This window comes from Croceibacterium salegens, assembly GCF_009827435.1.
In the GTDB taxonomy this organism is placed as follows: Bacteria; Pseudomonadota; Alphaproteobacteria; order Sphingomonadales; family Sphingomonadaceae; genus Croceibacterium_B; species Croceibacterium_B salegens.
Genome location: NZ_WTYM01000052.1, coordinates 1 through 57671, shown reverse-complemented (window position 1 = coordinate 57671; position 57671 = coordinate 1). Strand labels below are relative to the sequence as shown.

The 57671-nt window shown below is 64.1% G+C and carries 50 protein-coding genes, 1 tRNA gene and 1 pseudogene (1 of these 52 running past the window's edge); 29 read left to right on the top strand and 23 right to left on the bottom strand.

Translation table 11 applies throughout. The annotated features are described in order from the left end of the window. The 3 genes in view from GRI89_RS12890 to GRI89_RS12880 are tightly spaced (at most 37 nt apart) and all read left to right on the top strand, a layout consistent with a single transcriptional unit that may run on beyond the window. Positions 1-344, top strand: partial view of an MFS transporter gene (locus GRI89_RS12890; protein ID WP_159796285.1) — the 3' portion only. 880 nt of this gene lie to the left of the window's left edge; only the last 344 of its 1224 coding nucleotides appear in the window; its start codon lies beyond the left edge, outside the window; its stop codon occupies positions 342-344. Positions 345-381: 37 nt separating this feature from the next. After that, positions 382-1467: a GNAT family N-acetyltransferase gene (locus GRI89_RS12885; RefSeq protein ID WP_159796282.1), complete on the top strand. Its 1086-nt coding sequence runs from the start codon at positions 382-384 to the stop codon at positions 1465-1467. Further along, complete coding sequence (locus GRI89_RS12880; protein WP_328598245.1) at positions 1464-2276, top strand: proline dehydrogenase; 813 nt, start codon at positions 1464-1466, stop codon at positions 2274-2276. Before GRI89_RS12885 ends, GRI89_RS12880 begins: the two co-directional genes overlap by 4 nt. Here GRI89_RS12880 and purD read toward each other — a convergent pair. Next, positions 2273-3562: a phosphoribosylamine--glycine ligase gene (gene purD / locus GRI89_RS12875; protein ID WP_159796276.1), complete on the bottom strand. Its 1290-nt coding sequence runs from the start codon at positions 3560-3562 to the stop codon at positions 2273-2275. The two genes, GRI89_RS12880 and purD, sit on opposite strands and share 4 nt — an antisense overlap. Between purD and xseA the strand changes: the two genes are divergently transcribed. The 7 genes from xseA to GRI89_RS12840 all read left to right on the top strand — a co-directional run bounded on the left by xseA (position 3561) and on the right by GRI89_RS12840 (position 13691). Continuing rightward, the gene (gene xseA / locus GRI89_RS12870; RefSeq protein WP_159796273.1) at positions 3561-5015 is read left to right on the top strand and encodes an exodeoxyribonuclease VII large subunit; all 1455 of its coding nucleotides are present in this window, start codon (positions 3561-3563) and stop codon (positions 5013-5015) included. The genes purD and xseA overlap by 2 nt on opposite strands. Before the next feature lie 24 nt (positions 5016-5039). Beyond that, positions 5040-5243 (top strand): DUF2093 domain-containing protein, encoded by a 204-nt coding sequence (locus GRI89_RS12865; RefSeq protein WP_159796270.1) that lies wholly within the window; start codon positions 5040-5042, stop codon positions 5241-5243. 2 nt (positions 5244-5245) lie between these two features. Then, a complete protein-coding gene (locus GRI89_RS12860; RefSeq protein ID WP_159796267.1) occupies positions 5246-6115 on the top strand; it encodes a M23 family metallopeptidase in 870 nt (289 codons plus the stop codon). A 361-nt stretch (positions 6116-6476) separates the two neighbouring features. Further along, on the top strand, positions 6477-9578 hold the full coding sequence (locus GRI89_RS12855; RefSeq protein ID WP_328598244.1) for a TonB-dependent receptor: 3102 nt from the start codon (positions 6477-6479) through the stop codon (positions 9576-9578). A 112-nt stretch (positions 9579-9690) separates the two neighbouring features. Beyond that, complete coding sequence (locus tag GRI89_RS12850) at positions 9691-11136, top strand: tetratricopeptide repeat-containing sulfotransferase family protein (protein ID WP_159796261.1); 1446 nt, start codon at positions 9691-9693, stop codon at positions 11134-11136. A gap of 69 nt (positions 11137-11205) precedes the next feature. Beyond that, positions 11206-12675, top strand: coding sequence for a tetratricopeptide repeat-containing sulfotransferase family protein (locus GRI89_RS12845; protein WP_159796258.1), 1470 nt, complete (start codon positions 11206-11208; stop codon positions 12673-12675). After that, entirely contained in the window at positions 12675-13691 is a 1017-nt protein-coding gene (locus GRI89_RS12840; RefSeq protein ID WP_159796255.1) for an esterase-like activity of phytase family protein, read from the top strand. Before GRI89_RS12845 ends, GRI89_RS12840 begins: the two co-directional genes overlap by 1 nt. A 77-nt stretch (positions 13692-13768) precedes the next feature. Here GRI89_RS12840 and rpmB read toward each other — a convergent pair whose 3' ends face one another. Then, positions 13769-14056, bottom strand: coding sequence for a 50S ribosomal protein L28 (gene rpmB, locus GRI89_RS12835; protein WP_159796252.1), 288 nt, complete (start codon positions 14054-14056; stop codon positions 13769-13771). Positions 14057-14181: 125 nt separating this feature from the next. Between rpmB and GRI89_RS12830 the strand changes: the two genes are divergently transcribed. After that, positions 14182-14637: a nucleoside deaminase gene (locus GRI89_RS12830; protein WP_159796249.1), complete on the top strand. Its 456-nt coding sequence runs from the start codon at positions 14182-14184 to the stop codon at positions 14635-14637. Between the two features lie 4 nt (positions 14638-14641). On the opposite strand, the gene GRI89_RS12825 is transcribed toward GRI89_RS12830, so the two are convergent. The 12 genes from GRI89_RS12825 to GRI89_RS12770 form a co-directional block, all read right to left on the bottom strand. Then, the gene (locus tag GRI89_RS12825) at positions 14642-15343 is read right to left on the bottom strand and encodes a ribonuclease T2 family protein (RefSeq protein ID WP_328598243.1); all 702 of its coding nucleotides are present in this window, start codon (positions 15341-15343) and stop codon (positions 14642-14644) included. A gap of 3 nt (positions 15344-15346) precedes the next feature. Continuing rightward, the gene (locus tag GRI89_RS12820) at positions 15347-15775 is read right to left on the bottom strand and encodes a hypothetical protein (protein WP_159796246.1); all 429 of its coding nucleotides are present in this window, start codon (positions 15773-15775) and stop codon (positions 15347-15349) included. A 63-nt stretch (positions 15776-15838) separates the two neighbouring features. Beyond that, complete coding sequence (nadC, locus tag GRI89_RS12815) at positions 15839-16702, bottom strand: carboxylating nicotinate-nucleotide diphosphorylase (protein ID WP_159796243.1); 864 nt, start codon at positions 16700-16702, stop codon at positions 15839-15841. 101 nt (positions 16703-16803) lie between these two features. After that, positions 16804-17598 (bottom strand): LytR/AlgR family response regulator transcription factor, encoded by a 795-nt coding sequence (locus GRI89_RS12810; protein ID WP_159796240.1) that lies wholly within the window; start codon positions 17596-17598, stop codon positions 16804-16806. Further along, positions 17595-18785 (bottom strand): sensor histidine kinase, encoded by a 1191-nt coding sequence (locus GRI89_RS12805; RefSeq protein ID WP_159796237.1) that lies wholly within the window; start codon positions 18783-18785, stop codon positions 17595-17597. Before GRI89_RS12805 ends, GRI89_RS12810 begins: the two co-directional genes overlap by 4 nt. An 83-nt stretch (positions 18786-18868) precedes the next feature. Beyond that, positions 18869-19561, bottom strand: coding sequence for a DsbA family protein (locus GRI89_RS12800; protein WP_159796234.1), 693 nt, complete (start codon positions 19559-19561; stop codon positions 18869-18871). A gap of 10 nt (positions 19562-19571) precedes the next feature. Beyond that, a complete protein-coding gene (locus GRI89_RS12795) occupies positions 19572-21029 on the bottom strand; it encodes a M48 family metalloprotease (RefSeq protein WP_159796231.1) in 1458 nt (485 codons plus the stop codon). 11 nt (positions 21030-21040) lie between these two features. Continuing rightward, positions 21041-21976, bottom strand: coding sequence for an alpha/beta hydrolase (locus GRI89_RS12790; RefSeq protein WP_159796228.1), 936 nt, complete (start codon positions 21974-21976; stop codon positions 21041-21043). 51 nt (positions 21977-22027) lie between these two features. After that, on the bottom strand, positions 22028-23845 hold the full coding sequence (locus GRI89_RS18390; protein WP_159796225.1) for a PAS domain-containing protein: 1818 nt from the start codon (positions 23843-23845) through the stop codon (positions 22028-22030). A 107-nt stretch (positions 23846-23952) separates the two neighbouring features. Beyond that, the gene (locus tag GRI89_RS12780) at positions 23953-25233 is read right to left on the bottom strand and encodes an MFS transporter (protein WP_328598242.1); all 1281 of its coding nucleotides are present in this window, start codon (positions 25231-25233) and stop codon (positions 23953-23955) included. A 41-nt stretch (positions 25234-25274) separates the two neighbouring features. Then, positions 25275-25724 carry a DUF2141 domain-containing protein gene (locus tag GRI89_RS12775; protein WP_328598241.1) on the bottom strand — a complete coding sequence of 150 codons (450 nt, stop codon included), beginning with the start codon at positions 25722-25724 and terminating at the stop codon, positions 25275-25277. Then, positions 25685-26404, bottom strand: coding sequence for a sterol desaturase family protein (locus GRI89_RS12770; RefSeq protein WP_159796216.1), 720 nt, complete (start codon positions 26402-26404; stop codon positions 25685-25687). The genes GRI89_RS12775 and GRI89_RS12770 overlap by 40 nt, the downstream gene beginning before the upstream one ends. 147 nt (positions 26405-26551) lie before the next feature. On the opposite strand from GRI89_RS12770, the gene GRI89_RS12765 reads away from it, so the two are divergent. The 3 genes from GRI89_RS12765 to GRI89_RS12755 are packed head-to-tail and all read left to right on the top strand — an operon-like array spanning position 26552 to position 28998. Then, positions 26552-26983, top strand: a complete 432-nt coding sequence (locus GRI89_RS12765) for a hypothetical protein (protein ID WP_159796213.1) — start codon at positions 26552-26554, stop codon at positions 26981-26983. Beyond that, positions 26976-27197, top strand: coding sequence for a helix-turn-helix transcriptional regulator (locus tag GRI89_RS12760; protein ID WP_159796210.1), 222 nt, complete (start codon positions 26976-26978; stop codon positions 27195-27197). The genes GRI89_RS12765 and GRI89_RS12760 overlap by 8 nt, the downstream gene beginning before the upstream one ends. A gap of 55 nt (positions 27198-27252) precedes the next feature. Beyond that, positions 27253-28998: an alpha/beta hydrolase family protein gene (locus GRI89_RS12755; protein WP_159796207.1), complete on the top strand. Its 1746-nt coding sequence runs from the start codon at positions 27253-27255 to the stop codon at positions 28996-28998. Position 28999: 1 nt separating this feature from the next. Here the strand turns inward: GRI89_RS12755 and GRI89_RS12750 are convergent, their stop codons facing one another. Genes GRI89_RS12750 through GRI89_RS12740 form a run of 3 tightly spaced genes read right to left on the bottom strand, consistent with a single transcriptional unit; the run spans position 29000 to position 30828 of the window. Continuing rightward, positions 29000-29503 (bottom strand): MmcB family DNA repair protein, encoded by a 504-nt coding sequence (locus GRI89_RS12750; RefSeq protein WP_159796204.1) that lies wholly within the window; start codon positions 29501-29503, stop codon positions 29000-29002. A gap of 48 nt (positions 29504-29551) precedes the next feature. Then, entirely contained in the window at positions 29552-29959 is a 408-nt protein-coding gene (locus GRI89_RS12745) for a hypothetical protein (protein ID WP_159796201.1), read from the bottom strand. A 59-nt stretch (positions 29960-30018) separates the two neighbouring features. After that, positions 30019-30828, bottom strand: coding sequence for a hypothetical protein (locus tag GRI89_RS12740; RefSeq protein ID WP_159796198.1), 810 nt, complete (start codon positions 30826-30828; stop codon positions 30019-30021). Positions 30829-30976: 148 nt separating this feature from the next. On the opposite strand from GRI89_RS12740, the gene GRI89_RS12735 reads away from it, so the two are divergent. Continuing rightward, entirely contained in the window at positions 30977-31378 is a 402-nt protein-coding gene (locus GRI89_RS12735; protein ID WP_159796195.1) for a DUF6152 family protein, read from the top strand. Positions 31379-31438: 60 nt separating this feature from the next. Then, positions 31439-31515, top strand: a tRNA-Arg gene (locus tag GRI89_RS12730). Between the two features lie 215 nt (positions 31516-31730). Here the strand turns inward: GRI89_RS12730 and rtcR are convergent. Beyond that, a complete protein-coding gene (gene rtcR, locus GRI89_RS12725) occupies positions 31731-33317 on the bottom strand; it encodes an RNA repair transcriptional activator RtcR (protein WP_159796192.1) in 1587 nt (528 codons plus the stop codon). 268 nt (positions 33318-33585) lie between these two features. On the opposite strand from rtcR, the gene GRI89_RS12720 reads away from it, so the two are divergent. The 8 genes and pseudogenes from GRI89_RS12720 to GRI89_RS12690 all read left to right on the top strand — a co-directional run bounded on the left by GRI89_RS12720 (position 33586) and on the right by GRI89_RS12690 (position 45486). Continuing rightward, the gene (locus GRI89_RS12720) at positions 33586-35145 is read left to right on the top strand and encodes a vWA domain-containing protein (RefSeq protein ID WP_159796189.1); all 1560 of its coding nucleotides are present in this window, start codon (positions 33586-33588) and stop codon (positions 35143-35145) included. A gap of 716 nt (positions 35146-35861) precedes the next feature. Next, positions 35862-37088 (top strand): RtcB family protein, encoded by a 1227-nt coding sequence (locus GRI89_RS12715; RefSeq protein ID WP_159796186.1) that lies wholly within the window; start codon positions 35862-35864, stop codon positions 37086-37088. Positions 37089-37131: 43 nt separating this feature from the next. Then, complete coding sequence (locus GRI89_RS12710) at positions 37132-37926, top strand: nucleotidyltransferase domain-containing protein (protein WP_159796183.1); 795 nt, start codon at positions 37132-37134, stop codon at positions 37924-37926. Next, a complete protein-coding gene (gene rtcA / locus GRI89_RS12705; protein WP_159796180.1) occupies positions 37923-38939 on the top strand; it encodes an RNA 3'-terminal phosphate cyclase in 1017 nt (338 codons plus the stop codon). Before GRI89_RS12710 ends, rtcA begins: the two co-directional genes overlap by 4 nt. Positions 38940-39534: 595 nt before the next feature. Beyond that, positions 39535-39825, top strand: a pseudogene (locus GRI89_RS18385) (HipA N-terminal domain-containing protein); the annotation flags it as partial. Positions 39826-39828: 3 nt separating this feature from the next. Continuing rightward, positions 39829-40713, top strand: a complete 885-nt coding sequence (locus tag GRI89_RS12700) for a HipA domain-containing protein (protein WP_159796177.1) — start codon at positions 39829-39831, stop codon at positions 40711-40713. After that, positions 40710-41708 carry a helix-turn-helix domain-containing protein gene (locus tag GRI89_RS12695; RefSeq protein ID WP_159796173.1) on the top strand — a complete coding sequence of 333 codons (999 nt, stop codon included), beginning with the start codon at positions 40710-40712 and terminating at the stop codon, positions 41706-41708. Before GRI89_RS12700 ends, GRI89_RS12695 begins: the two co-directional genes overlap by 4 nt. 1 nt (position 41709) lies before the next feature. Beyond that, a complete protein-coding gene (locus GRI89_RS12690) occupies positions 41710-45486 on the top strand; it encodes a P-loop NTPase family protein (protein WP_159796170.1) in 3777 nt (1258 codons plus the stop codon). Between the two features lie 586 nt (positions 45487-46072). Here GRI89_RS12690 and GRI89_RS12685 read toward each other — a convergent pair. Both GRI89_RS12685 and traA read right to left on the bottom strand, forming a co-directional pair. Continuing rightward, a complete protein-coding gene (locus GRI89_RS12685; RefSeq protein WP_159796167.1) occupies positions 46073-46831 on the bottom strand; it encodes a DUF6118 family protein in 759 nt (252 codons plus the stop codon). Positions 46832-46841: 10 nt separating this feature from the next. Next, a complete protein-coding gene (traA, locus tag GRI89_RS12680; RefSeq protein ID WP_159796164.1) occupies positions 46842-49727 on the bottom strand; it encodes a Ti-type conjugative transfer relaxase TraA in 2886 nt (961 codons plus the stop codon). A 173-nt stretch (positions 49728-49900) separates the two neighbouring features. On the opposite strand from traA, the gene GRI89_RS12675 reads away from it, so the two are divergent. Together GRI89_RS12675 and GRI89_RS12670 are read left to right on the top strand one after the other, a co-directional pair. Then, positions 49901-50206, top strand: coding sequence for a conjugal transfer protein TraD (locus GRI89_RS12675; protein WP_159796161.1), 306 nt, complete (start codon positions 49901-49903; stop codon positions 50204-50206). A gap of 22 nt (positions 50207-50228) precedes the next feature. Beyond that, the gene (locus tag GRI89_RS12670) at positions 50229-50483 is read left to right on the top strand and encodes a conjugal transfer protein TraD (RefSeq protein WP_159796773.1); all 255 of its coding nucleotides are present in this window, start codon (positions 50229-50231) and stop codon (positions 50481-50483) included. Here the strand turns inward: GRI89_RS12670 and GRI89_RS12665 are convergent. After that, complete coding sequence (locus GRI89_RS12665; RefSeq protein ID WP_159796158.1) at positions 50469-53135, bottom strand: DEAD/DEAH box helicase family protein; 2667 nt, start codon at positions 53133-53135, stop codon at positions 50469-50471. The genes GRI89_RS12670 and GRI89_RS12665 overlap by 15 nt on opposite strands. Before the next feature lie 385 nt (positions 53136-53520). Here GRI89_RS12665 and GRI89_RS12660 point away from each other — a divergent pair, with 385 nt between their 5' ends. Further along, positions 53521-53727 carry a helix-turn-helix transcriptional regulator gene (locus tag GRI89_RS12660; RefSeq protein WP_159796155.1) on the top strand — a complete coding sequence of 69 codons (207 nt, stop codon included), beginning with the start codon at positions 53521-53523 and terminating at the stop codon, positions 53725-53727. Continuing rightward, complete coding sequence (locus GRI89_RS12655; protein WP_159796152.1) at positions 53724-53918, top strand: helix-turn-helix domain-containing protein; 195 nt, start codon at positions 53724-53726, stop codon at positions 53916-53918. Before GRI89_RS12660 ends, GRI89_RS12655 begins: the two co-directional genes overlap by 4 nt. 72 nt (positions 53919-53990) lie before the next feature. On the opposite strand, the gene GRI89_RS12650 is transcribed toward GRI89_RS12655, so the two are convergent. Together GRI89_RS12650 and GRI89_RS12645 are read right to left on the bottom strand one after the other, a co-directional pair. Then, positions 53991-54473 carry a hypothetical protein gene (locus tag GRI89_RS12650; protein ID WP_159796150.1) on the bottom strand — a complete coding sequence of 161 codons (483 nt, stop codon included), beginning with the start codon at positions 54471-54473 and terminating at the stop codon, positions 53991-53993. 229 nt (positions 54474-54702) lie between these two features. Further along, positions 54703-55854, bottom strand: a complete 1152-nt coding sequence (locus GRI89_RS12645; protein ID WP_159796147.1) for a tyrosine-type recombinase/integrase — start codon at positions 55852-55854, stop codon at positions 54703-54705. A 417-nt stretch (positions 55855-56271) separates the two neighbouring features. On the opposite strand from GRI89_RS12645, the gene GRI89_RS12640 reads away from it, so the two are divergent. Beyond that, on the top strand, positions 56272-57671 hold a 1400-nt coding region (locus GRI89_RS12640; RefSeq protein ID WP_159796144.1), incomplete at its 3' end, for an aldehyde dehydrogenase.

The window sequence follows — 57671 nt, the reverse complement described above, 5'->3', positions numbered from 1 at the left end:
CCGGATTCGGCGCTACGCTCGATGCCGCGCCTGGCGCCCGCCTGGCGATCGACGCCCTCGCCGCCGCGGTCGGATTTGCCGCCAGCGTCGGCATCACCACGCTCTACGCCATGGCCACGCTGCTCTATCCGGCCGATGTCCGCGCTAGCGGGATCGGCCTCGGCATGACCAGCGGCCGGGTGGGCGGCATCGCCATGAGCTTCGCCGGGGGTTACCTGCTCGACTTCGCCGGCGGCTCGGCCTCGGTGCTGTTCGGGGCGCTGGCGCTGACGGCGCTGCTGGCGACGAGCGCCGCGTGGCTGGTGCGCGGGCACTTACCTGCGAGCGGATTGGCAGTTTCTTAGGAAGACCCGGCTATTCGCCCGTCCTGAGGGACAGTGAATGGAATTTTCGGCGATTCATGCGCCGGTGCTCGACTTGCGCACGGCAGAAGGGGCGACGGCGCACCAGCGCGCCTGGCGCCACCTCGACACGCGCGCCACGCTGCCGACCCAGCACCCCGATTTCCTCTCTGCCCTGCGCGAAACCCTGCTGGCCGGCGACGAACTGGCGCTGTTCCAGGTCGAAACCCAGGGCCGCTTCGACGCCGTCCTGCCGCTCGCCCGCTCGCCCGGAGCCTTCGCCCGCTGGCGGCTGGCGGGGGACAACGAAGTGTTCGAACCGGGAGACGCCGCGGTCCGGGATTCGGTTGCCGCGCACCGCCTCGCGACGCTCGTGGCGCGGGAGCGACGCCCGCTGGTCATGGCCCGGGTGCCGGCCAGCTCGGCCTTCGTGCCGGCGCTGCGCGAGGCGATGGCCGGACGCGGACTTGTCGATGTGCGCCCAGCGCCGCCCTGCCCGACGATCGCGCTGGACGAAAGCTGGAGCGAACCCGAAAGCCGCTTCAACGCGCGCCGCCGCTCCGACTTCCGCCGCGCCGCGCGGCGTGCCGCCGAATTCGGCCAGGTTTCGTTCGAAACGCTCACCCCCTCACCGGACGAGTTCGACGCGCACTTCGATGCGGCCATCGCCGTCGAGGCGGCGAGCTGGAAACGCGAGGCGGGCACAGCCATCGCCTGCGACCCTCGGAAGGAGGCATTCTTCCGCGCCTACCTCAAGGCGGCGTGCGAGGACCGGAGCTGCCGCATTGCCTTCCTCAGGCTCAGTGGGGAGATCGCGGCAATGCACCTCGCGGTCGAGCTCGGCGGCAGGCATTGGCTCTACAAGATCGGCTTCGACGAGCGCTTCCAGCGCTGTTCGCCCGGCACGCTGCTGATGCTCCATGTGCTCGGCGATGCGGCGCGGCGCCGGATCGAGCGCTTCGAACTCATGGGCGATGCGGAAAGCTGGATTGCCGAGCTGTGGACGCGCGAGGAGCATTCCTGCGTGCAGCTCAGGACCTACCCGTTCGGAATGGCGGGAGCCGTGGCCTTCGCCGCCGACAGTGCACGATGGGCGCGGCAACGGCTGGTGCGAGTGCGGCGGTGAGCTCCGCCCTGCGCGCCCGCCTGCGCGATGTCCGCTACGCGCTGCCGGAGCTGGTCGAAAAGGTCTCGCCGGGCCTCGACGTCACCGCCGCGGTGGCGCACTTCGCCTCCCTCGGTGGGCGCGGCATTCGCACCAGCGCCGGTTATTTCCATGCCAGCGGCGAGACCGTCGGCGAAGTCGCCGCGATCTGGGGCGACCTCGCCGCCGGGCTCGCCGCGGCCGGGATCGACACGCGCATTGCAGTCAAGGCCAATGCCATCGGCTTCGATCGTGCGGCAGTTGCAGGCCTCGTCGCCAGCGGCATTCCTCTGACCTTCGATGCCATGGCACCGGTCCATGCCGACGCCATCCTTTCGCTGGGCCGCGAATTCGCCGCGGGCGTCGCGCTCCCTGCCCGCTGGCAGCGCAGCGCCGCCGATGCCGTTGCTTTGCGCGACACGCCGTGCCGCATCCGGCTGGTCAAGGGCGAGTGGGCCGATCCGGTGGCCGATGTCCCGGACGTTGCTGCCGCCTACCTGTCGTTGGTCGAACGCCTCGCCGGGCGCACCGCCCCGGTCGGCATCGCCACCCACGATCCCGCACTCGCCGAAGCGGCGCTGACGATGCTGGTGGCGTCCAGCACACCGTGCGAGCTCGAACAGCTCCGCGGCCTGCCCCGCCGCCGCACCACGGCGATCGCCAAGCGGCTAGGCGTTCCGGTGCGGCTCTACCTGCCCTTCGGCCCAGGCTGGTGGCCCTATGCGGTAAACCAGGCGCTCGCCCGTCCGCACTTGCCGCTGTGGGCCATGCGCGACGCGCTCGGGCTCTAGGAGCCTTCGCGCTCGATTTCGCGCCAGCCGATGTCGCGGCGGCAAAAGCCGCTCGGGAAATCGAGCGCGTCGACCGCGGCGTAGGCCTTGCGCTGCGCTTCCGCCACGCTGCTGCCGCTCGCCGTCACGTTGAGCACGCGCCCGCCACTGGCGACCAGTTGCCCGTCCCTGAGCGCGGTCCCGGCATGGAAGACCTTGGCCCCGCCGGCTTCGGCGGCGTCGATCCCCGCGATGGATCCGTCCTTCGCCGGCGTGCCGGGATAGCCCTGCGCCGCCATCACGACCGTCATGGCGGTTTCGCGGGAGAACTTCGGCGGCCGGAGCGCGGCAAGGCCGCTGGTCGCGGAGGCGTAGAGATACTCGCCGAGATCGCTCTCCAGCCGCATCATCAGCACCTGGCATTCGGGATCGCCGAAGCGGCAGTTGTACTCGACCAGCTTGGGGCCTTGCGGGGTCAGCATCAGCCCGGCGTAGAGCACGCCCGAATAGGGCATGCCTTCCTCGGCCATCTGCCGAACCGTCGGGGCGATGATCCGCTCGATCGCTTCCCCGCGCAGGCTCGCGCTGAGCACCGGGGCGGGGCTGTAGGCGCCCATCCCGCCGGTGTTCGGCCCGGTGTCGCCTTCGCCGACCCGTTTGTGATCCTGCGCCGAGCCGAAGGGGACGATCGTCGCCCCGTCGGTAAGGACGAAGAAGCTCGCTTCCTCGCCTTCCATGAATTCCTCCAGGACAACCTCTGTCCCGGCAGCGCCGAACGCGCCGCTGAACATGTCTTCAAGCGCTTCATTCGCATCGTCTTGCGTGGCTGCGATGACCACGCCCTTGCCCGCCGCCAGCCCGTCGGCCTTGAGCACGTAGGGCGCTTCGAAGCGGTCGAGCGCGGTCTTCGCCTGCTCCAGCGAGGTCGTCCGGACATAGCCCGCGGTCGGGATTCCGGCGCGCTCGCACAGGTCCTTGGTGAAGCCCTTGCTGCCTTCGAGCTGGGCGGCGGCCTTGCTCGGACCGAACACCGCGATCCCGGCCCCGCGCAAGGTGTCGGCCAGCCCATCGACCAGCGGGGCTTCCGGCCCTACGACGACGAAATCGACCCTGTGCCCCTCGCACCAGGCGACGACAGCGTCGTGGTCGGCAACGTCGAGTTCGACCAGCGTGGCGCATTCGGCGATGCCGGGGTTGCCCGGCGCGGCATAGAGCGTACCACCGTCGGCGGCGATGTAGCGGGATTGCGCCAGCTTCCACGCCAGCGCATGTTCGCGCCCGCCTGCTCCCAGCAAGAGGATATTCATGCCCGGCCCTTCTTTCGACGACGACGATTCAGCTGCCGGGCTGGTAGCCAAGGGGGCCGCTGGGGACAACGCCGCACCGCTCTCCATCACCGAGATTTCCCAGCTGCTCAAGCGCACGGTCGAGGAGCGCTTCGGTTTCGTGAAGCTGCGCGGCGAGCTGTCGGGGGTCAAGCGCGCCGCCTCCGGGCACTTCTACTGCAGCCTCAAGGACGAGGGCGCGGTGATCGACGGGGTGATGTGGCGCGGCAATGCCGAGCGGCTGGGATTCCGGCCCGAGGATGGGATCGAGGTCGTCGCTTCGGGCAAGCTGACGACCTATCCCGGGCGCTCGAAATACCAGATCGTCATCGAGCGGATGGAGATCGCCGGCGAAGGGGCGCTGCTCGCGCTGCTCGAGAAGACCCGCCAGCGGCTCGCCGCCGAGGGGCTCTTCGCGCCCGAGCGCAAGCGGCCGCTGCCGTATCTCCCGCGAGTGATCGGCGTGGTCACTTCGCCGACGGGGGCGGTGATCCGCGACATCCTCCACCGCCTTGCCGACCGCTTCCCCAGCCGCGTGCTGGTCTGGCCGGTGCTGGTCCAGGGGCAGGGTTCGGCCGAGCAGGTCGCCGCCGCGGTGCGTGGGTTCGGCGCGCTGGCCGAGGGCGGCGCGGTGCCGCGCCCCGACCTGCTGATCGTCGCGCGCGGAGGCGGTTCGATCGAGGACCTGTGGGGCTTCAACGAGGAGACCGTCGTCCGCGCCATCGCCGAATCGCCGATCCCGGTGATCAGCGCGGTCGGGCACGAGACCGACACCACGCTGGCAGACTATGCTGCCGACCGGCGCGCCCCGACCCCCACCGCCGCCGCCGAGATTGCCGTGCCGGTGCTGCGCGACCTCACCGCGACGCTCGACGAGTTTGCGTTGCGCCAGCGCAAGTCGGTCATGCGCCCGGTCACGCTCGGGCGCGAACGGCTCGAGGCGCGGGTGGCGCGCTTTCCGCAGCCAGAGGCGCTGGTGGCGGCCAAGGCGCAGGCCCTCGACGACCTTGCCGAGCGCCTGCGCCGCGGCCTTGCCGATCGTGCCGGGAAGGGGCGCGAAAGGTTGTCCGAACTGCGCCTGTCGCCTGCCATGCTGCAACGGGGCCTGCGCGATGCACAGCAGCGGCTCAATTCCGTCCGGCTCGTGCCCGCGCTCGTCACCCGCCCTCTGGCCGAGCGCGGCGAGCGGCTGGCTGCCCTGGAGCGCTTGCGCCGTTCGCTCGATCCCAAGGCCCCGCTCGAACGCGGTTATGCGCTGGTCAGCGCCAGCGGCCACCCGGTGGTGTCTTCGCGCGCCGTCGCCGCCGCGCAGCCGGTCCTGACGCTCGAATTCGCCGACGGTTCAGTCGAGGTTAGTCCGCTTGGTGTATCGAGGTCCAAGCCTCGTCCCGTCGCGCAGGCCAAACGGCCCGCACAAGACGATTTGTTCGAGTGACCGCTCGTTGCTAAGGTCCCGCGTATGCTGATGAATTCACGACAGACCCCTGCCACGCTGATCTACGGGCCGAACGGCTTCCGCGTGGCCAGGCCGGGCCATTTCGTCGTCTGTGCCGTCACCGGCGAGGCTATCCCGCTGGAAGAGCTGCGCTACTGGTCGGTCGACCGGCAGGAAGCCTACGCCAGCGCCGCCATCGCCACGCAGCGGCTGTCCGGCGACGACTGACAATGCCTGCCGGGTTGCTGAAGTTTGCGCTGGCCGCCTCGGCCGTCGCCTGGCTGGCCGGTTTCGGTGGTACGGGCGAAAGCGCTCCGCCGCCTGCAGCGGCTGCACCGGCGACCTTCGTCTATTCAGGCGAGCTGACCCAGGGCGGCTGGCTACGTGGACAAGCCCCGGCGGGCACCGTTGCCGCCCGGCTTGGCGATGAACCTCTGAAGCTCGATCCGAGTGGTCATTTCTTCGCCGCCTTCGACCGCGATGCGGGGCCCACGTCGACGCTGGTCGCGACGTTTGCAGACGGGCGTACCGTCACCAGCCCGCTGACGGTCAGTCCACGCGCCTGGAACATAGAACGCGTCGACATTCCGCGCACGCAGGGCCGCACGACCGAGGAGTTCTGGAAGATCCGCGAGCCCGAGCTGGCGCAAATTGCCGCGGCGCGGGCCGTGGACCACGACATCGGCGGCTGGCGGCAGGATTTCATCTGGCCGGCCAGGGGCCGAATCTCGGGCCGATTCGGCTCGCAGCGCATCTATCGCGGCGGCGAGGCGGGCAGCTACCACTCGGGCCTCGACATCGCGACGGGGGAGAGCGGCACGCCCTACGTCGCCCCTGCCGACGGCGTCGTCGTGCTCGCCGCTCAGTCTCCGTTTTCACTCGAGGGCAACCTCCTGATCATCGATCACGGCGGCGGTCTCAACAGCGCTTTCCTGCATTCCTCGAAACTGGCGGTCAAAGTCGGCGACGTGGTTCGCCAGGGCCAGTACATCGGCAACATCGGAATGACCGGAAGGGCCACAGGGCCGCACCTCCACTGGTCGATGAAATGGCACGACGCACGGCTCGATCCGCTGCTCTTTGTCGCACCCGCGAACTGAGCTTGGGAACGTTTCAAACATAAAGTTTCGGCGCACTCGCCCTGCGGTGCAATTTTGCAACGCCCATGCCGGTTGCAATTGTAACATTGTTGCGAAATACCCGTAATTCGTCGATTTCTGGGCGCAGTTGGTCGGCACAAACCCCTGTGTGGCAATTTGGTTACAGCTGAAAACCAATGTCCGACACGGCTGACAAGGTCTTTGACCCACGGCCCCAAAATCTCTCATTGCACCGCATCATTTTCCGAACGGGATTCGTGTGCCCGAAGCGCACGGATGGGGCCAGGGAGGCCGCATGTTCGGAAATGCTCAAGGCATCGTCGCAGTTCCGGCGGCGGCCTTTGGAAAAAGGGACTGGAACGTGAAATCATTCCTCAAGAAATCGGCTCTGTGCAGCGCTAGCTGTCTGCAGGCCCTCTCCGTCGTCGGTATGGGCGTCGGTGCAATCGCTCTGGCCGCTCCGGCCGCAGCGCAGGACTACACCCGCGGCGTCCTTTCTGGCACCGTCGTGGACGAAGCTGGCGCGCCGCTCGCGGGCGCCGAAGTTACCGTTACCTCCAACTCGCAGGGCTTCAGCCAGAGCGTGACGACGGGTTCAAACGGTTCCTTCATCGTCCCCAACCTGCCGACCGGCACGTACACGGTTTCGGTCACTGCCAACGGCACCCCGGTCGTTGAAGACCGCGGCGCGACCGTCGTCGCCGGCCAGACCAACAGCTACCGCTACATCGCCGCGAGCGGCGATGCGGGTGCTGAGGCCGACGGCAACGACATCGTCGTTCTGGGTACTCGTATCCAGGTCAACGACTTCGCGCAGACCCAGACGGGTCTCACCCTCGACGTCCAGGAACTGGCTTCGACCGTTCCGGTTGGCCGCGACCAGACCTCGCTGATCCTGCTCGCTCCGGGCACGACGGCGGGCGACTCCGGTTTCGGTAACCTCGCCTCCATCGGCGGCGCGACCGTGGCCGAGAACGCCTACTACGTGAACGGCCTGAACATCACCGATTTCCGTAGCTTCCTCGGCGGCTCGATCATTCCGTTCGAGTTCTATCGCACGCTCGACGTCAAGACCGGCGGCTACCAGGCCGAATACGGCCGCGCGCTCGGCGGCGTGACCTCCGCGGTCACCAAGTCGGGTTCGAACGAGTTCAAGGCCGGCGTCGTCGCCACCTGGGCTCCCGACGCGCTTCGTACCGATTCGCCGAACACCTTCACCGATCTGGATTCCGATCCCACCACGACCGGTGACAAGATCCGCGACAAGAACGACGCCGACTACCGCGAATCGTATGACGCTTCGCTCTACGTGTCGGGTCCGATCATCAAGGACCGCCTGTTCTTCTACGCGCTGTACCAGCCGCGCTACTTCAAGAACGGCGACACCAGCAATTCGAACTCGCTGCGTCTTGAAACCAAGAGCAAGTCGCCGTTCTTCGGCGGCAAGGTCGATTTCGTGATTGCCGACGGACATCGCCTGGAAGGCACCTTCTTCCGCGATGACCAGACGCAGCGCACGAACTACTTCAACTACGACGGTACGACCGACACTGTCGGCGCACTGCGTGGTGCGGTGGTAAGCGAGTTCGGTGGCAACAACTTCATCGGCACCTACACCGGCCAGTTCACCGACTGGCTGACGTTGTCGGCATCGTACGGTGAGAACCACGACAAGGCGACTCAGCACACCGATCCGGATTCGCCGTACCTGCTCAGCCGCATCGGCACGACCCGTATCGCGTACGGTACGGTCATCGGCGACACCAACGACATCAACGACCGCAAGTTCTACCGCGCGGACGTCGACGTCTATGCCAACTTCGCCGGCGAACACCACTTCCGTGGCGGCTTCGACTACGAAGACCTGACCGCTGGCGAACTGACCCAGTACACGGGCGCCGGGTTCCGGTACGACCTGCGTACCACGCAGACGCGTCGCCGGTTCTACTACAACCAGGGTGAGTTCAACACCAACATGCGGGCGTTCTACCTGCAGGATTCGTGGTCGCTCATGGACGGCCGCCTGAACCTGCAGCTCGGCATCCGCAACGACCGGTTCAAGAACTACACCCAGTCGGGCGATCTGTACTACGACTCGGGCGACCAGTGGGGTCCGCGTCTGGGCGCCACGTTCGACCTCTTCGGTGACGGTGCCACGAAGGTTAACGCCTTCTGGGGCCGCTACTTCCTCCCGATCGCGACGAACACCAACATTCGTCTCGCCGGCGCGGAACTCTACGTCGAACAGCGGCAGACCTACACGGCCGCTGCTGGTGCTGATGCCGACGGCGACGGTGTGCCCGATTTCTACACCTTCGATTCCGATGGCAACATCACCAACTATGCGCCGAACGTCGGCGGTGCCTGCCCTGCTGCCTTCCAGACCCTCACCGGCCTGAGCCAGCAGTGCGCGATCATCTTCGCGGATGGTACGCAGGGTCCGACCGATACCCTGGTGGCCCAGGGCCTGGCTCCGAGCTACTCGGACGAATGGCTGCTCGGCATTTCGCACCGGACCGGCGACTGGAAGTTCGGCCTGAGCTACATCAACCGCCGTCTCGGCGAGACGCTGGAAGACGTGGCGATCGACGCTGCGGTCAACGCATACTGCGCCGAAAACGGCATCGCAGGCTGCAGTTCGGTGTTCAGCGGCTTCCACCAGTACGTTCTGTCGAACCCGGGTTCGCCCATCACCGTCCGCCTGGATGGCGATTGCTCGGTCGCCGGAATGTGCGATATCGTCACGCTCGACGTGGCCGATCTCGGCTATCCGAAGGCGGAACGTGCCTACGACGCCATCCAGTTCACCGTCGATAAGGCCTTCAACGGCGTCTACGGGTTCAACTTCAGCTACACCTGGACGAACCTCGTGGGTAACTTCGAAGGCGGCGTGAAGTCCGACAACAACCAGACCGACACCGGCCTGACCCAGGACTTCGACCAGCCGGGCTTCCTCGACGGCGCCTACGGTGACCTTGCCAACGGTCGCGCTCACGTGTTCAAGCTCTACGGACACGTGAAGCCGGTCGAATGGCTCGACATCGGCGTCAACGCGCTGGTCGAAAGCCCGCGCAAGTTCAGCTGCATCGGCAACTACTACGACTCGAGCAACTTTGCGGCCTCGTACGGTGCTGCGTCGTACTACTGCCAGCAGTCGAATGTCGGCGGCACTGCGGTCGGCGGCTCGTACCTCGTTCCGCGTGGTTCGGCGTTCGAGTCCGAATGGAACAAGCAGATCGACCTGCGCACTTCGTTCGACCTGGGCAGCTTCACGGGCCTCGACGGAAGCTACTTCGCTCTCGACGTGTTCAACGTGTTCAACTGGAAGTCGAAGCTGGACTTCGACGAATTCGGCGACGTCAGCTTTGGCGGCCCGAATGCGGACTTCATGAAGGTCCGCGGTTACCAGGCTCCGCGTTCGGTTCGCCTGACGCTGGCCGTCCGCTTCGGCGGTCAGCCGTAAGCGTCGACTTGATCGATACGCTTATCTGAGTACGAAGGGGCGGCCTTTTGGCCGCCCCTTTTTTTGGCCCACCGTCTGCGTGCGGGGCCCAAGTTTCCGTCAGGCACAGCGCGTGAACAACGACATTCTCAGGCTCGCCGCATCGGCCTTCAAGTCGGCCTTGCAACGGCAGGACCGGCAGGCAATCCTTGCTGCGGCACGCCAGCTCATTGCGCTGGAAGCACCGCTGGGCGACCAATGGTTAGGCCTGTCACAGCAAGTCTTCAAATGGGGGGAGCTCAACCTGGCGCTCACCGCGCTGAATTGCTGGCATCGGCAGGGTACCCCGGCCAATGTCGTGAATTACGAGAAGGCGATGATCCTCTCCCTGGCGGGCCAGACGGCGAGGGCGCAAAAGCTCGTCGAAGCCTTGCCGGCCGGTTTCCCGACCGAAGTCGCCAACGCCTATTTGCGAGGAGCCCTTGCATTCAACCTCGGACAGTTGCGCGATGCCGAAAAGGAATTTCGCCGGGCACTCAAGGCGCGACCGGATTCGGGGCGCTCGTGGCAGGGACTCGCCCATTTCGGCACCATCTCGGATGCCGACTATTCCGCAATGCGAGCACTTGCGAATGCCCCCAGGTTCGATGATCCGGAAGACCACGCCGCGGTCGAAAACGCCCTTGGACTTGTCGAGCACCGCCGCGGCAACCGGGCGGATGCCTTCTCCCACTTCGAAAAATCGACAAACATCGTCAGGCAGGGACGGGCCTATTCGGCCGAGGAAAACGAGCAGTCGGCGCAGATCGCCGGACGCTGGACTGCCGAGGAGATCTCCTGCCTAGCTGAATGTCCTGCCGCCGAAGCACGCAAGCCGATATTCGTCACCGGGCTCCCTCGCAGCGGCACCACACTGGTTGAGCAAATCCTTGCAGCGCACTCAGCGGTCGATGGGGGCGGCGAACTCGGCCTAGCGATGCAGCTCGAAGCAATCAGCGACGGCTTCGCGCCGGCAGACCTCAAGCGTTACGTCGAGGCAGGTGGAAAGCTGCGGGACTTGCGCGAGAGCTATCTGCGCCTCGTCGCAGAACGGATACCGGGCGAGGGCGCATTCATTGACAAGACGCTCAACCAGAGCCGCAGTCTCGGGCCATATGCCCTTATCTTCCCCGATGCGCCTGTACTCTGGTTGCGACGAGACCCGCTCGACAACGCCTGGTCGATTTTTCGCACCTGGATGTCGCGCAGTGCGATCGCGGGGTGGTCACTGGCCGACATAGCCCATCATATGAAGCTCGAAGACCGGTTGTTCGCGCACTGGAAATCGGTGCTCGGAAGCCGGATGCTGATAGTCCCCTATGCCGAACTCGTTACGCACCCGGAAGAATGGATCGCGCGGATGACCGCTCACTGCGGCCTCGAGGTCGAAGCGCAGCAACACAGATTCCACGAGACATCGCAGAGGGTTACTACGGCGAGCTCTCTGCAGGTGCGTGAACCGATCAATCGGCGCGGTATCGGCAGCGCCGAACCCTATCGTGAATTCATGCGCCCTTTCATCGAAGCCTACGAGGCATGACATCCTGCGGGATGAACCGACCGATGCCTCCCCTTTCCTAATGACCGCCTCTCGGGCATTGCAGGGCTCATGACGACCGAGCAGACCGCCGCAGCGAAGGCCGACTTTATCGCCGCCCTGCAACGCCACGATCGCGCCGCGGTCAACGAGGCGGCAATGCGACTGATCTCGATCCGGCCTCCCCTGGGCAAGACCTGGAAGTCGATTGCAACGGCGCTGGAACGAAACGGCGAGCATGATGCCGCGCTGGAGGCGTTGCAGGTCTGGCGCAGCCAGGCAGGTAACCTTCCGGAGATCGTGCTGGAGATGGCCGGTCTCCAGGCGCGCGCCGGTCGCCATGATGCGGCCAAGCGTACTATCAACGATATTTCCCAGGACAGCTGGAACCCGGCAGGGCGCGCCTATCTCGATGGGACTGTCGCGACCAACTCGGGGGAGCGCGACAAGGCCAGGGAAAGCCTCCGCAAGGCGGCCATGCTCGATCCCCAATCGGGCCAGACGTGGATCGCCTTGGCGATGATCGGCAAGATCGAACCGGCGGATGGCGACCTGATCATCGCTGCCGAGCGCCACTTCGCTACGCGCGAGGATATCGAGGGCGTGGCCTACTACTATGCTTTGGGCCGGGTCCATCATCAGCGCGAGGCCTACGCGGAAGCGTTCAAGGCGTTCGACGAAGGCGCTCGCATCATGCGCGGACTTGAGGCCTACGATCCGGACGTTCGCCGCGAACAAAGCCGCGCTTCGATGGCAGGCTGGACGCGTGCGGCGGTCGAGAAGCACTCGCTCGATATGCGCGGAACGCAGGGCAGGCCGCTGTTCGTAACCGGGCTTCCCCGCTCCGGCACCACCCTGACAGAGCAAATTCTGGTCAGCCATTCGGCGACTGGCGACGGGGCCGAGCTCGGCCTGTTCCGGATGGTCCAGCAGGACGTCGGCGGCAGTTCGCTCCACGACCTGGAAGCTTACATCGAGCGAGGCGGGTCGGTGGCCAAGCTAAGGGAGACGTACAACAATCTGCTCGCCCAGCGCATGCCGGGTGACCTGCCGGTGATCGACAAGAGCCTCCTGGCGAGCGGCTACATGGGGCTTCTCACGGTCATGTTCCCCGAACGGCCGGTGTTCTGGCTGCGCCGCGATCCGCAGGATAACGCCTGGTCGGATTTCAGCACCTTCTTCCTCAAGGGTAGCGAATGGAGCTGGTCGCTCGAATGGATCGGCGACTTCTTCAACCAGGAGGACGAACTTCACGCCTTCTGGAGCGATCTCCTGCCGGATCGCATCCTGACGGTGCCCTATGCCGAACTCGTCAATGACCCGGAGCAGTGGATTCGCCGGATCGACGAACACGCCGGACTGCCGTTCGAGGAGCCGCAGCTCTCCCCGCACCTGTCCGAACGCGTCGTTTCGACCGCCAGCGCCTCGCAGGTGCGTGACCCGATAAACAAGGCGGGACTGAATTCATCAGCCCCCTACTCGCGTTGGATGGAGCCGTTCAGGCAGGCCTATCGCGGCAAGCTGGAACCGAGCGCAGCTTGATGTTCGCGGCCAGGCCCGGGCGCCTGGCGCTCGTCTTCCTCCTTGCGCTGGCAGCCACGGCCCAGATGTGGCCGCAGAACCACCCGCGGCGGGCAAAGGTCCCCGCGGGCCAGCTGCGAATCGAGCTGCTCGCCGGTCCCGAAACCGACGCCGGCAGCAACGGTGTGCGCCGGCTCGGTGTCTGGCAGATGACCAGCGAGGACGGGCGCTTCGGCGGCTATTCGGCCCTGGTCCCCATGCCGGACGGTCGATTGCGGGCCTATACCGATCGAGGCAGCTGGCTGGAGTTTCTGCCGCCTGGGGACCCCAACGCAAAGCCCGCCCAACTGTTCGGATCAATCGCAATGCCCTTCGACAAGAGGGCCAACGATGTCGAGGGGGCGACCTACGACCCGGCCACTGGCTCGACATGGCTGTCGCTCGAAGGGATAAACGGCATCTGGCGGCTCGGAGCATCTTCGAAGGCGATCGCGGAGACCTATCCTGCGGGCATGGAGGACTTCCCCGGTAACGGCGGGGCGGAATCGATCGTGCGCTTGCCCGGCGGACGCTTCCTTGTCCTCAGGGAAACGGGCGACCCACTTAGCCCGATGCGCCGAACGGCACTGCTTTTCGCCGGCGATCCCATCGAGGACAACCATGCGGTCCAATTCATCTTCGAGTCGCCTCCCGGGCTCGACCCGGTCGATGCGGCCGTCCTTCCCGACGGATGTGTGCCGGTTCTTCTGCGCGGCCTCACCTTTGCGGGCTATCCACCGTTCGCCAGCCGGCTGGTTGTGGCCGATCCTGCCGACATCCGCGCCGGTAAGCCGTGGCCCTGGCAGCCGGTGGCGCGCATCTCTGACTTTGATCTGCGCGAAAACTACGAAGGGCTGGCGGTCATGCCTGGAGGTGAGAGCGTGCGGTTATGGCTCGTTACCGATGCCAACGAAGCCGTGGTCGTTCAGCGCACCCTGCTCGTCGAACTGGAATGGAAACCGAAAGGCGGGCAGGCAGGCGTTGAGCCTGGCCGATAGCTGACGCCAACGCAAAAAGGCCGCCCGACCCAGTGGGACGGGAGGCCTTTTTTGAATGCCTGGCCGGAGCCGGCGAATCAGGCGGCGGCAAGCGCCTTCTTGAGCTCGCGCTTGACCTTCAGGGCGTTGGCGCTGAGCTTCTCGTCGCTGGTTTTGAGCAGCCAGTTGTCGAGCCCGCCGTTGTGTTCGACCGAGCGCAGGCCCTGCGTCGAAACGCGGAACTTGTAGCTCTTGTCGAGCTTCTCGCTCATCAGCGTAACGTTCTGAAGATTCGGCAGGAAAACCCGCTTGGTCTTGTTGTTGGCGTGGCTCACGTTGTGGCCAACCTGGCGGCCCTTGCCGGTCAATTCGCAGATGCGCGACATGATTCGTCTCTACTCGTAAATCGGATGGTGTCCGGGAAAGCGGCGCGCATAGCGGGCACCTCCCGAATCGTCAAGCATTCGCATGCCATTGCAGCGCGTCAGGCGGCGGTCTAGCGGAAGGGTCGATGACCCGCTGGCCTCTCCCCCCGCCGATGCAGCGCGCGCTGATCCTTGCCGAAGCCGCCGCCGCGGCGGGAGAGGTGCCGGTCGGCGCGGTCGTGGTGCGCGGCGGGGAGATCGTCGCCGAAGCGCACAATGCCCCACGCGAGTTGTCCGATCCGACCGCCCACGCCGAGCTACTGGCAATCCGTCGTGCGGCGCAGGCGCTGGGGGCCGAGCGGCTCGAAGGCTGCGAACTGTGGGTCACGCTCGAACCCTGCGCGATGTGCGCCGGGGCCATCGCCCATGCCCGGATCGGCAAACTCTACTACGCAGCGCCGGACCCCAAGGGCGGGGCGGTCGAGCATGGCGCACGGGTGTTCGAACAGCCGCAATGCCTGCATCGCCCGGAAGTCTATTCCGGAATGGGCGAGGCGGCGTCGGCGGAATTGTTGCGCGGCTTCTTTGCCGCCCGCCGCTAGGCCCTCACAGTCCGCGCCAGATCGAGACCTTCGCTGCATCGCCGGGCCCCAATTGCCATTTCGGGCAAGCCACGGCCTTGAATTGCAGGTTGAAACAGAGGCGCACGCCTTCGAGCCAGCCGCGCGGGTTGAGCTCGAGGCCAATCTGCGACGCCGACCAGCGCGGGTTGGCCTGGGCGATCGCCTGTCTCACCGCACCCGCGTCAAGATTCCTACGGCGTGACAGGCGGTCGAAATCCGGCCAGCGCACATTGTCCCACAGCACGCGCTGGATTGTGAAATAGGCCGCTGGGCTCTGCGCCATGCAGCTGCCGTGGCGGGCCCATTCGTGGCCCAGCAATTTAACCGAAGGTGTGGCGCACAGGTTCTGGCGAAGGTCCGCTTCTCCCGGCTGCCGCTCCGTCCGGCACCATTGCGGCGAACGGTCCGCGCCTTCGGGCCACAGGCCGTGCAGGATCATTCCGAAGCGTCCCTGCTTTCCCGAACACTGCCGGGCGTCGGCCTGCGAAGGCGTTCGCGTGCGGCAGTATTCAGGCGACCAGCTCGCCGCCAGAGTGTAGCCGGTGACCCGCGTGCGCACTTCTTCACCGCTCTCGGGAGCGGGGAGCGCGATCGCGCCTTTCGGCACCTGGCACTGGTAGGCTTGCGCCACGGCGGGGGCTGGCGCGAGAACCGCCGCCACCGCCAGCAGGCGCGCGGGAGTCACGCTTCAGTCAAAGGTTTTCGGGTCTACCGGCGAGGATCCGGCAAACCATTCCTTGGCGTCAGGTCGGAACAGATACCAGATCGCTGTGGCCTGGGCGGCCACCGAGACTAGGCCGATTATTTCGAGCATCGTCAGCCCATCGGCCAGGGTGCCCGGCAAGCCGATCAGCCCGAGCACGAAGAACAGCACGATGATCCATTTGGCGATCGACAGGCGCTTGGACGATGTCAGCCACCACAGCAGAAGGCTTATGGCGAGGCCGATGACGACCGCGCCGATCGCCCAGACCTGCCCGAGAGCCATGCCGCTCGCCTCGCCCTCCGCGGCAACCTCCGCGACGAGCGCGTCATATCCGACGATTATGCTGACCACCGAGATGGCCAGCGAGCCGAGATAGAACATGTCGAACTTGCGAATGGATTCGGGTTTCATTTCAGGTACCTCCCCTAGATCGCGACCTTGTGCCGCAAGCGCGGCGAGCAGGCAATCGGATCGTCAAAGGGGGGTGAAATCGAGCCCGATATCGGCGGCCGGGGCGCTTTGCGTGAGGCGCCCGACCGAGACGTAGTCGACGCCCGTCGCGGCAATCGCCCCGATCGTGGCGAGATTGACCCCACCCGAGGCTTCGGTCGGCACGCGCCCGGCCACCAATGCGACCGCCTCGCGCAGGGTTTCGGGCGGCATGTTGTCGAGCAGCAGGTGGCTCGCACCCGCGGCCAATGCCGGCTCGATCTGTTCGATACGGTCGACTTCGCAGATGACCTGTTCGACCCCCGCCCTCCGGGCCGCGCCGACGGCTTGTTCGACAGATCCGGCAACGAGGATGTGGTTGTCCTTGATCATTGCCGCATCCCACAGTCCCATACGGTGGTTCTGCGCCCCGCCCATCCGCGTGGCGTACTTTTCGAGGTGCCGCAGGCCGGGGATGGTCTTGCGGGTATCGAGCAGGACCGCTCCGGCGTCACCCATCGCGCGGACGTATTCGCGCGTCATCGTGGCGATGCCCGAAAGGTGCTGAACGGTGTTGAGCGCGCTGCGTTCGGCGGTGAGCATGGCGCGGGCGTTGCCGGTCAGGCGCATCAGGTCCGCGCCCGGCTCCACCTCGGCACCTTCCTCGACCAGTATCTCGATCTGCATCGCCGGATCGAGCGCGTGGAAGAAGGCGGCGGCAATCGGCAGGCCAGCGACGACGATGGCGTCACGGCTGTCCATGACGCCGGAAAAGCGCGCATCGGCCGGAATGACGCTTTCCGCCGTGACGTCGTGACCCCCGCCCGGCCATCCGACGCCAAGATCCTCGTCGAGCATGGCGCGGACGAAAGCGTCGAGGTCGAGACCGGGGAGGGCGAAGGCAGTCATCGGTTACTCCCTACCCTCTCGCGTCGAGCCAAGTCGAGACGCGTCGTGCGGCGCATCTCGACTACGGCCTGAGGCCTCCGCTCGAAACGAACGAGGTTGGGCTAGTGGACGAATCTGGCGACGACGTCGCGATAGCTGCGCGAGACCTTCACCTCCGCACCACTGTCGAGCACGAGGAAGCACTCGCCGTTGGTGTGCGGTTTGACCTGGCGGACCTGGTCGAGGTTGACGATTGTCGAGCGGTGGACGCGCTGGAACACCCGCGGGTCGAGCCGGCGTTCGAGGTCCTTCATCGTTTCGCGCAGGATCAGCGAATTGTCGCCGGTGTAGATGCACATGTAGTCGCCAGCGGCCTCGATGTGCTCGATCGTGTCGACGTCGACGCGAAAGATCTGCCCCCGGTCCTTGACGTTGATGAGCTTTTCGTAGCGCCCGCTGTTTTCGTCCTCGGCAGGCAGGTTTTCCATCGCTTCGGGCGCGACTTCGGCCAGCACGTCCTGCAACTTGCGCGCCTCGTCGGCCGAGCGCTTTTCCGCAAGCCGTGTGCGCACGCGTTCGAGCGTGTCGGCCAGTTTGTCCTCGTCGACGGGCTTCATCAGGTAGTTGACTGCGTTGGCTTCGAAGGCGCGGATCGCGTGTTCCTCGAAGGCGGTAACGAAGACGAAGAGCGGCGGGTCGATCTCCATCACGCCCTTGACCACCGAAAAGCCGTCGAATCCGGGCATCTGGACGTCGAGGAATACCAGGTCGGGCTTCTCGGTCTTGATCTTGCGGATTGCCTCGCGGCCATTGGCGCAGGTTTCTATGATGTCGACGTCGTTGAATTTCTCGAGGCGGAGCTGGAGGCCCTGGATGGCCAGCTTTTCGTCGTCGACGATGATTGTTCGAATTGTCATGCTTCAAATCCCAAAGCCCGCTGGGCGGACGGGTTACTAACTGTCGAGGCAGGCATCGGTTTCTCGCCTTCTGCCGGACCGGCGAGACGCTGGTAGGGAATCTCGATGATTACCGTGAAACCGCCGTCCGCCGGGGTGCGTATCTCGAACAGGTGGTCCTCGCCGTAGGCTTGCGCAAGGCGGTCGCGGATATTGGCGAGGCCGACGCCGGTCGAGACCGGGCGGCCCGCGCCGGCGAATCCGGAGGGGAAGGCCGATCGCGAGCGCCCGCCCTGCATGCCCGGCCCGGTGTCGGAAACGGTCAGGCGTAGCCGCTGCCCGACCAGCTGGGCGGAGAGGCTGATGCGCGCGCCTTCCTCCTGCGGGCTGACCGCGTACTTGATGGCGTTTTCGACCAACGGCTGGAGCAGGAAGCTCGGGATTGTGCCCTCGGCCGCCGCCGGATCGATGCTGAACACGGTACGCAGCCGGTCCTCGAACCGCATGCGCTCGATATCGAGGTAGAGCTTCAGCGTCTCGACCTCCTGCGCCACCGTCACCTTGGCACCCGGCTCGCTGATCAGCGTATGGCGCAGGAAGCCGGAAAGGCGGGTGAGCATCGCGTTGGCCGGTTCGGTCTGTTTGAGCAGCACCAGCGTGCTGATCGAATTGAGCGTGTTGAACAGGAAGTGCGGGTTGAGCTGGTAGCGCAGCATGGCCAGCTGCGCGCTCGTCGCCTGCGCCTCGAGGCGTTCGAGCCGGTCGGCCTGTTCCTCGACCTGGAGGAAGAAGTTGATCGCGTAATAGAGCGCCGACCAGGCGCCCAGAAGCGATCCGTCGAGGAAGATCAGCGCCACGAAGCGCTGGGCGAAGCTCGTTTCGCGGATGTTGGCGTAATAAATCCCCTGCAGCCAGGAATCGATCGAAGCGTACATCGTCACGGCGACGGTCAGGACCAGCGCGGTCAGACCCCAGGTGACCAGCGCGCTGCGGTTTATCAGGTGGCGATAGATGACCGACAGCACGAGGCTGATCGAAAAGCCGGTCATCATCTCCACGAAAACGATCACCAGCAACCCGGCCGGTTGCTGGTTGGCGAAGATGATCATCGTGCGCAGCATCATGGCGCCGATCCAGCCTATCAGCTGGAGGTTCCAGAAGGCGCGGTTCTTGTCGGCGAAGAACGGGGTCGGCTTCACCGGCAGCATTGGTTTCGTGTGAGCCTGTTCGGCGGTGGCGGAAGCCGCCGGTCGGCTGTCCGACTTGCGCCGGAAAAAGGAAGTCAGCGCGTTCAGGACTCGCGCGCCTCCGCGATCGCGCTGGCCAGCGCCTCGTGGCCTACTGCACCGTCGATCACCCGGTCGCCGATCACCCAGCCGGGCGTCCCGCTGATGCCGACCTGTGAGGCGAGCTGGTGATTCGTCTGCAGGAACGAATCCAAAGTGCCGCTGGCGATGGCCGCGTTGGCCTTTTCCATGTCGAGCCCGGCGCGCTTCGCCGCCTCGGCGATGGTCTGCGCGTCGGGCGTGCCGATCTCGTACATCGCATCGTGGAACTCGGCGTACTTGCCCTGTTGCGCGGCGGCCAGCGCCATGCGCGCGGCATCGACGCTTTCGGGGCGCAGGATCGGGTATTCGCGCATCACCACGCGCAGGTCCGGGTTTTCCTTCACCAGCCGCTTCACGTCGGCCACGCTCATGCGGCAGTACCCGCAGGCGTAGTCTGTGAACTCGACTACGGTGACCTTGCCGTTGGGGTTACCCAGCACCGCCCCCGGGAAGGGCAGTTCGAGATCGGCGCGCAGGGATCCGATGCGGGCCGATTGCTCGCGCTTGGTGAGTTCCTCCATCGCCTTTGGCAGGACTTCGGGGTTGGCCATCAGGTAGGTCCGCGTCGCTTCGCCGCCGAAGCCGGCATAGGACCACACGGCAGACCCGGCGAAGCCGCCGATGACTGCAATCACGAATGTAAGGAGCCAGCGCATGGCCACGGGCTTACTTGCGGTCTTTCTCGCGTTCAAGCTGCGCGCGGGCCTGCATGGCCACGTCCTGGGCGCGGATCCAGTCCGGCGAACCCTGATCGAGCCCGGCTTCGGCCGCCTCCGCGTTGCGCAACGCTTCGGCTGAAGCGCCGGTCATGACCTGCTGTTCAGAACTGGCGAGGCGCGCCCGCGGGATGTCGCCCTTGGCGCCGTAAACCGTCCCCAGGTTGTACCAGGCGAAAGGATTCTCGCGATCCTTGGCGACTGCCGCGCGCAGCACCTCTTCGGCTTCGTCGTAGTGCTTCGGGTCTTCTGTCGCGACCAGCGCATGGCCGAAAGTTCCGGCGATCAGCGGATCGTTGTTGGTCAGCAGGGTCGCCTGGCGAAGCGGCGCCAGCGCTTCATCGGGATGGCCGGATTCGAGCAGCACCTGCCCCTTGAGCTCGAGGAAGTATGGGTCGCTGGGATCGGTGGCGAGCAGCGCGTCGGTCTCGCGGACCGCATCGTCGAGCAGGGCCTCCTTGTGATAGGCGTAGGCCCGGGCATAGTGCGCCGGCACCGTGTTTACGTAAGGCGGGAAGCTGCGCAGCGTATCGCTCGGCTTGGCAAGGTAGCCGTAGAGCTTGGCCTTCACGCGCTGGAAGCGCGTTTCAATATCGCCGGCCTTTTCCTGCACGGGGGGACAGTCGCCAACGACGGTCGGTGATGGCAATGCGCTGTCGATCGTTGCCGGGCGTTCGACGCTGGCTTTGAGGTCGACCGGCGGCGCATCGTTCCAGGCAGGATCGCCCTTCAGATCGTCTTCGAGCCGCGTGATGCGGTCTCCGGTAAGCGGATGGGTGCGGGTGAAGCCTGCTTCCTCGCTCTGGCTGTAACCGTAGCGGTATTCCAGGTTCTCGAGTTTGCGAAAGAAGTTCACAGCGCCCCTGCCGCTTATCCTTGCGCATTTGAGGAGGTGAACGCTCGAAGCGTCTGCGGTCGCCTCCTGCGCGCGGCTGAAAGCGAGGAGCGAGCCGTAGGCGGCTTGCTGGCCCATCGCCAGCGCTCCCATTGCTGCGTCGCCCGCGCCGGCCGCGGCGGCGGCGATGCCGACCAGCAGCGACAGGATCGTGATGTTGGTCGCCTTCTTTAAACCTTCATCGAAACGAATGACGTGACCGCCGATGATGTGACCGAGTTCGTGCGCCAGCACGCCCTGCACTTCGTTGGCGCTGTCCGCCGCGTTGATCAGCCCGGAGTGAACGTAGATCCGCTGTCCGCCGGCAACAAAGGCATTGAGCGTGGGATCGTTGATCAGCACGACCTCGACCGAGCCCTTTGGCATGCCGGCGGCCTCGACCAGCGGATTGACCATGTCCTGGAGCAGCTTCTCGGTCTCGGAGTCGCGGAGGATCGATTGCGCCGCCACCGGCTGGGCCAGCAGCATCGATGCGGCGGCGAGGCAGGCGAGCAGTCTGGTGAGAAGGCGCATGTCGGGTTCCGCTATCGCTTGGCGGGCTGAACCGCCGCTGAAGCGGTGTTGTGGGCGATGGAATCGAAAAAGGCCATGATCGCATCGATTTCGCGGCTGTCGCGGTCGAACGGCCGGGCGATATGGGTCAGCGTACCGGCATGGCTGTAGCCGGACAGGACGAGGACTTCGGCGCGGGCACCGAGTTCCTGCTGGCGTGCGGCGATAGCCTGCGAATTGCGCGGCTTGACCGTCTCGTCGGCGTCGCCGGTGACCAGCAGCATCGGCGGCGCATCGCCGCGCGCGAAATCGATCGGCTGGGTTTGCCGGGGATTTGGCCAGGCCCCGAACGCGGCGCGCGAATAGTCGCTGTCCCAGGGGTAGAAGTCGTACGGTCCGGCGAGCCCGGCGACGCCCTTCACGGTGCCCTCGGGTACGTCCTCTCGCTCGAGCCATTGCCGGTCGAGCGACAGCATGACCGCGTTATAAGCTCCGGCAGAATGCCCGGATAACAGTAGTTTGTCGGTCGAAACGCCGAGTTCGTCAGCATGGTCGAGCAGCCAGCGGACCGCCGCCGCGCTGTCTTCGAGCATGGCCGGGAAGCGGCCGGTGCCGTTGAGTCGATAGCCGACCAGCGCCGTGGCGTAGCCTCGCTGCGCGAAGGCGCGAGCGACGAATCCGTAGTCGTCCGGGCTGCCGTTTCGCCAGCCGCCGCCGTGGATGAAGGCCACCAGTGGCGGGTTGCTCATCCCGGCCGGGCGATAGACCACGACGACCTGGTGCGGATCGCTGCCATAGGCGGCGCTGACCGGCGGAAGGGTGGCAACGGTTCGCGGGAATTGCTGGTCGAGCCAGTCGAGCGTCGCGACCGACTGGCTGCGCACCGCCCAGAAATAGGTCCCGACCACACCGAGGGCGACGACGGCGGTTAGGCCCAGGGAGATGAACGCGGCAACGCGCAAGGACATGCCTTGCGCGCTACACGCCGTTGCTGTGGGTGGGCAAGGCCCGTGCGGAAGTTAGCCGACGAGCTTCTTCGCCGCGCGTTCGAGCAGGCTCGTATCCTCGGGCACTTCGCCGACCAGTTCGATGGTGCCGTCGTCGCAGCGGCGGATCATCACCAGCGCGAATTCGGCGCCGTTCGGGTCGATGTCGTCGAGCTCGATCGCCGGCATGGCGCGCAGCGCTTCGGCCAGCGCCTCGCGCGGATCCTCGCCGATGTCCTTGCCGCTCTCGGCCTTGCGCATCCGGCGCTCGGCCTGGACGACGCCCTTGAGGCCGCCTTCGGCGTTGCGCAGGTAGTCGCCGAGCGTCCCGCGCGGCAGTTCGAGCCGGTGGGCGTGGCTGAGCGCGGCGGCGTATTCGGTGACGCGGGTCTTGTCGTAGTCGGCGCCGAACACGAGCTTGACGATCGGCGTCATCGGCGCGCGATCCTGCATCGTCAGGCCGGAATCGACCAGCAGTTCGTCAAAATCTTCCGGCTGGTCGGTGGCGGCGAGCGAGAAGTCGTAGGCCCGGCCGATCGCTTCGTAGAGCGCGGTGCGGGTGCGGTCTTCGCTGGTCCGCGCGGCAGCGGCCATTTCGCGCGCCGCGGCGAGCCAGTCACCCAGTTCCATGTCGGCGGGGTCGAGTTCGGCAAGTTCGATTTCCGAAGACGGTTCGTCCTCGATCGCTTCATAGCCCTGCTCGTAAGCCGGTTCGTAAGCAACCGGCGCGGCTTCGTACTCGGGCACCGATTCGGGCTCGGGAGCTTCGTAGGCCGGCTCTTCGTATCCTGCCGGTTCCTCGTAGGGAGCATAGGTTTCGGCGTAGTCGCCGGCATCCTCGCTCGACTCGGTTTCGTAGCCGGTTTCCGGGAATTCCTGATCGTCTTCGGGAAGCTCGAGCACCGCGGTGCGCTCGGTCTTGCGCAGGCCGCCTCCGATCGAGGTCAGCGATCCGAACGAGGGACGCGGCATGCCGTCGTCCTCGGGCTCTTCCTCGCCTTCGCCTTCTTCGAATTCTTCGTCGTCATCGTAGTTGAGGCCGAACTTGGCCGCATAGTCGATCGGACCGTCTTCGTCTTCCTCGTCCTCGTCCTCGCCGGGGCGATAGCCGAGGTTGGCGCCGAAGGGCGCCGGCGCGGCGGCAAGTGGTTCTTCCGCGTAATCGTCGTCGCCGATGTCGTTGGCCACCGTCGAGCCCGGGCCGTCGGCCCAGTCGGTCATCGGCGTATCGTCGAAGCGGCTCGGCGCGGTCGCCGGCTTCTGCTCGAGAGCCTGGTCGACCTGCAGCAGCAGCTCGTCGGAGGTGTGCTGGTCGGCCAGCTCCTTCCAGTTGATCACGCCATAGATGAAGTCGATCTTCTCGTCGTCGGTCGAGAACGGCAGCAGGATCCCGCGATAGAGGATCGTCGCCCCGCGCTGGTTGACGAATTCGGCTTCGAACCCGATCGGCGCCTGGTTGGCGAGAATCTGCATGTAGTGGTCGGTGATGCGGCTGAGGAGCGAGCGTGCCGGTACGTCGGACAGCGTCTGCAGGTTCTGCGGCGTGACTTCGCACTCTTCGGCCAGTTCCGAACCGAGATAGGCGATGCCCGGGTTCTCGATCCCCGCGGTGAAGTCGAGTAGCACGCTGTAGGGGCCGAAATCGGGCAGGTCGGCAACGTCGAGGTCGTCGATCGCCGGGAAATTGCGGTCCTCGAGCAGGCTGGCCCAGTGGTTGTAGGCACGGACCTGCATGCGGCGTTCGTCGGTGCCGATCGATGCCGGCGGGGCTTCGCGGTCGAAGTCGTCTTCGCCCGCGTCGTAATCGCGCTCCGTATCGAGCGCTCCGAAGCTGCCCCTCAACGTATCCATGGCAAATGCGTCCCCGGCTCTGTCATATCAGGGACCGTTCTGGCGCAGCGTGGTAAATTAACCGTTAAGAAGCCGGTGGGGGCGGCAAGAAATTCAATCCGGTGACGTCATGTCTTCGGTCCGGAACCCACTGTTCCTTCACCAATCCTTGGCATTGGCGCGAACATTCGCAGCGTCACCATGGCTATCGCGAGCCATGCGGAGGCGACGAGAAGCGCTGGCGGCAATCCGGCAGCATCGGCCAGCGCGCCCCAGATCCACGAGCCGATGGCGAAGCCCCCGAACGACAGCGCCTGGAAGATCGATAGGCAGCGCCCGAGGATTTCCTCGGGGCTGCGCAACTGCATCGAGACGTTGAGACTCGTCATCGCGATAACCTGCCCGGCGCCGGCCAGCGCGCTGCCGGCGATGGCCTGTGGGAGCGAGGACGACAGGGCGAGAACGCAGAGCGCCACGGCCGAACAGAGCATGGCCAGGCTGACCGCCGCCTCGGGCCCGAAGCGGCGGCGGAACGGGGCGATCCATAACGCGGTGACCACCGACCCGATCCCGAACGCGCCGAGCACCAGACCGAACTCGAATTCCCCGCCGCCGACCTGGTCGCGCAGGACCAGAGGGATCAGCGCCTGGTAGCCCATCGCACCGACACCGAAGGCGAAGCCGCGCAGCAGGACCCGGCGCACGGGGCTCGACGAAGCGCAGAAGCGCAGCGCCGCGCCGATAGCCGGGAGAATCGCGCGGCGCCCGGCCGTCCCACGCGGCGGCGGTCGCCAGCGCAGCAGGACGAGGATCATCAGAATGTAGCTGAGCGCGTTGACCGTGAAGGCCAGCTTCGGCCCCGAAAGCGAGAGCAGCAACCCGCCGATCGCCGGGCCGACGCTGCGCGCCATGTTGAAGGCGATCGAATTGAGCGAAATGGCCTGCGGCAAGTCCTCACGCGGGACCTGCATGCGCACCGATGCCTGCCAGGCCGGGCCGTTGAGTGCGAAGCCGCTGCCGATCAGCATGGTGAACAGCAGCAGCGACCACGGCGCCACGGCATCGAACCAGGCCAGCGCCGAAAGCAGCGCGGAGACCGCCGCCATGCCCGCATTGGCCACCAGCATGACCGTGCGGCGGTCGTAATGGTCGGCCAGCGCGCCGGCGAACATGCCGAAGAATAGCATCGGGATGACGACCGAGGCCTGCACCAGCGCGACCAGCAGGTGCGAATCCGTCAGGTCGGTCATCAGCCAGGCCGCGGCGGTCGACTGCACCATGCTGCCGACGGCCGAGACGAGGTTGGCGGTCCACAGGGCGCGGAACAGCGGCCAGCGGAACGGCGCGAACGTCGAATCCGCCGCGATGCCTTTCGCCGGGGTTCCGAATTCGCCTGCTTCGCCGTTCACGCAGGGCGGATTAGGCCCGTGCCCGCGGCGCGGCAAGCGCGTCAGAGGAGGTAGCGCATGCGGATCTTCTGCACGACCGGCTCTCCGCCGACCTCGAAGGCGGCGGATGCGAACGTCGGCGGCCCCATGCGGAGCGGCGCGTCGCGCGAGAAGCCGAAGCCCTCGCGCGGGAGCATCAATGCCTTGTCGGCGCGGCCGTTGCCGTTCTCGTCATGCAGCAGGGCGATGGCGTAGCGTCCGGCGGGCACGTGACCGAAGTCGAGTTGCACGACCTCGCCGGCCGGGACGGTCAGGGCGAAGGCCTTGCTGTCGCCCTTGCAGTCGGGGAAATGCTTGGGATTCGGGGTCAGGCAGGCCTGGATCAGCCCCTTGGTGGAGCGCAGGTCGGTCACCGTCACGCGCACGTCGGTGCCCGGCGCCCCGGCACCGGTCAGGATCAGCGCGGACGCGCTCAGGCCGAACGCTGCGACAATCCGCGGTCGGTGCCGCACAGTCGATCCCAGAACCGGAAGTAGAGGCCGTAGTTGCATTTGTACTCGTCGTGATGCCGCTGGTGGTGGCTTGCGGTTATCAGCCAGTTGCCTGCCTTCGAGTAAACGAGGGCGCGAGGAAACATCTCCCAGCCCATGTGATTTGTCACGCCCATGACGGTCATTATCGTCAGGACAATCAGCAGCATGGCGACGTGGATCGGAACGAGGAACACCAGCGCGGGGATGACGATCGCCCCGCTGACCGCCTCGAGCGGATGGAAGCTCATCGCCGCCCACGCGGTCGGCGGGCGGCTGGCGTGGTGCACCGCGTGGGCGGCGCGGAACCAGCGCGGGCGGTGCAGCAGGCGGTGGGTCCAGTAGAACCAGGTGTCGTGCGCGAAGAGGTAGAGCAGGACCGACACGGGCAGGTACCACAGCGGATAGTCGCCCCAGCCGTCATAGATTTGCGTCCAGCCGCGCTGGTCCCAGCCCCAGGCGACCACCCCGGCGGGCACGCCGTAGATCGCCGCCGATGCGAGTGACCAGCCGATTTCGCGGCGGATCTGCGGCTCCAGCCCAGCGTAGAGCCCCGGCCTCACGCGCCGCGTCGCCCATGCGAAGAGCCCGCTCGCCGCGAGGTAGCGCAGGGCCACGATTGCGGTCATCGCCAGCGCGGAGAGGATGACGGCAGCGGTCATGGCGCCCGCTTACCAAGCGGAATCCCCGGGCGACAGCGATTCATGCGCGGTCAGGCGCATGGAGACAAGACAACTTGACATATGGTCGGGTTTTACATACATCGCGATTCGTCAAGAGATTTTGACATTGCGACAAGAGAATTTGACATGATCATGCAGCCCACCGATTCCGTCACTTGCGCCAACGGATTGCGCAAGAAGGACGTCCGCAACGCCCGGGTCACCAACCTCTGGTGCCTGGCCTGGGCCCTGACCTTCGTCGCCACGACCTATGCCGTGAAGCGATTCGAACCGGCGCCCCTGTTCGCCGCGGTAGCCGTGGCGCTGCAACTTGCGATCGGGATCGGTGCGGTTCGTTCGTACAGGCATTTCCTGCGCGAGGCGGACGAGCTGACCCGCAAGATCCATCTCGAGGCGCTCGGTGTGGGCGGCGCGGCGGCGATGGCGGTCGGCACCACGTCCATTGTCCTGGGACCGTCCGGCATCTCGCCGATCTGGGGCCTCGCGCTGACGCTTACGGCGCTGTGCTGCGGGTTCTCGTTCGGCGTGGCGCGCGCGACGCTCAAGCTCAATGCATAACAGGCTGCGCGTCCTCCGCGCCGAACGGCGCATGTCGCAGGCCGAGCTGGCCGAACTGGTCGACGTGTCGCGCCAGACGATCAACGCGATCGAGGTCGGCAAGCACGACCCCAGCCTGACGCTCGCCTTTCGCATTTCAAAGGTATTCGCCCAGCCGGTCGAGGCACTGTTCTGGGAAGGCGACGAACTCGAACGGCCGAACGCAGCCGAATAGGCTTGCAACGAACCATTTAGGCAATTACCTAAATGGCTCTCAGGAGATTACGACCATGGCACTCCTCCGCTCGCTCGCCGCAGCGTCGATGGCTCTCTCGCTGCTCTTCGCCGGGACGACTGCCGCGGCGCAGGACGCCCCGCAGATCGTCGGCGACTGGCACGGTTCGCTGGTCACGCCGCGCGGCCCCGTGGTCCTCGTGCTCTACGTGACCGAGGGCGCGGACGGCGCGCTCGAGGCCAAAATCGAAAACGCCAACCAGGCTCCCGGCCAGTTCGCCGAGGTGACCAGCATATCGGTCACCGGCGAGCACCTGTCGTGGACGATCGACCGCATCGGCGCGAGCTTCGAGGGCGACTGGCAGGCGGCCGAGCATACGTGGAAGGGGACCTTCAACCAGGGCGCCGACCTGCCGCTCACCTTCGAAGCCGGACAGCCGCCCGCCAAGCCGGTGGTCGAGGGGCTCGACGGGCGCTGGGAAGGCACCGCCAAGCTCAACAACGCAACGCTGCGCCAGGTCCTGCGCATCGAGACCGGCGATCGCGGCACGATCATGCTGGTCGATTCGCCCGACCAGCTCGCCAACGGCGTCCCGGTCGAGAGCTTCGAGCGCGACGGGCAGGATGTCAGCTTCTCGCTGATGGGCGGCATGACGAAGTTCGCCGGGAAGCTGTCCGACGACATGACGCGCCTCGACGGGACCTACACGACGTCGGTCAACGGCAACGTGGCCGAGGTCCACCTCGAACGGAAAACCGGCGAAGCGGCCGCGTCCAAGCCGCCGTCGCGGCCGCAGACGCCGAAGGAGCCGTTCCCCTACACCGCCGAGGAAGTCGCCTTCGACAACCCGGCGTTCCCAGAAGTCCACCTTGCCGCCACGCTGACCCTGCCCGAGGGCAAGGGCCCGTTCCCCGCCGCGGTGATGATCACCGGCTCGGGCGGACAGGACCGCGACGAGGCGCTGATGGGCCATCGCCCCTTTGCGGTGATCGCCGACTACCTGACCCGCCGCGGCATCGCCGTGTTGCGCTACGACGATCGCGGGATCGCCAAGTCGACCGGCACCTACGCCAACGCGACCTCGGCCGACCTCGCCACCGACGCCAATGCGGCGGCCGCCTACCTCATGACCCGCCCGGAAATCCGCCACGACGCCATCGGCTTCGTAGGCCACTCCGAAGGCGGCATGATCGGGCCCATCGCCGCGTCGCAGAACCCGGCGATAGGCTTCGTCGTCCTGCTCGCCGGGCCCGGGACGCACCTCGACCAGCTCATGCTCTCGCAGCAGCGTCTCCTCGGCATGACGATGGGGGCGAGCGAGGCGCAGATCGACCGGCAGGAACCGATCATGGCGGCGGTGTTCAAGGCGATCATAGAGGCCGACACGCCCGAAGACGGCAAGGTTGCCGCGCGGGCCGTGCTGACGCCCGAGGCCATGGCGACCATCGGCGTTCCGGCAGGCACCGACCCCGACCTCATCGTCGGACAGGTCTCGGGGCCGTGGTACCAGTACTTCCTCAAGTACGACCCGGCCCCTGTGCTGGCCTCGCTCACGATGCCGATCCTTGCCATCGGCGGCAGTCTCGACCTGCAGGTCCCGGCCGAAGACAACCTCGCGGCGATCAAGGCAGCAACCGCGGGCAACCCCGATGCGACCACAGTCGAGTTGCCCGGCCTCAACCACCTGTTCCAGCACGCCACCACCGGCGGCGTCGGCGAATATGCGCAGATCGAGGAAACCTTTGCACCCGAAGCGCTGAAACTCGTCGGCGACTGGATCGCCAGACGCTTCGTGAAGTGACCTAGCCCGCGACGCGGCCCCAAGAACCGCATTCGGCGTCGGCCCCGACGACGAGGCGGCGCAGCGCGGCGCGGGCGAGCCGCTCGGTCTCCGCCTTTCGCCGTGCCGCGGCGAGAGGGTGCGAGGGCGCCGGGCGGACGATCTCGGCGTCGTATTCGTCGCCCACGATCACCCCGCAGCAGTCGGGCCGGAAATCGGGCCCTTCGAGGCATGTCGGGTCGAGCTCGGGCGGCAGGCCCCAGTAGAAGCGATCGCAAAAATCGAGGTAGTCGGGCCACTTGGCATCGCCCAGCAGGTCGCCGCGCGCGGTCTTGATCTCGACGATGACGATGCGGCCCTTGGCGTCGAGCCCCATCAGGTCGGCGCGCCGCCCATTGCGCAGCGGCATTTCCGGCAGGACCCAGATGTCGTTGCGCGCGAAGAGCCGGCAGATGCCGCGCGTCACCGCCCGGGCGCGACGGTCGAATTCGTCGGGCGATGCGGCGAGGGCGGGCGATTCGGCCATGCTCCACCGATGGAACAGAGCAAGAACCTCGTCAAGCCGCGGCGGAAATCACGCGGTGCGCGGCGGTCCCATGTTGCCGCTCGGCGGCAGCAGCGCGAGCACGGCCCCGCGCGCGGCGACATATTCGCGCCACAGCGCCAGCGCCGCCGGGCGCGGATCGGCCCCGCGGGCGTTGACGCCGAGCAGCGCGGCGATGCCGGGCTGCATCATCGCGGTCATGTCGTCGATCTGCTGGTCGGCCAGCTCACGGCGCCATTTCGCCGCATCCTTGATAAGCGCCGGGAAGTTGCGCACCTCCGCGCCCGGCCGCTCCTGTTCGAGCCCGGCCAGCGTCGCCACGACGTTCGCGGCTTCCTGCAGCGCGGCCCACTTGCGGCTCGAGGCGCCGGCGGCGCCTTGGCCGAAACTGGCCCGTCCGGCCTTGCCGGGAGTCATGGTGGGGGGGACGGCGTTCATGGCCCGGGAATAGTCCCCCGGGTCTTGCCAAATCGCTAACCCGGCGGCGCGGGGCGGGCCTAGTTTCCGCTGTCGTCCTGGCCGAGATTGGCGAAGGGATCGTCCTCGCCGTCGAGTTTGAGGTCGATGTTGGCCCCGTCCTCGCCCGATTCGAGCCGGTTGTTCTCGGCGCAGATATATTCGCGGATCGGGAACGAGTTATCGAGCTTGAAGGCGACCTTGGTGGTGTAGGGCTCCATCAGCACCTCGGGATCGACGATGGTGATCTCCTCCATCATCTCGCCCGGCCCGGTCAGGTAGAACTTCTCGTGCGTGGTCATCTTCTCGCTGTGCTCGACGCCCGGCGCGATGGTGGTCAGCAGGCTGAAGCCGTTGCTGTCGACGACCAGCGTGTCGCCTTCCCAGTGGCCGACCGAATTGCCCTTGAAGAACAGGTCCGGGTCATCGGGCAATTGCTGACCGAGATAGACCCGGCGCACCTGTTCGTAGGCTTCGGTGATGATCGTCACCCGGCCCGGCGAATAGAGGAATTCGATCGGGTAGGGCTGCTGCATCATCCCCGGCATGCCCGGCGGCAGGCAGTGTGCCTGGGCATAGAGCGGCGGGCCGCCCTCCTTGTACTTCTCGTTGAAGGCGTCGAGCTTGGCCTGCGCCTTGGGCGTCAGGACCATCGGCTTGCCGCGATTGGAGAACAGCTTCGACCAGTCGGGGTACCAGATGCCGGTCCAGTCGGGCCATTGCGTGACCTCCTGGTATTCGGTCGCACGCGCCACAGGAACGCCCTTGGCCGGTTCCTGCGCGGCAAGCGTACCGCCGGCGCACAAGGCCAGTACCGCCGCCCCGCCAAGCAGGTATTTGCCACCGATCATCTGGTTCTCTCCCACTCGAATATCGCCTGCAAATTGTGACCCTATTTGACGGCAGTCAAGAAGCAGGTTGATTTTGTCCGATAGACGCTGGCAAATAGCACCGGATCGCCCAGCGCAGGTTCATCTGCAGCGGGGTAAAGGAGAGGCCATGCGCAAGTTCACCCCCAAGTTCGCCATCGTCGCGGCTGCGATCGCCGCGGTCGCGGTTCCCGTCGCCGCGCACCATTCGACCGCCATGTTCGAATGGGGCAAGGCCAAGCCGCTCGAGAACATGACCGTCGTGCGCTGGGAATGGACCAATCCGCACACCTTCCTCTACGCCAAGGACGCGGACGGCAACCAGTGGGCGTTCGAGGGCATGAGCCCGAACCACCTTGTGCGCTACGGCTGGTCGAAGCGCTCGCTCAAGCCGGGCGACAAGATCGACATGACCTACTACCCGCTGCGCGACGGCCGCCGCGGCGGGTTCGACGTCACGGTCCAGTTCGCCGACGGCAGCGGGCTCAACCAGTTCGGCGAGGCAGGCTCGCGCACCGCCGCCGCGAACTGATACATCGCAAGGTTTCCGCTTGGCGCGCCGCGAGGCTGTTGCTAGGCGCTCGCGCTGCACGCACCCGTAGCTCAGCTGGATAGAGCGCTGCCCTCCGAAGGCAGAGGCCACAGGTTCGAATCCTGTCGGGTGCGCCAGTCAACTGCGTTATCGCGTTGTTTTTGCGCCCGTTTCGCGAAGATAGCAGAATGCGTTCCTACGATTGACCCAACATAATGTGCGGGCTTGAATGGTCTTTTCGGGGCCGCTGCGGGATGTTCCGACACTACAATACAATTTGAGGGCCTTGGAATTCGGGCGCCTTGATTGCGCCGCACTTCTCGAGAATCGGTTCAGATTGCAGCCGCTTAGGTCATTGGGTGACGGCACCCCAGTCCAACCCAAATTTGGCGAGGTATTTCCGCAAGCGATCAGAATCATTGGTCGATGTGCGCTGTTCGCGTGAGGCGGCAAAGAGGGTGCGTCCTGCGTCAGAAAGGCTGGCTGAGTGTCGGCACACGTCAAACACATATTCCAGCTGTACCCGGTCGAAAGGGTCGATCGCCCCCACGCGATCCTTTCCGAGCAAGTCGGTCAACACGCCTATCTCTGCCTTGTCGCCTGACCAGAGCCGTGCGAGGCGCCCGGTTTCGAAATCCACAGCCTCACGGTCGATCCTGCCGGTCGGGCAAAGTGTCGCCATGCGGGTTACGCTGGCGGCGAGGTCGCGGAAATTGCCTTGCCACCGTGCAGACGGGCTCTCGGCAAAAGCGAGATACCGGTCCCGCGCTTCCTTGTTGAATGTAACGCGCGTGCCCTCACGTTCGGCGAAACGCTCAAGTTCGTAGTCGAGGTTGGGTTCGATATCTTCGCGCCGCTCGGCGAGCCCTGGCAATGCGAAGGTCCAAAGATTCAGGCGTGCAAACAAGTCTTCGCGGAAATTGCCAGCGGCGACTTCATCCAAAAGATTGCGATTGGTTCCGGCGATCAGCTGGAACTCGCTCTTTGCCTCAGTGTCCGCGCCAACCGGAAGGAAGCGCCCCTCCTCAATCGCGCGCAGGATCATGGCCTGTTCGTCCAGCCCCAGTTCGCCAATCTCGTCCAGGAATAGGAGGCCCTTGTCGGCACTTTTGAGCAAGCCGGGCCGGTCCTGGACTGCACCCGTGAAAGCACCTTTCTTGTGGCCGAACAGCGCTGACATTGCGCTGTCGCCCTTTAGCGTCGCACAGTTGACCTCCACGAATGGCCCTTCGACCTGGTGGCGCAGTTTCTTGAGCTCGTAGACCTTGCGCGCGAGCTGGCTCTTGCCTGCGCCGGTCGGGCCCATGAGCAAAATCGGCGCGCGGCTGCGAACCGCGACCTGTTCGATCTCCTCGATCATGCGGTTGAAGGCCGCGTTGCGGGTTTCGATCCCGCTCTTGAGGAAGCTGGTGCTTTCCGCGCTCGCCTCAGCGAAGCGGCTAGCGATGGAATCATAACGGGAAAGGTCGAGATCGATCGAGGCCCAGGTGCCTATCGGCTGCGGCGCTCCCTTGTGAGGCTGTGTCTGCAAGAGCTTACCGGGCAGATAGCGCGCCTCTGTAAGCAAGAAGAGGCAGATCTGCGCCACATGCGTGCCGGTGGTGATGTGTATCAGGTAATCATGCGCGTCTGGATCGAATTCGAACTCACGCGCGAAATCGAGCAGCTTTCCATAAACCTCCTCGAAGTCCCATGCGTCTTCAAAATCCATGACGTGGGGGACGACCTCGGTCTCGGGTGAGACGTCGCGGATGTCCTGCATTACGAATTCTGCGAGGCGGCGGTGATAGCTGCCGTGAATCAACACAAACCGATCCACCCGCAGGTCCTCCTGCATGCAGATGCTGACCGTGGGCCGCCACTTGTTCCAGCGTGACGGACCAAACTTTGCGGCATCGAGTGTTGAGCCGAGAAAACCAATGACAGTAGTGGGCTTCATGCCCGCTTTGATAAAATTTTATCATAAGCGATACAAGAGAATAGATATCTCGCAAATTTACGATGTGCTGTTGAGAGGGCTGGGTCTCAAGAAGCGTATATATTTCAGTACACTATGCGAAATCTGCGGTGATCGGCTCGAAATTGGCACGCCTCATGCTCTATCCAAACCGTCGGGTAAGTCGAACACCCGGCGAGACGCGGGAAATGGGCGGCCGGAATGGGCCGGCCGCCCAAAGCCCGATGAAGTTTGATGATGGAGTTGGACTATGGCCAACAAGACGCTTTTTTCCTCGGCGCTGGCGAAGTTCCTGCCGCGCACGGACACGGTCAACCAGGCGGGCGGCAACGCTTATGCCTATGGCCCCGAAGCCCTGCTCGCGCAGCTAGCCGCAACCGGCACTTTGTCGGACGGTTTCTACGCCGATGCGCAGGACCAGCTTGCTAAGGCGCTCGAAGCTGCCTGGGCGGTGGACGCTGAATGGGTAGCCAAGTGTGCGATCTATGCTCGCCAGTCGGGCGCGATGAAAGATATGCCAGCATTGCTGACTGCAGTGCTGTCGATGTCCGATCCGGACCTGATGGTCCCGGTGTTCAAGCGCGTGATCGATAACGGGCGCATGCTGCGCAACTTCGTGCAGATCATGCGTTCGGGTCAGACCGGGCGGACTTCGCTTGGCTCGCGGCCGAAGCGGCTGGTGCGTAAATGGCTGGAGAATGCCTCGACTCGCCAGCTGATGCAGGCGGTGACGGGCAATGATCCGAGCCTCGCGGATATCGTCAAGATGGTTCACCCTGCTCCGGCCTCGGCCGAGCGGCGCGCCTTCTATGGCTGGCTGATCGGCAAGCCCTACGATGTCGCGGCGCTGCCGAAGGAGATTGCTGACTTCGAAGCATGGAAGGCAGACCGTTCGCGGCCCTTGCCCGATGTGCCCTTCGAATGGCTGACCGCCTTCGAGCTGACCGCGAAGCAGTGGGCCGTGCTGGCAGAGCGCATCGGGTGGCAGGCGTTGCGGATGAACCTCAACACGCTGGCGCGTAAGGGAGTGTTCCAGATCGATGGAGTGACCGAGATGGTTGCTGCGCGGCTGGCCGATCCCGATGCCATCGCCCGCGTGAAGCCGATGCCCTACCAGTTGATGACCGCACTGACCCAGGTCGGTGACGGCGTCCCGCTGCCGGTGCAGGCTGCGCTTGAGAAGGCTCTGGACCTGTCGCTTGCGAAGGTCCCGGTGCTGGAAGGCAATGTCGTGGTGTGTCCGGACGTGTCGGGCTCGATGAGCTCGCCTGCGACCGGTTACCGCAAGGGCGCGACTTCGGTCGTGCGCTGCATCGACATCGCCGCGCTGGTATCGGCCGCGATGCTGCGGAGCAATCCGCAGACCCGTGTGCTGCCGTTCGAAGTGGACGTGGTCTCGCTCAAGCTTGATCCCAAGGCTCGCGTGGCGGTGAATGCCGCAAAGCTGGCGGGGGTCGGCGGTGGCGGAACCAAAGTCTCGGCCCCGCTTGCCTTGTTGAACCGCGAGAAGGCGATGGTCGATTGCGTAGTCATCGTTTCGGACAATGAGTCCTGGTTCGATGCGCCGCGTCCGTGGTCCTATGGCGACGCTTCGGCGACGATGAAGGAGTGGAACAAGCTGAAGGCCCGTAACCCGGGTGCTAAGCTGATCTGCATCGACATCCAGCCTTACGGCTCGACGCAGGCGAAAGATCGCAAGGACATCATGAATGTCGGTGGTTTCACCGACGCGGTGTTCGACGCAATGGCGCGCTTCGCCAACGGCGATGCGAAGGATTGGGTCGAGATCGTCAACGAAGTGGAGGATTGAAACATCAAAGGTCGCGACGAATGCCGGGAAGGACTACATCCTGTCACGATGGTGCTCTCTGCAGAGGGGCGCCGGTCTTTCCCAAGCCTCGTCGCCGCGACCTTTGAATAGATTGATTTTGGAAAGGGCCGGGGCAAATGCCGGTGGGACTACATCTCCCACATGATAGGCCCGACGAGTAAAGCGCCCCATGGGAGCAATCCTGCGGGGAGATGTGGGTTCGAATCCCGCCGCTGGAACGTAGCTTAAGGGTCGATTGTCTCACCAACACTCGTTGCCCCGACCTTTTCCAAATTCACGGCGAATGCTGGAAGGACTACATCGAATTGTAATCGCCAGGTCGCGGGTTCGAATCCCGCCAGGTCCACCAACTATGGGCCTGTAGCTCAGCGGGTAGAGCAGGAACGTCTTTCCAAAACCTCGTCGCCGTGAACCGAGTATCAATTATCGCTGGCGGATGCCGGTGGGACTACATGGGTAGAGCGCCTGCGAAAGCAGGAGGTCGGCGGTCCGAGTCCGCCCCCGGGCAACCGGAGTAGCTCAGTAAAGCGTCTCATCAATCACTCGCCGCCAGCACCGAATATCAGCGCTGGCGAATGCCGGTCGGGACTACATCGGTAACCAGGCGGTTCGAACCCGCCCCCGCATGGCAACATGCGGAGAAGTCTCGCCAAAACTTGTCGCCAGCACCTATGAAGAAGCATGAGGAGGTCGCGATGACCCAGACGACGTATGAGTATCAGGACGTGGAGGGCGGGTCGCCGATCAAGATGTGGACCCGCGGTGTTCCCGTTGACGACAAGGCGCGAGAGCAGCTGACCAAGGCGGCGAAGATGCCGTTCATCTTCAAGCACGTGGCCGCCATGCCCGACGTGCATGTGGGGATCGGTGCGACCGTCGGCTCAGTAATTCCGACCAAAGGCGCGGTGATCCCTGCTGCAGTCGGCGTCGACATTGGCTGCGGCATGATGGCCGCGCGTACCTCGCTGGTGGCGAGCGACCTACCGGACAACCTTGCCGGCATTCGCTCCGCGATCGAGGCGGCGGTGCCGCATGGCCGCAGCGTCGGACGCGGCAAGCGCGACAAGGGTTCGTGGGGTGATCCGCCCCGCGTGGTGGTCGATGCCTGGGCAAAACTGGCCGAACGGTTCGGACAGATCGTAGCCAAGTACCCGCGGCTGAAGAACACGAACAACCTCGTGCATCTGGGGACGCTGGGAACCGGCAACCACTTCATCGAGCTGTGCCTCGATACCGAACAGCGCGTGTGGGTCATGCTCCACTCGGGCTCGCGCGGGGTGGGTAACGCGATCGGTACGTTCTTCATCGAGCTGGCCAAGCAGGACATGCGCAAGTGGCATATCAACCTGCCTGATCAGGACCTCGCCTATTTCCCGGAAGGGACCGACCATTTCGACGACTATGTCGAAGCGGTCGAATGGGCGCAGGACTTTGCGGCGCTTAACCGGCGCGTGATGATGACGCACGTGCTCGATGCACTCCGGAGCCAGATCGCCAAGCCGTTCGATGCCGAGTGCGAAGCGGTGAACTGCCATCACAACTATGTGACGCGGGAAAACCACTTCGGCGAAAACGTACTCGTCACCCGTAAGGGGGCGGTGCGAGCCGCGAAGGGCACGATGGGCATCATCCCCGGATCGATGGGGGCGAAGAGCTTTATCGTGCGCGGGCTGGGTAATGCCGAGAGCTTTGACAGCTGCTCGCACGGTGCAGGGCGCGTTATGTCCCGAACCCAGGCGAAGAAGCTGGTGACGCTCGACGAGCATATCGCCGATACCGCCGGTGTCGAATGCCGGAAGGACGAGGGCGTGATTGATGAAACGCCCAAGGCCTACAAGCCGATCGAAGCCGTGATGGCCGCGCAGGCCGATCTGGTGGAGATCGTCCATACCTTGAAACAGGTGGTGTGCGTGAAGGGGTAACACCCTTCACGCCGCTACCGCCAAGAGACCAAAGATAATTTCGATGCAGGATACGCTAGCCATCGCGCCCGCAGTGCGCGCCGATATCGAGGCCCGTCTCGCCCATGTGGCGAGCGAGGACGGCGTGCGCCTGCTGATGGCGGTGGAATCCGGTTCGCGCGCATGGGGCTTCCCATCGCCTGACAGCGATTACGACGTGCGCTTTCTCTACATCCGGCCTCGCCGAGACTATCTCGCGCTTAAGCCGGTCCGCGATGTGGTCGAACGGCCCATTGTCGATGAGATCGATCTGAACGGCTGGGATGTTCGCAAGGCGCTGGGCCTTATGCTCAAGCACAACGCGGTCCTGTCGGAGTGGATCGAAAGCTCCATCCGCTACATTGCTGACGATCCGGTGGTTGAGCAGCTTGCTGACCTTGCCAACCGCCACTTTAACCCGCGTGGCTACGCGCTGCACTACGCCAGCCTTGGCAAGGGCACAGTGGAACGCTGGCTCGATCCAGGCGGCGAGATCGCCGTGAAGCGATATTTCTATGCGCTGCGACCGGCGCTCTCCGTACGTGCGCTGCGCCTCGATCCGTCGAGGCGTCCGCCGATGAGCATGGTGCCTCTGATGCAGGCGGCTGACCTGGATCGGGTCTTGGTGGATCAGGTTGGTGAATTGATCGCTCGAAAGGCGAAAACCAACGAAGCGGGAAACACCATTAGGCTGCCCGATATCGAACGGTTGGTAGCAGATGAGCTCTCACGCGCTGGCGAAGTGCCAGAGCGCGCCGATAACACGAACTTTGCGGAAGAGGCCGAAGCGCTTTTCCTTGAATTGGTAGAAAAAGAATGATCACGATCGACGGCTCCGAGGGTGAGGGTGGCGGACAGGTGTTACGGTATTCCGCAGCCCTTTCGCTGCTGACCGGCGAGCCCTTCACCATCCAGAACATCCGCGGGGGCAGGGCTAAGCCCGGCCTGATGCGCCAGCATGTCACCGCGCTGGAAGCGGCCTGCGCCATCGGCGGAGCGGAATGCTCCGGGCTGACTGTTGGTGCCAGCGAGCTAATCTTTCGGCCCGGCAGCGTTACGCCCGGCGAATACCATTTCGCCGTCGGCACTGCCGGTTCGACCGGGCTGGTACTGCAGACCGTGCTGGTGCCGTTGATGCTGGCCGATGCGCCGTCAAAACTGGTGATTGAGGGCGGTACCCACGCGATGGCCGCGCCGCCTTTTGAGTTCCTCCAAAAGACGCTGCTGCCGGTGCTGGAGCGGATGGGGCCACAGATTTCCATCACGCTCGAGCGTCACGGCTTCTACCCGCGCGGCGGCGGGCGCATTGTCGTGGACATCGATCCAGCGCCGCTGCGCCCGATCGAATGCGTGACGCGCGGCGAGTTCAAGGCTGGCAAGGTAGAAGCGCTGGTTGCCGGAATTCCGTTCGACATCGCTGATCGAGAACTGAAGGCGGCGCGCAAGGTGCTGGCCGAATGGCCGGACGAAGCCTTCGCTCCAGTGCAACTCCCGGCCGAGAATGGCCCGGGGAATGCCCTACTCATGGAAGCTGAATTCGACCATGTCACGGAAGTCATGTCTGGCTTCGGTAAGCTTGGCGTGCCTGCGGAACGCCTGGCAAAGACAGCGGCCAAGCGTATGGCGGGCTATCTGGCGTCGCAGGCCTTTGCCGGACCTTACCTTCAAGACCAGTTGTTGCTGCCGTTCGCAATGGCGGGCCGTGGAGCATTCACTACAGTCAAGCTCAGTGAGCACACCCGCACCGCAGCAGACTTGATCGAACGATTTTCGGGGCGGGATTTTCGCTTCTCGGAAACCGCCGACGGAGCACATTTGGCAGAGGTTTGCTGATCGCCGCGAGTTGGGTCGTTCGCCGACTGTCCGGTTGTAGGCGCGACAACAAGCGAAGCTGCCATTCGTTTTACCCGATGCCTTTGTCAACTGGCGCTGGCAAAGCGGCCGCTAGCTTACTCAGATGAGGCCAATTGAACTTGCTTTCCATTCATTCGCGCTGAGTGAACCCATAATCCCGCGAGGACGATCGCGAACACCACGAGGATCTGGTGGATGAGCAATTTAGTCGGGGTCATAGGATTGGTCCGCCCGGGCGGAGGAGTGTGTCGACCGGTGACGGTCCAGAGGATCGCTCGTGATTAAGGTTTCGCAAATTGCGGTCTCGCGGCATCTCGACGCGGTATGACGCAAGGGCCGCTTTCTGGTTTTGTTCAAGAAAGCACTGCAATGCCCGCAGCCAATGTATCAGCGTTTCAGATTAGCTGTTTTTTTATGTCTGTGCGCTTGCGCTGGTTGGGAAAATTGATCCTACATTCACGGAAGACAGTCGATCAGAGATACCGTATATTTCCAATACAATTTCGCATATGTTCAATATTGCTTAATCATCTTGGCGATGATAAGACGTGTCGTCTCATTAGCCTGATCGGGTATCGCCATCGCCGACCGCCACGCCATCGTCACCTTCAAGCGTCGTCCTGTCGGTCGGCTCAGCGAGCTAGGTTCGGACACCCGCTTCGTCTATGACGAGGGCTGGCGCGAGACGATCGCCTGCGCGCTTCCCGCAGAGACACGGGACCATTACTGGCGCGGCGGCCTGATTCCCTTTTTCGAGCATCTCGCCCCGGAAGGCTGGCTCCGCGGGCGCCAGGCGCGCGCCGGCGGCACGGCGAACCAAGACGATTTCGGACTGCTGCTACACTACGGGGCGGACTGTATCGGCGCAGTGGGCCTGATCCCGGCAGACGGGGAAGCGCCGGTCCATCCGATCGAGGACGACCTCATCGACGAGGCGGCGACCACCGCTGGACGGACCTTGTCGGGGGTGCAGAAGAAACTGCTCGCCTTTCGCGCCGACGATGGCTTCCGGCCAGCCGTGGAGGCCACCGACCCGGCCACGCATATCGCCAAATTCAACCGCGAGGATCTTCCCACGATCGTCCAGAACGAGCATCTTTCGCTTAGCCTAGCTCGCGAGCTTCTCGGCGAAGACGATGTGACGCGCGCGCAGCTAGCAAAGCTGCACGATATCGCCGGGATCGCGCTTCTGGTCGAACGCTTCGACCGCCAAGGCGAGGAGCGGCTGCGCCTCGAGGATTTTGCGCAAATCCTCAGCCGACCACGGGGGCGGACCTTTGAAGGCAAATATGACGGGAGCTACGAGGAAGCGGCCGAAATTGTGACCCGCTATTCCGCGCGGGGCCGGGTCGACCTCAACCGGTTCTTCCGTCTTGTCGTCTTCAATCTAGTGTTGGGTAACGCCGACGCGCATCTCAAGAACTTCTCCCTGCTCGAACGAGCGGAGGGCCTGCGGCTCTCGCCCGCATACGATCTCATCAACACGCTCGCCTACCCCGTCTACGACCGGATTACCGCGCTTTCGATCGGCGGACGCAAACGCGAATTCGATACGATCGACCGCAAGATTGTCGAGCAATTCGGTCTCGATATCGGCTTGCCCCGCGCTGCCGTCGAGCGCACGCTTGCCGCGCTCGGCAAGGGGTTGGCGACCGCGCGCACGCTCGCGTTCGGGGACAAGGTTCAGCCCGATGATTTCCGCGAAACCTATCGGAACGTCATCCATGGCCATGCGCAAAGGATCTTCACATGACCGACTGGCCGATCGATTGGCGCGCAACGGTCGACGAAGCCATTCGCCGCCGCAAGGAAGAAGGTCTCAGCCAGCGCAGCCTAGCCGCGCTGGCTGGCGTGAGCCTGCCGACGGTCAATGCGTTCGAGCAGGGCCAGATCAACCTGCGCTTCGAAAGGGTAATCGCGATTCTCGAGGCGCTGGACCTCTTCGTGCGCCCCGCCGACGAGGACAGCTTCGAGAGCTTCCTGCACGACTCGCGTCGCCGATGGGAGGACCTCGTCGCAACGCTGCCATCCGATCACCCCTCGCGCCAACCGCTCGGGCACAGCGAACAGACCTACGCCATCCTCGGCCTCGAGGATGTTCCTCCGCCCAGCCAGCTTCGCGAGCTCCTGACCGACATCCCCAAGAGTTCCGGATGGACCCCGTTCTGGGTTCCGACCCGACCGGACCTACGGCCCGTCATCGAGGACGGTGCGCTCGAATGCTGGTTGGGCCTGCCCGACACCGACCGGCATTTTCGCGATGCGGCGCACAGTGATTTCTGGCGCGTCTCGCGCGATCCTTTCGCCTACCTCCAGCGCGGCTATCAGGAGGACGGCCCGGACAATCTCGAGCCGGGAACGATCTTCGACCTCACCTTGCCTATCTGGCGCACTGCCGAGTTCTTTCTGCATGCAATGAATTTCGCGCGTGCGCTCGACGCGAGCGATACGACCGAAATCCGCTTCGTGGCTCGCTATACGGGCCTTGAAGGCCGCACGTTGATTACTTGGGCAAAGCCGCTGCTGCGCGACGTTCTCGACCATCGGCTGCGCGCCCGCTCGCACAGGGCCGAACTCGCCACGGTAGCGCAAATTTCCGACCTTGAGCGCAGTCTCGAGGATGTCGTCCATGATTTCGTCGAGCCGCTCTACGAGCGTTTCGACGGTTACCGGCCATCGATCGAGTTGGTAGCGAACCAGCTGTCCGAACTGAAGCGGCAGCCTGGTTTCGGCGCTCGCGGAGGGTGAGATGGGACCGTTCGAGGTCTCCAAGGAACTTGTCGCAGGGCTGGACGATGTTCAGCTGCGCGCCCTTCTCGAACGCCTCCTTGTTGCCGAGGCCAATTTGCGGGGCATTTCGCATTTCGCCATCGCGGTCGGTGGAAATCAGACAGCAGCCGATGGCGGCGTTGATGCATCGATCCGGTGGAACGATTTGCCGGAGCCGGTCGACTGGTTGCCGCGGCGGCTGATCTTTTTTCAATGCAAGGCCGAAGCGATGGGCCCGGCGAAGATTCGCGACGAGATGAGGCCCGCGGAAAAACCGCGCCCGATCTTTTCCGAGCTCGCCACCGAAGCCGGGGCCTATGTCATCTTCTCGACCGACGATCCCACCAAGTCGGCGATGGACAATCGCTCGAAGGCGATGCGAGAGAGCCTCGGCGATGTCGAACAGGCTGACCGGATCCAACTCGATTTCTATGGGGCGGATCGCATTGCGCGCTGGGCCAATCGGCATCCCGGCGTAGCGATCTGGCTGCTCCGCCAGGGCGGCCGCTCGCTAGGCGGATGGCGGCCCTACGGCGACTGGTCGGCGGAAGGCGCCACAAGCAAGCCATATATCGTCGACGACCAGGCCCGTGCGACGTTCGGCGACGAATTGGTCGACATGCATTCAGCGATCGCGAGTATACGTGCCGCCCTGCGCGAGCCAAGGGGCGTGGTGCGGCTCGTCGGCTTATCCGGAATGGGCAAGACACGGCTTGCCGAGGCCCTGTTCGACGAAAATCTTGGCGAAGGGGCATTGCCCAAGGCCAAAGCCATCTACGGCGACGCCGGACGGGATCTAGAGGTGGGCGCCGCGCGGGTCGCCGAGGAACTCATGCTCGCCGGTGTCGACGCCATTCTTGTCGTCGACAATGCCAACGCGGCGATCCACGGCCAACTGGCTGAGATAGCGCGACGGTCCGGCGGACATATCAGCGTGCTGACGATCGATTATGACATGGGCGGGGAGAAGCCGGCAGGCCTTCTCGGCGCGCTCGGCGAGAACAGCGAGATCGTGCTGATATCGCTCCTAGAGCAGCGCGTTCCCACGTTGAGCGAGGCCGAATGCCGCCACCTCGCCGAGTTCTCCGGCGGCAATGCCCGGATTGCGCTCAAGATCGCGGAGGGAACGGACAAGGGCATCGACCTGTCGACGCTCAACGATGGCGAACTGCTCGAACGCCTTTTCCAGAGCGGCCGCCGCGAACGCGAGCCCAGCGCTCGTGCCTGTGCCGACGTCGCATCGCTCGTCTATGCTTTCTATGTCGAAGCGGGCGATCATCAGATGGCCGAGCATCCCGTCCTGGCCGCCATCGCGGGCGTGAACGTCGATACCTTCTTTCGCAACGTGGCGACATTTCTGGAATGGGGAGTGATCCAGCAGCGCGGGCCGCAACGAGCGGTGATGCCGCCACCCTTCGCGAACATGCTCGCGGCCCCTTTCATTAGGCGAAGCGATCCAGAGACGCTGCTCGACCATTTTCTGACGGCCTCGCCCCGGCTGCTCGCTTCATTCGCGCGCCGGCTGGGGCAGCTTCACAACGAGCCGGCTGCAGTCCGACTTGCCGAGCGTCTGCTGGGTCCAGATGGCGCGTTCGGGGAACCGGCCGGGCTCGACGATGTCTTGCGGCGCGGTTTCAACCAAATGGCGCCGGCAGCGCCGGGGGCCGCGCTAGCTTCGTTCGAGCGATCGCTGGCTGGTCCGCAGCGCGACCAGCTGCTCGACCCACATTCGGAAGGGCGGCGTTACTATCCGGAATTGCTCGTGCATCTGGCGCACGAGCCGACGCTATTCGGACGAGCGATGGAGGTGCTGCTTGCATACGCGCTGGCCGATGGTGACGCGCGAGACGATCACAAGGCCAGCAAGCATTTTCTTGAGCGCTTCTGGACTCACCTGTCGTTCACTCTGGCAGACCAGGCAACCCGGCTAGATTTCATAGACCGGCTTCTCGACGACCCCAACCAGGAGGCCAGGACGCTCGGTCTCGAAGCACTCGATCACATGCTCGACGCTGGCCACTTCAGTTCATCACTCAATCTCGAGTTCGGCGCCAAGGCGCATCTGAAAGAGTGGCGGCCGGGCGGTCGCGAGGGGTACCGTGGTTGGTTCGGCGCCGCCTATGATCGTGCCACTCGCATTGCCTCTGGTGATGAACCGGGAGCCGAGCGAGCACGCGATATCATCGCCAACCACTTCCGCGAGCATCTCGACGTGGGGCTGCCCGAGTTGCCGATCGCGGCCATGCGCGCGGTCCGCGGCAAGGGTTATTGGGATGCCGGATGGCGCGCGGTCGTCGATGGTCTGAGCTTCAGTGGCAAAGGACTTGGCGACGACATGCTGGCGGAAGTGCGCGCGCTCGAACGCGACCTGCGGCCGCAAACGATCGCTGAGTGCTTCGATGCGTTCGTGCTTGGCGAGCCGTGGCGTCATTGGCATCCCGTAAGAACCGAGAAACGCTCGACCCGCGACGTAGGGAAATTGGCAGAAGCGACGGGGATCTGCGTCGCCAAGCACGCCGATCCCGTTCCATACCTTGCACGCGCCATTGTCGGTGAAGGGCAGAACAGCGCATTGCAATTCGCGCGCGGAGTCGCTCGAAGCAGCGGCGATCCGGCGCGGCTCTGGCAGGAGACCTTGGCTGTCTTTCGAACGATGGGGGACGACACGCGGAATCCGCTCGTCTTGACCGGACTGCTGGAAGGCGCTGCCAAGCGGAATCGCGAACAGGTGGAGCTTTGGCTGGATGATGCGGTGACCGACCCGGTGCTTGCCGAGCATTTCGTCATTCTCCAGCTCGCTCTGCCACTCGACGACGTCGCAATGGCGCGCTTCGAACGCGCAATCGCGCACGGGGCCGTTCCGCTATGGCGCTTTGGCCAACTGCAGATGGGGGGAGTCAGCAAGCCGGTTCCCGGCCCCGCTCTGAGCCGGTTTCTCAAGACACTCTACGAGCTGGACGGCGGCGCAATTCCCGCCCTCCAGATCCTCCATATGCGTATCTTTGGCGATCGCAGCGACAAGCGCGCGGTCGATTCCGCACTGATCGAACTCGGGCGCAAACTCCTTGCCGACCCACGCTCCTTCGCTGAGGAAGGCGCGCGCGAGGATCACGGCATCGCCACCATCGCCAAGGTCGCATTGGATGGTGAGGGAGCGGAAGACGCCGCCCGGGCGACCTGCCGCGCGCTTTGCGCATCGCGGGACAGCGGGAACTATCATGACGGCGGTTTCGACAAGATCTGCAAGCTGCTGATGATGTCCTTTCCTCGCGTCGTCCTCGAGGAGATTTTTACGCGCGAGGTTCACCAGGACTTGGCCGCCCGCTTTTTCGGAGGCCACGTCAGGAACGACAGCGATTCGAACAAGAAGACCGTGACCTTCGACGAAGATATTGCCATCGAGTGGGTCCGCGAGGCGCCAGAGGAGCGGGCAAGCGGACTTGCCGAATTGATCCCCTATACCGCCCGCGAAGCGGAAGATGGGCCGCTTGTTTGGTCGCCCTTTGCCCTTGCGCTGATTGATGCCGCGCCCGATCCCGTTCCGGTACTGCGCAAGTTTGAGCGCAGATTCTTCACCGGCACAAGCTCGGGACCCTTCTCGGGACGGTTTGTCAGACGCCGGCCGCTGATCGCCGTAATGCGCGAACACAGCGATGTGCGTGTTCGTAATTGGGCGCGCGAGGCCGGAAAAGCGCTGGAGGAGAACATTCGGCGCTGGGACGAGCACGATCGCGAGCGCGAAAGCCGCTTCGAATAGGTCAGTTCGCCAGCGGCAGGATGTTTCGCAGAGCGACGTGACGGCTCCAATGGGCGAAGCCGCTGCCGAGGGTATTCTGATGGATGGAGAGCGCGCCGCCAAGATTCTCGGCGAGCCCCCGCCAGCGGCTATCAGCCCGCAGGCCCCCGGGCGAAACTTCACAAGTCCATGGCGGGCTGGTGGCGGCTTGCCGAGTTCCTTCCCATAAGCGCTGAACCTTACCCAACCGCCGATATGGCCACGCCGCCAACCTGTTCGAACCGGGTAGCATGGGTTCGGACTACATCGTCCACGACGTCGCTTGGCCAATACAGACTTACTCGACGCGGCTTTGAGCCGGAGCCTTCCGCCTGTCCGAGGTCTACAAGAAATTGAAAGAATGACGCCCGACTGGCAGTAAACGCATCGGGTTTCAGCTGACGCATCCGCAGACGGTCCAATGTTGGGTGCGACCGACAAGTCTTTGCAAGCTTTGGTCGCGACTAAAACCGACGGAAGCGTCTGGGGCCGTCGCGGCCCGCGTTGATCGGCTTTAGTTAGGGCGCAAAGCCGCCCCATGCATGGTGCGAAATTGTTTGCAAGAACCTCAAGGCAAAATCGTAATTAAACAAGTGACCGATCTTTCCTCCTTCCGCGCCTTCTCGGTGCATCGGTCCAATTTTTCGCGGTTCGCGTTCAGCGTTCTGTGGGTCACCATCAACTCCTCCCATGCTTCGGGGTTCTGAGATCGGATCAACCTTATTCCTGCCTCAACAATGGTCGGCTCACCAACAGCCTTGCGAGCCATTCGCTCAGGCAAATGCCAGCTTTCAGGCATGGTGCGCGCGACGGTGCCGGGCAGGATTGACCATAGCAGGATACCGGCCAGCACACCTCTGCTTGCAAAGCGCCAGATTTGACGCTTCTGCTCGGCCTCGGTGCGGACACGTCCGACAATTGCGGCGAGCCGACCGGTTGCAAGGTCGAGGTCTTTGCGTCCGTGGCGGAAAAGGTCGCTGCTGTCGCGCAGCATGTCGAGCGAGGCGCGCTTGATCTGAACTGCAATGTCTTCCGGGGTCAGCTCGATGGCAGACTTGTTGCCGATTGCGGTCAGCGCCTTGGAGACCTGTGCCAGCTGATCGGCCATCTGGCCGAGCGTTGCCGTGTAGTCCGGGATCACGATGTCGGCTCGCTCCCTAGCCATGTTCTGAACGGTGTGGCGCACCATCGCCATTTCACCTTCGAGGCGGGCGAAGGCTTCCGTTGCTGGATCGGATTCCGTGGCGGCCTCCGGCCCTGATTCCGGGGCGGGCGGTTCCTCCACTTCAAGGTCCAGTTGCACTTCTTCGATGTGGTCGTCTTCCATGTTGGTTCTCCTAAATGCCCATGTCGAAGGCGCGGGTGCGCTCGCGGGTGAGGGTTGCGGTGAGTTCATTGGCGATGCTGCGTTCGGGCTTCGGATCGATGCCGAGTTCACGCGCCTTGCTGCGCAGCAGGCCTTCGACCTGCGGATCACGTTCAAGACCTTTCGCCAGTTCGTTCTGCTTCGCGGACAAGCGGGCAGCACCTGCGCGGTCACCTTGCTGCTCAAGCTGCTTGCGTGCCGCGCTCAGCCTCTGCCAGTCGCTGACAAAGCGCTCGGATCGCAACGCAGGATCGGTGCGCACGGCGGCTTCGTTCTGCATGGCGCGCATCGCCTCCTGGCTGCGCCCGCCAGCGGCTCCTGCAATCAGCTCAGGACGCCGCTCCAGCGCCTTGGCGAGATCGGTGGCGGCATGGGGCCGGATCGCGTCGAGCGCCTTTCCTGCCTTCTCCAGCGCGTCCTTCTGGTGCGGGAGCACGGGCAAGCCCTGGGCCTGCATCGTGCCGATATCGCCAAGTGCGCGGGCATAGCGTTCGACCGCGCGGTGCTGGTCGTTCTGCGTGTTGATTTGTGCCGGAAGCGCTTCGAGCTGGCGGGCCTGCGGACGAAAGTTTCCAAAGATCGATTTGGCGCGTTCCGGCACCTGCCGAACCATCTCCACGATCCGCTCGCGGAAGCTGATGCCGCGCAGTTCGGCGAAAGCCTGCTCAGGCTTGTAATCGCCAGCCATGTCCTTCCCGCGCTCGCGGCTCAGTGTGCGAACAAGCTTCGACTGGTCGGCGAAGTCATCGCGGCCATAGTGGAGGGCAAGTCCGTCGCGGTGGCGCGACATGGCGACATAGGCGGAATGGCTGTCCATGCCGGGAGTAGCGAGCACATGGGCGCGGTCCACCGTCATGCCCTGCGCCTTGTGGATCGTGGCGGCATAGCCATGATCGATATGGGTGTAGTCCTTGGTGTCGAAGGCGACTTCGCGGCCATCGTCTGTTCGGACGGCCATGCGCTGCGCGCTGGCCATTGCGACCGTGGCGAGCGTCCCGTTCTTGACGCCAAGCCCGCGCTCATTGCGCAGGAAGATGATGCGGTCGCCCGATGCAAATTGCCTCTCGCCGCGTGCCGCTTTGATCGTAGCGTCAACCCCTAGCGCGCCCGCTGCACGCATCTTTTCGCGCGCCATCTGGTTCAGCTCGCGCACCTCGTCATTGGTGTGGGTGAGGATGATCCGGCTGTCGCCAGGGCTGTCCTGCCGTTCCTGATTCCAACGCTCGATCAGCTCTGTCCGCGCGACCTCGCGGGTGTCGGCGGCATGGAGCATACCGTGCTCCTCATAGGTCCGGATAGCTTCGCCGATGCGGCCCGTCGCGAGGTGCCTGGTCGCGTCCTGCTGCCATGCGGAAAGCTGGCGGCGAACCTCGCTGATCTCGACCCCGCCGTGGCGCTCGTGGATCGCCCGGAAGGCTGCGCCTGCTTCGATGGCCTGAAGCTGCTGCTGATCGCCAACCAAGACAACCTTTGCATCGGCCTTCGCGGCATGGGAGAGCACGCGCTCCATCTGGCGCGTGCCGACCATGCCCGCTTCATCGATGACGAGCACATCCTTGGCGGTCAGACGCTCGCGCCCCTTGCCCCATTGGTGCTCAAGGCTGGCGATGGTGCGCGATGCGATGCCGGAACCGTTCTCCAGGCCCTCGGCGGCAATGCCGGACAGGGCAGCACCGCGCACAGTGTAGCCCGCGCTTTCCCATGCCTCGCGCGCAACGCCCAGCATGGCGCTTTTGCCCGTTCCCGCGTAGCCGACCACAACCGCAAGACCCTTGCCTTTGGTGACGTGCTCAAAGGCGGATTTCTGCTCGCCCGACAGGATCAGGCCGCGCTTTACGGCTCTGGCGGATGCAGCATTTCGCTGAACATTACTGACGCTGTGACTTGCGCGCGCGGCCATCACATCGGCGGCGCGATGCAGGCGCTGTTCGGTCTCGATCATCGCGCGCGAAGTGAATCGGTCCTGCCCGCGTCCGTCCTTCCCAAGCGCAATCAGATCGGGCGATACGCGCACCGCATTGTAGGCCGCGTCGAACTGTTCCTTGCCATCGCTGTGCCGGTGGATGAAGGCGGCAAGATCGCGCCTGGTGAATGTGGCCTGTTGGTGCGTGATCGCGTCGAGCGCCAGCGCGGGATTGGCGATGATGCGCTCGGCATTGCGCTGGGCAATCGCGCGGTGTTCCTCGATCCGCTCGGCTTCCAGCCCGCGTCCGCTAATACGCGAGGCTGCGGGGCCGATTTTGTCCTGCGGTTCGAGCGCTATGCCCTGCGCTTCCAGGCTGCGGTGATCGATTCGTGCATCGATGTCGCGTTCCGCCAGCGCGCGGTTCACATGATTGGCCCAGCGCTCACGCCATTGTTCGATCAGCGCGGTCTTGTTCCAGTCGCGGACCTTCGCGCCGAAGCCGTCCTTTATCACTTCGCGCATCGTGAGCATGACATGGGCGTGCGGCTTCGCCTTGCCGTCCTCGCCAATATCCCAATGGACATTGAGATCGGCGATCATGCCTTTTTCGACGAACTCGGCTTTCACGAACTCGCGCGCCAGCCTGATGTTGTCTTTCTTCGACAGCTCACGCGGCAGGGCGAACTCGACCTCGCGGGCAAGCTGGGCATCCTTGCGCTTCTCGGCGACCTCGACCGCGTTCCACAAAGTGGCCCGGTCCGCGAAGGCTTCGGGCGCGCTTTTGGGCAGCATCACTTCGGAATGAAGAACGCCTGCCTTGTTGGTGAAATCATGGGTTCTGTCGATGCGTTCATCGTGCAACCGTTCGCCTGCACGATAGGCCGCCGCCGCAACGGCACTACGTCCGCTCGACCTTCCGATGACCTTTGCGCTGAAGTGAAAGATTGCCATGTCGGCAATCCAGTTACACCGCAAAGCCTGCGTCAGCACGACGTATAAGCGCGCCCTCTCATGATAAAATCCTGATCGGGACTAGGCGGTTTCACACTGTCCCGGCGACCTTACTGCATTGGGAAAGCTCAGAGATTATCATGGCTCCATCACACCAACGATGGAGATATCCCATGCGCAAACCCCGCGATTTTGATTCGGAACTGAAGGCCCTGGCCGACAAGGCAAAGCAGTTGAAGGAACGCCGCGTGCGCGACCTCGGCGCGCTGGTTACAGCAACCGGAGCCGACACGCTCGATGCCGATGTGCTGGCGGGCGCGCTGCTCGATGCGGCGGCCAACAACGACAAGGCGACCGGGGAGGGCTGGCGCAAGCGCGGCGCGGCCTTCTTTCAGGGTGAGTCATGCGACACTGCGAGCGGACCTAGCAAACAGTCGGAAGGCACTCTCCCGCTCGACGGCGGCGCGGCATCGGCTTGAGGCAGCAATGGCACGAACCGACATGCGCGAATGGCAGGTCAAACGTCATGAACGGACCCGGCAACTGATCGAGCTGGGCGGCCTGGTCGCCAAGGCCGATCTGGTTGAACTGACCGATGATGATCGCGCTGCGCTCTACGGCGCATTCCTCACCGTCGCCGCCAAGCTGAGCGGGCCGGATGGCGCGCAGGCGCTGGTGCTGTTCCGGCGCAAGGGAAAGCGGGCGTTCGAGGCAGAGCAGCAGCGTGATATATCACCCCAATCACAGCCATACTGACCGTCGATCCACGATCCGTTGATATCCCGCAGCGAACGAGGACGCTCTTGCTCGTAGCAAAGTTCGTCTGCCGTCCGCTGTCCGCGTGAACACGAGCTTCGATGAGCCGACACCGCTGCGCCAGAGTTCGGCTAATCGTTCGGCATTTTCTTTGCGAGCCCCCAGCGCGGCAGGCACAGCGTGGTAATCGACCCGCTTCTTCAGGCCGAGCCATGAATTGCGCACCAGCAGGTAACGCGGGTTCTGCACCGGCCCCAAAATCTCTGCGATTGCCTGCATGACTTGCCGTTCGGCGGCCCGGCTTACTCCGGTCAGGACGATATCCTTGCGCCCGTCCAGGCTTGTGCGGATTTCGACCTGCGCGGTATCCAGTTCGCGCCCGCTAATGAGATCGGCATCGACCAGCGAACGCAAGACAACGCGGGTCACCGATTCCAGACTACCTTCCAGTGAACCATTACGCCAAACGAGCCTCCCGGCCTTTGCCAGGCGGGGCAGGCTTGCGAGCGTCGCAACACCGGCGAGCCCCATCGCGATGACCCCAATTCCCTCGTATGACGCAAGCCCCCGCAATTCGTTGGCCGCTGCAAAGGCTCCACTACCCGCCGCGCTCCAACCCAATGCCTGCAGGGTATCGAACCAGCTTAAAGCGCGCGGTGCGTAACGGGGAGCCGCGGTTTCGCGCACCTGCGCTCGCTCGGCCCCTTCACCAAGAGACACCTTCCAGCGCTCTGCAATGGCGGGACGGTCCGCTGCGGCTGCAAATGTCTTGAGGTTCGCGAATGCGGCCGGTTTCGATGGATCAAGGCCCAGTCGGGCAACGCCGTCTTCGATGAGGGTGGACGCTCCATTGGAAATCCCTTCGAATGCCTTGAAGCGGCGCGCGATCACTTCGATGTCAGACAACCCAGGTGCGCCTCCATCGTTGAGACAACCCCAGTTGAAAGTCGAGACGACCGCGTCCCAGCTTTCGCGATCCTCCGGATCGACTGTCGCCAAATGCCAGATATTGGCTACCTTGCTGGGCCTGGCCGGATCGATCCGGATTGCTCGTCCGCGCATCTGGTTGGACAGCATGAAGGACGCCGTATTGCTCGCAAGCACGAGGCTGTTGAGTGCTGGCGCATCCCATCCCTCGCCGAGCAGCGACTGCGTGCCGACGAGTATGCGAACCTCGCCGCGTGTGAACAGGGCTGTGACGAGGCGGACGAATTCAGCGGTGCCACCGCTCCTGCATTCGATACGCACGTGGTCCGGGCAACCCGGCAAGTCGCTTGCTCGAAAGTTACCAGGATCGAAGTGCAGTTCCTCGGCAACGTGAGGCAGCATTGACAGAGCGCGCTTTGGAAGGATGACCAGACTACCAGTCAGAACGCCGAGATATTCATCGGCGATGCCTGAACGTCTCAGCTTTTCGAAGATCGGCACCACGCCGAGCTTGGCAGGCTTGAACTCCGCATCCGGACGGTTTGGCAGCTCTCCAGCGCGAATATGATCGGACAACACGACCATGCGCAAATCGTCGTCCAGCGCATCGTGTTCGGCCTTCGCAATGTCCACTATCGAATCCAGCTTTGCGAGACTGGAGGTCATCAGTTTGAAGACAGAGCGTGTGTGCTGCAGCCGAACGCGACCACCTTCGATGAGGCCATGACGATTCAGCCGGTCGCGCAGAGTCTTGAGGCGTGCCGGATCGAGAGGGAAGTCAGCAGTGTGTTGCGATATCACGCCGTCCATAAAGCGTTCGAGCCAGAACAGCGATGGCGGCGGCACATCGCGCGCCGACACACCAAGCAACTTCAGCGGGGGACGGGGCAGTTCCCGTCCGGCTGAAGCCAGCAGAACGAGCGCTGCCGATAACATCTCGGGCGCTTCGAGGATCTCTTCGACATGCGCTTCCGATTCCGTCAGCCAGGGGTGCTCTGCCAGCCAGTCCAGCAATCCGTCGTCTTGGCGCAATGCCATGTGCAGCGAACCGATGGCCGCGCGCCTTCTATCGAGCAGCGCCAGAGCATCTTCGGTCGGTTGCAACAGGATGAGGTGATCCTGATGAGGACAGAGATCGCCATTGCGCACAAGCTCGGGAATGCCGATTTCGAGGTCTATCGGCCCGCACAGTTCCTCGTAGCGAGACCATTCGGCAAAGCTGGCATCGTAAGGGGGTGTTGCAGTCAGCGCGACCAGACGGACATCCTCTAGCCGGTTGGCCATCTCGTTGAGGCATTTCCACCACTCCCGCCGCAGGTGATGTGCTTCGTCCAGAACCAGCGTCAGCGGCCCCCGGTAATTCAGCTTTTCAATCAGCGCGTCGAGTTCCTCGCCGCGCCGCAGGTTATCGAGCGCCTGATAGGTCGCCAGCGTCAATTCGCGGAAGTTTGCAAGATTGCGAGAGATTGCCTCCGGTATCGGTGGCGTGTCGAGAAACAGCGGGCAAAGCCGGTGTGCCCACTGTTCGCGAATGGCAATCGTTGGAGCAAATACCAGCGCCGGCCTTCCGATACGGCGCACGATCTCCAGACCGAGTACCGTCTTTCCAGCCCCAGGGGCGGCGACGACATGCAGTCTTCCGTCATCAAAATGCTCGTCCATCTCTTCAAGGATTCGGGCTTGATAGTCTCGCCAGTTCCCTTTGAAGTTCATGTCATTCAGCATTTTGCCGAAATAGCGGCCTGAACACTCTCCGACCATTCTGATATCAATGCTGTCCTCAGATTGGCTGGGCGCAGACTATTGCGAAACGTCTGGACGAGGTTTCGAGTCGTGCGCAAAATCGAGCAACGCTGGCGCGGAAATCCGCCACTGCCGTCGCATTTCTCCGCACGTCGGTCGCAGGATCGGGCCGAACGAAAAAATTTCCAAAACCGAGGGTGGCGCAGCGGTTTGTCCGCAAATGTCTCTACCCGTCCGTAGGCGGCTCAAATCTCGCAAATCACTAAAGAATTGGCCAAATTCCAACTCAAACCGACCCTTGTGCTACATCAAAAAGTTCTCATTATGTTCTAGCGAGGGGCCGCCGGTATCAAAGCGAGAATGCCCCATGTCGAATACCGAACGCATTATCCGCCTCAAGACCGTGCTCGACCGCACCGGCCTTTCCCGCTCCACCATTTATCGCAAGATCGCAGAGGGCACGTTCCCGTCGCAGGTCAAGATCAGCATCCACGGCGCGGGCTGGCACGAGTCAGCCATCAACCGCTGGATTGCCGATCCCGTTCAATATCGTGAAGAGGAACCGGCGGAATGAGCAGCCATCAACCTAGCGAGCCGATCTGCGTCAGGATCAATGACGCTGCACGCATGATCGGCATCGGGCGCACAAAGCTGTACGAGCTGATCTCGAAGGGCGAAGTAGAAACTGTGAAGATCGGTAAGGCGACACGCGTCACCACTGCCAGCTTGCATGAATTGATTATACGCAATGGCCAATCGAATTAACTTCGCTCAGATTTTTTGTGTGGTCTTTGAAGGCGGAAGGTGGGCCGAGAGAAATCCTCGGCCCACCTTTCGTTACTTTACGAGTAGCTTCCGAAAGCTCTGGTACGTAAGCTCTGAGACCTCACCGATGTGATCGATATAGTTCCCCTCGTCGTCATCTACCGGATCATGTCGCTCCCAGTTAATGAGATAGCCATCGTTCTCACCGGTTACCGTGTAAAGTCTTCGAGTTAACCCACCCCATACGCCACGCAATTCGTCAGGTCGGACGCCAATCGCTTTAGCGACATCGGCCAAGTGAAACTGCCGGCTTTCGCTTTGCGCAATCACTTCGAGCGCTTTGCGTGTCTTTTCACCACACCCGTTGTAGAATTCTCTTGCTTGGGTAGGTGACAATTGGGCAAAGCTGTCGTCTTCCTCGTCCAAAAGCTCGGCATGGCGAGCTGTGGTTGGACTGATTTTGCCGCCGAAAGCAGCTTCTAAGACCGCTTCCTGGACATTCTTTGGGAGTGACTTGAACGTGTCGGCTGTGATAATAATTGCGTTGCTGTTCATGACTGTTCCTTTCGGTTCCGTTTTGAGCATGAACTCGTGGAAGATGATTCATGCTCTGACAGCTTGTTACAGCCTGATTCACCATCTTTCAACCAGAAAGACGGTGAATCAGGCAATGATCCTACAGGGCATTGACTTCGGTGGAATTTATTTCGAGATCAGCTCATTGACCCCTGACCGGGCCGCTAATCCACGCTTTTGCATATCTCAATGAGGGCTTGGCCAAAGGTCAGGCCGCAGCGCTGGATTGCAGAAACTCCGCCCACACTGCCATCAAGTCGCGCCGCTTGTCGAAGAAGTCGGTGCGGCGATAGGCAGCCTCGACCTGGTTGCTCAGCTTGTGCGCCAATGCCTTGTCCGCCACTTCCTTCGGAAAGTCAGTCTTTTCCGCTGCCCAATCGGTGAATGCGGAGCGGAAGCCATGGACGGTTGCGCTCTTGATCCCGGCATCCCGCAACAGCTTGGTCATTGTCATGTCGCTGATGGGCTTCTCGCCATTATTCGAGAACACGAGGCCATCGTCGCTCGTGCGCAATTTCCAGCGCCGACGCAGAATGGAAACCGCTGGCTTGGAGAGCGGCACCACATGCGTTTCCTTTGCCTTCATGCGCTCGCCGGGGATGGTCCAGACCGCCTTGTCGAGGTCGATCTCGGTCCAGACGGCCTTGCGGGTCTCGCTCGACCGAACGGCGTTGTAGATGGTGAAACGCAGGGCATCGCGGCCCGTGGTGGGTGATGCCGTCGCCAGCTCCTTCATGAACGCCGGAATGTCGGCATAGGGCATGGCCTTGAAGTGTTCGACCTTGTCGGTCTGGCGCGGCAACCCCTTGCGGACTGAGCGCAGCGCGGCCTCTTCTTCGCGCCACCCCTTGATATGCGCGAAGTCGAGCACGGCACCGATGCGCTGCAAAATCTTGCGGGCGGTATCGGGGATTTCGAGCCAGATGGGCGTGAGCACCTCGACGACGTGGGTGTTGTCCACCTGATCGACGGGCTTCCTGCCGATCAGCGGGAAGACGTGGTTTTCCATGCTGGAAATCCAGTTTCGATAGTTCTGGTTCTTCCAGCCGTCCTTCAACGCTTCATAGCATTCGCGCGCTGCGGTTTCGAAGCTGGGCACTACCTTGCGCGACTTCCGTCGCTCGGCAACCGGATCGATCCCGGCGCGAACCTGGCGGCGCAGAGCTGCCGCCGCGTCCCGCGCTTCGGTCAGCGTCACATCGAGCGCCGATCCCAATCCGTAGTCGCGTCGCCTGCCGTTGTGCTGCATCCGCAAGACCCAGCTGCGCGAGCCACTTTCCTTCACGAAAAGACACAAGCCACGGCCATCAACGTAGCGACCGGGCTTGGCGTTCTTCACCTTCAATGCTGTCAGTGCCATAGGTTATACACACCATAAAATTGTTCCAACTTTCGACCCCACATGGTGATCGAAATGCAGGCAAACGGGGGCGATCAACCGTGAACACGGTAGAAGACAAATCCCTTATTTTACAGAGTAGTTAGGGACGTCCCGACACTGCCTGCGACAGAAGTTCTAGCAATGTCGGGTGCGCCAAAGCAAAAGGGCCGCCCCGTGGGACGGCCCTTTTGCTTTGGCGTATCATGACGGTTCGGACCTCGTTCGGAGTCGGAGCGAAGCGGAGACGTCCGGGCGCAAAGCAACCGGACCGGACAATCCTGTCCCTCCCACCCACCAAAAAACCAAAACACCTTTCGAAACGCGCCCGGAATGTGCACTAGGGCAACCAGACATTCCGCCCGCCGCTGCAGGGGGCTCGCGCATGGAGAGGACCAGATGAGCACGTTCCAACGCCATAACCCGGTGACCGGCGAGGTTGCCTCGAGCGCGGCCGCAATGAAGGCGGGAGACATCCCGGCGATCGCCGCGAAGGCGCAGGCCGGGTTCGCCCAGTGGTCGAAGATGGGCCCCAACGCGCGGCGCGCGGTGCTCAGCAAGGCGGCCGATGCGCTGATGGCCAAGAAGGACGAATTCGTCGCCGCGATGATGGGCGAGATCGGGGCCACGGCAGGCTGGGCGATGTTCAACCTCGCGCTCGCCGCCGGAATGGTGCGCGAGGCGGCTGCGCTGACCACGCAGATTGCCGGCGAGGTCATCCCTTCGGACCATGAAGGCACCATCGCCATGGCGCTGCGCGAGCCGGTCGGCGTGATGCTCGGCATCGCCCCGTGGAACGCCCCGATCATCCTCGGCGTGCGCGCCATCGCCGTGCCGCTCGCCTGCGGCAACGCCGTGATCCTCAAGGCCAGCGAGACCTGCCCGCGCACCCACGAGCTGATCATCGAGGCCTTCGCCGAGGCCGGCTTCCCCGAAGGCGTGGTCAACTCCGTCACCAACGCCCCCGAGGATGCCGCCGAAGTCGTCGGCGCGCTGATCGACGCGCCCGAGGTTCGGCGCATCAACTTCACCGGCTCGACCGCGGTCGGCAAGATCATCGCCAAACGGGCCGCCGAGCACCTCAAGCCGGTGCTGCTCGAACTCGGCGGCAAGGCGCCGATGGTGGTGCTCGAGGACGCCGATCTCGACGAGGCGGTCAAGGCCGCCGCGTTCGGCGCCTACATGAACCAGGGCCAGATCTGCATGTCGACCGAGCGCATCATCGTGGTCGAGAGCGTGGCCGACGCCTTCGCGGAAAAGTTCGCCGCCAAGGTGAAATCGATGCCGGTCGGCAACCCGGTGGCGGGCAACACCCCGCTCGGCGCGGTGGTCGACACTAAGACGGTCGACAAGTGCTACGCGCTGATCGACGACGCGCTGGCCAAGGGCGCGGTGCTGCTGACCGGCGGCGAGACGACCGAGAACGTGCTCATGCCCGCGCACCTCGTCGACAAGGTCACGCCCGATATGAAGCTGTTCCGCGACGAGAGCTTCGGCCCGGTCGTCGGCATCGCCCGCGCCCGCGACGAGGCGCACGCGATCGAGCTCGCCAACGACACCGAATACGGCCTCTCCGCCGCGGTCTTCACCACCGACACCGCGCGCGGCATCAAGGTCGCCCGCCAGATCCAGTCGGGCATCTGCCACGTCAACGCCAGCACGGTGTCGGACGAACCGCAGATGCCGTTCGGCGGCATGAAAGCCTCGGGCTACGGCCGCTTCGGCGGCAAGGCCGGCATCGACGCCTTCACCGAACTGCGCTGGATCACCTTCGAAACCGAGCCGGGGCACTATCCGAT

Excerpts from the sequence above, each read along its gene's own strand:
- GRI89_RS12885 (WP_159796282.1), top strand. The coding sequence starts at position 382 with ATGGAATTTTCGGCGATTCATGCGCCGGTGCTCGACTTGCGCACGGCA.
- xseA (WP_159796273.1), top strand. The coding sequence starts at position 3,561 with ATGCCCGGCCCTTCTTTCGACGACGACGATTCAGCTGCCGGGCTGGTA.
- purD (WP_159796276.1), bottom strand. The coding sequence starts at position 3,562 with ATGAATATCCTCTTGCTGGGAGCAGGCGGGCGCGAACATGCGCTGGCG.
- GRI89_RS12865 (WP_159796270.1), top strand. The coding sequence starts at position 5,040 with ATGCTGATGAATTCACGACAGACCCCTGCCACGCTGATCTACGGGCCG.
- GRI89_RS12860 (WP_159796267.1), top strand. The coding sequence starts at position 5,246 with ATGCCTGCCGGGTTGCTGAAGTTTGCGCTGGCCGCCTCGGCCGTCGCC.
- GRI89_RS12845 (WP_159796258.1), top strand. The coding sequence starts at position 11,206 with ATGACGACCGAGCAGACCGCCGCAGCGAAGGCCGACTTTATCGCCGCC.
- GRI89_RS12840 (WP_159796255.1), top strand. The coding sequence starts at position 12,675 with ATGTTCGCGGCCAGGCCCGGGCGCCTGGCGCTCGTCTTCCTCCTTGCG.
- rpmB (WP_159796252.1), bottom strand. The coding sequence starts at position 14,056 with ATGTCGCGCATCTGCGAATTGACCGGCAAGGGCCGCCAGGTTGGCCAC.
- GRI89_RS12830 (WP_159796249.1), top strand. The coding sequence starts at position 14,182 with ATGACCCGCTGGCCTCTCCCCCCGCCGATGCAGCGCGCGCTGATCCTT.
- GRI89_RS12820 (WP_159796246.1), bottom strand. The coding sequence starts at position 15,775 with ATGAAACCCGAATCCATTCGCAAGTTCGACATGTTCTATCTCGGCTCG.
- nadC (WP_159796243.1), bottom strand. The coding sequence starts at position 16,702 with ATGACTGCCTTCGCCCTCCCCGGTCTCGACCTCGACGCTTTCGTCCGC.
- GRI89_RS12810 (WP_159796240.1), bottom strand. The coding sequence starts at position 17,598 with ATGACAATTCGAACAATCATCGTCGACGACGAAAAGCTGGCCATCCAG.
- GRI89_RS12805 (WP_159796237.1), bottom strand. The coding sequence starts at position 18,785 with ATGCTGCCGGTGAAGCCGACCCCGTTCTTCGCCGACAAGAACCGCGCC.
- GRI89_RS12800 (WP_159796234.1), bottom strand. The coding sequence starts at position 19,561 with ATGCGCTGGCTCCTTACATTCGTGATTGCAGTCATCGGCGGCTTCGCC.
- GRI89_RS12795 (WP_159796231.1), bottom strand. The coding sequence starts at position 21,029 with ATGCGCCTTCTCACCAGACTGCTCGCCTGCCTCGCCGCCGCATCGATG.
- GRI89_RS12790 (WP_159796228.1), bottom strand. The coding sequence starts at position 21,976 with ATGTCCTTGCGCGTTGCCGCGTTCATCTCCCTGGGCCTAACCGCCGTC.
- GRI89_RS18390 (WP_159796225.1), bottom strand. The coding sequence starts at position 23,845 with ATGGATACGTTGAGGGGCAGCTTCGGAGCGCTCGATACGGAGCGCGAT.
- GRI89_RS12770 (WP_159796216.1), bottom strand. The coding sequence starts at position 26,404 with ATGACCGCTGCCGTCATCCTCTCCGCGCTGGCGATGACCGCAATCGTG.
- GRI89_RS12765 (WP_159796213.1), top strand. The coding sequence starts at position 26,552 with ATGATCATGCAGCCCACCGATTCCGTCACTTGCGCCAACGGATTGCGC.
- GRI89_RS12760 (WP_159796210.1), top strand. The coding sequence starts at position 26,976 with ATGCATAACAGGCTGCGCGTCCTCCGCGCCGAACGGCGCATGTCGCAG.
- GRI89_RS12755 (WP_159796207.1), top strand. The coding sequence starts at position 27,253 with ATGGCACTCCTCCGCTCGCTCGCCGCAGCGTCGATGGCTCTCTCGCTG.
- GRI89_RS12750 (WP_159796204.1), bottom strand. The coding sequence starts at position 29,503 with ATGGCCGAATCGCCCGCCCTCGCCGCATCGCCCGACGAATTCGACCGT.
- GRI89_RS12745 (WP_159796201.1), bottom strand. The coding sequence starts at position 29,959 with ATGAACGCCGTCCCCCCCACCATGACTCCCGGCAAGGCCGGACGGGCC.
- GRI89_RS12740 (WP_159796198.1), bottom strand. The coding sequence starts at position 30,828 with ATGATCGGTGGCAAATACCTGCTTGGCGGGGCGGCGGTACTGGCCTTG.
- GRI89_RS12735 (WP_159796195.1), top strand. The coding sequence starts at position 30,977 with ATGCGCAAGTTCACCCCCAAGTTCGCCATCGTCGCGGCTGCGATCGCC.
- rtcR (WP_159796192.1), bottom strand. The coding sequence starts at position 33,317 with ATGAAGCCCACTACTGTCATTGGTTTTCTCGGCTCAACACTCGATGCC.
- GRI89_RS12720 (WP_159796189.1), top strand. The coding sequence starts at position 33,586 with ATGGCCAACAAGACGCTTTTTTCCTCGGCGCTGGCGAAGTTCCTGCCG.
- GRI89_RS12715 (WP_159796186.1), top strand. The coding sequence starts at position 35,862 with ATGACCCAGACGACGTATGAGTATCAGGACGTGGAGGGCGGGTCGCCG.
- GRI89_RS12710 (WP_159796183.1), top strand. The coding sequence starts at position 37,132 with ATGCAGGATACGCTAGCCATCGCGCCCGCAGTGCGCGCCGATATCGAG.
- rtcA (WP_159796180.1), top strand. The coding sequence starts at position 37,923 with ATGATCACGATCGACGGCTCCGAGGGTGAGGGTGGCGGACAGGTGTTA.
- GRI89_RS12695 (WP_159796173.1), top strand. The coding sequence starts at position 40,710 with ATGACCGACTGGCCGATCGATTGGCGCGCAACGGTCGACGAAGCCATT.
- GRI89_RS12690 (WP_159796170.1), top strand. The coding sequence starts at position 41,710 with ATGGGACCGTTCGAGGTCTCCAAGGAACTTGTCGCAGGGCTGGACGAT.
- GRI89_RS12685 (WP_159796167.1), bottom strand. The coding sequence starts at position 46,831 with ATGGAAGACGACCACATCGAAGAAGTGCAACTGGACCTTGAAGTGGAG.
- traA (WP_159796164.1), bottom strand. The coding sequence starts at position 49,727 with ATGGCAATCTTTCACTTCAGCGCAAAGGTCATCGGAAGGTCGAGCGGA.
- GRI89_RS12675 (WP_159796161.1), top strand. The coding sequence starts at position 49,901 with ATGCGCAAACCCCGCGATTTTGATTCGGAACTGAAGGCCCTGGCCGAC.
- GRI89_RS12670 (WP_159796773.1), top strand. The coding sequence starts at position 50,229 with ATGCGCGAATGGCAGGTCAAACGTCATGAACGGACCCGGCAACTGATC.
- GRI89_RS12665 (WP_159796158.1), bottom strand. The coding sequence starts at position 53,135 with ATGCTGAATGACATGAACTTCAAAGGGAACTGGCGAGACTATCAAGCC.
- GRI89_RS12660 (WP_159796155.1), top strand. The coding sequence starts at position 53,521 with ATGTCGAATACCGAACGCATTATCCGCCTCAAGACCGTGCTCGACCGC.
- GRI89_RS12655 (WP_159796152.1), top strand. The coding sequence starts at position 53,724 with ATGAGCAGCCATCAACCTAGCGAGCCGATCTGCGTCAGGATCAATGAC.
- GRI89_RS12650 (WP_159796150.1), bottom strand. The coding sequence starts at position 54,473 with ATGAACAGCAACGCAATTATTATCACAGCCGACACGTTCAAGTCACTC.
- GRI89_RS12645 (WP_159796147.1), bottom strand. The coding sequence starts at position 55,854 with ATGGCACTGACAGCATTGAAGGTGAAGAACGCCAAGCCCGGTCGCTAC.